Here is a 44,129-nt window from a genome sequence, read left to right as displayed (position 1 = left end):
ACCTGGGCGAGTTGCACGCGACCGCGCGAAACAAACTCAAGAGCGCTCAGAAACGCCCTTCGATCATCGCTGCGTGCTGGATGCAGGCTACGCTGTGGTGATGTCATGAATTACGGAAGTCTCAATAATCAGAGGTCGCTACTGACCTGTTCGCGCAGAAGCTTGCGCGCGTGTCGATGGCGTGCCATCAGGCGCGAGTCGGTTACGATCATGCCGATGGTCTCGCCGACCACCATCACCACGCCCAACACCGGCAGCACCAGCATCAGGCCGGACACGCCGGCCACCGCGCCGCCGACGAAGATCATCAGCACGGTCACCAGCGGATGCAGTTCCAGGCTCTTGCCGATGGTCAGCGGCATGTAGAGGAAATCGTCGAGCAGGCGCACCAGGCCGAAGAGGCCGATCGCCCAGTAGGCCATCGCCGGATCGTTGGGGAAATCGGTGGCGGCCACCAGCACCACCAGGAGGCCGCCGAGGATGGAACCGACGTAGGGCACCCAGGCCAGCACGGCGCAGATCACGCCCAGCGTCAGCGGCCCGGGGATACCCAGCAGCCATAGCCCTGCCGCCAGCGTCACGGTATCGAGGATGGTGAGGTTGATCAGACCCTGGAAGTAGGCGCGCGCGGTGCGGTCGATCTCGTGCAGCAGGTAGAGCGTGCGTTCGAAAAAGGCGTTGGGCACGGCGGCGCTCAGGAAGCGCTTGAAGCGGCGTCCGTCGCGCAGGAAGAAGAAGGCGAGGAAAGGCGCCAGCAACAAGGACGGCGTCCAGGCCATGATGCCCAGCGCCACCGGTTCGATGTGGTCGCTGATGTTGCCGGCGCCCTGGTTCAGGCGCGCGGCGACGGTATCGGCCAGCTTCGCCCGCTCCAGGGTCGACCAGTGGCGTTCAAGCGAACGCAAGGAAGCGTCGAGCAACTGCGTGCCGCCCTGCACGTAACGATCGACGGTATTTTGCCAATGGCTGACCTGGCTGGTCAGGCGCGGCATCAGCGAAACGACGGCCAGCGCGAGCAGCACCAGGAAGGCCAGCGTCACGACGCTGGCCGCGGCATCGCGGCTCATGCCGCGAAAGATCAGGCTGCGGACCGCCGGATAGAGGAAGTAATAGAGGATCAGTGCCAGCAGGAAGGGCACCACCAGCCACAACACCTTCTGGAACACCAGCAGCAGCAGGCAAGTGACGCCGATGATCGCCACCCAGACCACCGGTCCGGAGGCACTGTGCGCGTGTTCGGGCGGATGCGAGGCGTTCACCTGTCAAACAACGTGCTGGTTGGCGCCCATCGCCTGCGCCATGGTGCGCATCCGGGCGCCGAGGTGGCGGGCCAGTTCGCGCGAGATCTTCGAGGCGATGCGGGCATGGGTGTCGAGCAGGCTGACGAAATCGTCGCGGAAGAAAACGATCAGCTTGCATGGCTTCGCCGCCCGCGCCTGCGCCGAACGCGGTGAATTGTCGAGCAGGGCCAGTTCGCCGAAAAAGGTGCCGGGGCCGAGTTGGGCGACGCGCCCGCTGTCGCCCTGGCGCCGGCGCGGGTGGGGCATCGCCGCTTCGGCCATCTTGGAACTCCCCGCCTCCGCATGCTCCTGGCGGCAGATCAGGACTTCTCCGGAAGCGACGATGTAGATCGCCTGGCCTTCCTCGCCTTCGTCGAAGATCACCTCGCCTTCCAGGTAGTCGCGTTCGTGCAGCAGGCCATCGACGATGCGCAATTCGGCCGGCGTCAGGTTCACGAACAGGCTGAGCGTATGCAGGCGCTCCAGGCGCGGCGTCGATTTTCTGAGGCGAAACAAATTGACCACGGCAACGGCTCCAGGATCGGCTCGGCGGGGTTTGCACCCGCCGCTTGCACTGGCCGGCCTGGCGCAACAACAATGACGCGATTCTAATTCAATCGGCGCGCGCTTCGGCGAGGGAAAAGCGCGCCAGGGTCCGGTAGGTTGCGGCCGACGGATGCAGTTGGCTTTCGACCAGTGCGAACTCGCTCACCCGCCAGCCGATCGGCGGATCGAGCGGCGGCAGCTCTGGCGACCGCACGCGGCGCGCCAGCGTGACATGCGGCACCTGCCCCGCCCGCGGATCGACGACGAAGCCGGCGGCCTGCAGCGCCGCGTGCAATTCCCCGGAAAGTCGGCGCTGGCGCGACGGCGTCCGCCGGCAACCGGCCCAGGCGATGCCGCCACGGGGAAAGAAGCCGAGGTGGTCGAGGCTGAGGTCGAAGGCTTCACCATGTATCCCGGCGGCCAGGCCTTCGAGTGCCTCAAGTTGCACCGTAGTGACGGAGCCGACAAAGGCGAGAGTCATGTGCAGCGTCGCCGGGTGCATGGCACGTCCGCCGGCAGTGGCCATTTCCTGCGCCAGCGCCGACAGGCGGCTCACCGCCGCGGCGTCCGGCCACAGCGCGAAGAAGACCCGGTGCGGGCGCGCCTCGCCCAAGTGCGGCTATTCCTGGCGCAGCAACAGGGCCACGGCTTCGGCGGCGATGCCTTCGCCGCGACCGGTGAAGCCGAGGCGTTCGGTGGTCTTGCCCTTGATGTTGACGGCATCGACCTCGATGCCGAGGTCGGCGGCGATGTTGGCGCGCATCGCGGCGACATGCGGCGCGATGCGCGGCGCCTGGGCGATGATGGTGGCGTCGATATTGCCCACCTGCCAGCCGGCGGCATTCACCGCCGCAACGGCACCACGCAGCAAGCGCCGACTGTCGGCGCCTTCCCATTGCGCGTCGCTGTCGGGAAACATGCGCCCGATGTCGCCCATGCCGGCGGCGCCGAGGACGGCGTCGGTGATGGCGTGCAGCAGCACGTCGGCATCCGAATGCCCCAAAAGGCCTTGCGGATGCGGGATGTGCACCCCGCCCAGGATCAGCTCGCGGCCGGGCGTCAGGGCGTGGACGTCGTAGCCTTGGCCGATGCGAAATGGAGAGTTCATCACGGAGAATCCCGGTGGCAGTTGCAGGCGATCAGCATAGCCGAATTCCAACCATCAATTCGGTAACGGGCGCGGATCGGTCGCCGCGTCGATCCGCGCCAGCGCACCTTCGATCGTGGCCACATCGTCCGGACGCACCAGGCGCGCCACTTCGACGCCCTGGCGCAGGAATACCAGGGTCGGCCACAGCTTGACGCGGAAGCTGCGCCCCAGGCGACGGCCAGGCCCATCCTCGACCTTCAGGTGCCGCAGTCCGGGATGCGCTGCCAATGCTTCAGCGATCAGCGACTGGGCGCGCGCGCAATGGCCGCACCACGAGGTGCCGAATTCGACGACCAGGGGTTCCGCAATCGCGTCGATTTCCTCGCGGGTCGGTTCCGTCGCGTCGTTCATTCCGGCCCCCGGTTCTGCAAAATCCTTTCCGCCAGTTGCAGGTCGCGCGGCCATGTCACCTTGAGGTTGCTGGCGTCGGCCGCCACCAGGCGCGGCGACAGGCCCAGCGTCTCGATGGCGCTGGCGTCGTCGGTGACGCTGGGCGCGAAATCGAGCGCATCGAGCAGCAGCCGGTGGCGGAACATCTGCGGCGTCTGTGCCTGCCACAATCCTTCGCGCGGCACGGTCTGCAGCACGTAGCCGCGTTCGTCGCCGCGTTTGAGGGTATCGGCGACCGGCACCGCCAGCAGGCCGCCGGCATCGTCGTTGCCGACTTCGGCGATCAGCTTCTCGACCAGCGCGACGGTCAGGCAGGGCCGTGCCGCGTCGTGCACCAGCACCCAGTCGTCGCCGCTGGCGCCCGGTTCGGAGGCCATCGCGCGCAAGCCTCCGGTAACGCTCGCGGCACGGGTTTCGCCGCCGCAGCGCAGGACGCGCAGTTTGGGTCCCAGCGATTCCATCATCGGTGCAGGCCAATGAATGTCCTCGGGCGCCAGCACGACGAAAACGCTGGCAATCGCCGGCGTCGCGCACAAGGTCGCCAGCGCGTGCCAGATCATCGGCCGCCCGGCCAGCGGCAGGTATTGCTTGGGCAGCGCAGCGCCGTCCTGCCCGCCCATGCGTGAGCCGGAACCGGCAGCGGGAACCAGTGCGTGATATCTCATGGCCGGATTCTATAATCAGCCTATAGGACATTGCGCGGGAAATCCCATGTTCGCCGGCGGAACCGAGTACGAAAGCCTGCAGGCCTTTGCCACCAGCATCGGCATCGGCCTGCTGATCGGCCTGGAGCGCGAGCGCCAGTCCGACCTCAAGGCCGGTTTGCGCACCTTCGCCCTGGTCGGCCTGCTCGGCTGCGTCAGCGCCCTTCTGGCGCAGATCACCGACAGCGGCTGGATCATCGCCGCCGGCCTGTTGGCGGTGGCCGCCATGATGATCGCCGCCCATGTCTCCGATCCGCTCGACACCGGCGATCCCGGCACCACCTCGGTGGTCGCGCTGATGGTCTGCTATGCGCTGGGCGCCATGGTCTGGTTCGGCCATGCTTCCGTCGCGGTGATGCTGGCGATCGCGACGACCGTGCTGCTCTACTTCAAGGCGCAACTGCACGGCATCTCGAAAAGCCTGACGCACGTCGACCTGTTGTCGATCCTGCAATTCGGCGTGCTGGCGCTGGTGATCCTGCCCATCCTGCCCGACCGCGACTTCGGCCCCTACGACGCGCTCAACCCGCGCAACATCTGGTGGATGGTGGTGCTGATCTCCGGCGTTTCGCTGGCCGGCTACGCCGCCCTGCGCGTGGTCGGCGCGCGCCACGGCGCGGCGTTGATCGGAATCTTCGGTGGCATGGTTTCATCGACCGCGACCACCATGATCTTCGCCCGCCACGCGCGCGCGCATGTCGAACTGGCGCGCACCGCGATGGTGGTCATCCTGCTCGCCAACATCGTGGTCCTGGTGCGCCTGTCGGTGGTTTCCTTCATCGTCGCACCGGAGATCCTGCCTTCGCTGGTCGCGGTGCTGGGCGCTGGCCTGGTGCTGGGCGTCGGCGCCACGCTGTGGGGCTGGCGCCAGTTGCAGGGCGGCGACTCGCTGCCCCTGCCGCAGGTCGCCAATCCGACCGAAATCAAGACCGCTTTGACCTTCGGCGCCCTCTACGCCCTGGTGCTGGTGCTCTCGGCCTGGCTGCAGGACATCGCCGGCAATCGCGGCCTCTATTTGCTGGCGCTGGCCTCGGGCCTGACCGACGTCGATGCGATCACGCTGTCCTCCTTGCGCATGTTCAGCTTGAACAAGCTGAGCGAGGCCCAAACTATTACTGCGATAACACTGGCAACGCTTTCCAACCTCGCCTTCAAGACCGGGCTGGTGGCCATCATCGGCGGTGTGGCGCTCGCTCGCTTCACCTTGCCGGGTTTTGCCGCCATTGCCGCCGGACTGGTAGGCGGCCTCCTGCTGATGGAGTGACCATGACTACCGCCACCACGCAACGCCCGCCGGCCGTGGCCGGCAGTTTCTATCCCGGCGATCCCGATGCGCTGCGGGACGAATTGGCAGTTTGTCTCGCCGTGTCGCCGGCGCCGTCCCACAAGGGGATACCGCTTCGCATAACTTCTGGCGACGGCCTGCTCAAGGCCCTCATCGTGCCGCATGCCGGCTACATCTATTCCGGCGGCACCGCCGGCAAGGCTTACGCCCTGCTTGCCGCGCTGGCCGGCCGCATCCGTCGCGTGGTGCTGCTCGGTCCCTGCCACCGCGTTTCGGTGCGCGGGCTTGCCGCGCCGACGGCGCAGGCCTTCGCCACGCCGCTTGGGCGGATCGCCGTCGACCGCGCGGCGCTCGACGGCCTGGCCGACCTGCCGCAGATCGTGTCCAGCGACGCCGCCCATGCCCAGGAGCATTCGCTGGAAGTGCAACTGCCATTCCTGCAGACCGTGCTCGGCGATTTCAAACTGGTGCCGCTCGCGGTTGGCCAGACCGGTGCCGCCGAAGTCGCCCAGGTCATCGACCGGCTCTGGGGCGGGCCGGAAACCCTGATCGTGATCAGCTCCGACCTGTCGCATTTCCACGCCTACGCCGAGGCACGCAAGATCGACCAGGCCACGGCCGGGCGCATCCTCGCGCTGGAGCAACTGACCAGCTTCGAGCAGGCCTGCGGCGCGCTGCCGATCAACGGCCTGCTGGCGGTCGCACGCAAACGCGGACTGCGCATCGAGCGCATCGCCCAGTGCAACTCCGGCGACACGGCCGGCGACAAGGGCCGCGTGGTCGGCTATGCCTCCTTCGCCCTCTACGAAGCGCCGCCGACCGCCGCCGCCGATCCCGGCCCGGCACTGCTGGTGCGCGCCCGCAACGCCATCGCCGCCAAACTCGGACAGGCCACCCGGGCGGAACCGGCGCATCCGGCGCTGGACCAACCGGGTGCGACCTTCGTCACGCTGACCCAGAATGGGCTTTTGCGCGGCTGCATCGGCTCGCTCGAAGCCCATCGTCCGCTCGACCAGGACGTGCGCGCCAATGCCCTCGCCGCCGCGTTCCGCGACCCGCGCTTTCCGCCGCTGACCCTGGCCGAATTTACGCGCACCCGGGTCGAGGTTTCGCTGCTGACCGCGCCGCAGCCGATGGCGTTCAGCGACGAAGCCGACGCCCTGCGCCAGTTGCGGCCGAATGTCGATGGCGTGATCTTCAGCGCCGGCGAGGGTGGCAAACTCGGCCGCAGCACCTTCCTGCCCCAGGTCTGGGAACAGTTGCCCGATCCGCGCCAGTTCATGGCCCACCTGAAACAGAAGGCCGGACTGCCCGCCGACTACTGGTCGCCCGACGTCAGGCTGCAACGCTACGAGGTGCAGAAATGGAAAGAAGCGCCGATCCCATAAGCGGGGTGCCGGCCCGCTGGTGGCACAAACTGGACGACGGCCGCATCCAGTGCGACCTCTGCCCGCGCGACTGCAAGTTGCACGAAGGCCAGCGCGCCGCCTGCTTCGTGCGCGCCATGCAGGGCGGCGAAATGCTGCTGACCACCTACGGCCGCAGTTCGGGTTTCTGCATCGACCCGATCGAGAAGAAGCCGCTCAACAATTTTTATCCCGGATCCAGCGTGCTGTCCTTCGGCACCGCCGGCTGCAACCTGGCCTGCAAGTTCTGCCAGAACTGGGACATCTCCAAGTCGCGGGACATGGATCGCCTGATGGACGATGCCACGCCGCAGGCCATCGCCCGCGCCGCACTGAAACATGGCTCGCACAGCGTGGCCTTCACCTACAACGACCCGGTGATCTTCGCCGAGTATGCGATGGACACGGCGGACGCCTGCCATGCGCTTGGCGTCAAGACCGTCGCGGTCACCGCCGGCTACATGCACATCGATCCAGCGCGCGAGTTCTACTCGAAGATGGACGCCGCCAACGTCGACCTCAAGGCCTTCACCGACGACTTCTACGTCAAGCTCTGCGGCGCGAAGCTGCAGCCCGTGCTCGACATCCTGGCCATGATCCACCACGAGACCGACTGCTGGCTCGAAATCACCACCCTGCTGATCCCCGGCAAGAACGACGGCGACGATGAGCTCAAGGCACTCGCCGCCTGGGTGGCGAAGGAACTCGGCCCCGACGTGCCGCTGCATTTCAGCGCCTTCCACCCCGACTGGAAGATGGGCGACATCCCGCCCACGCCGCCGGCGACGTTGGCCCGCGCGCGTCGCATCGCCATGGATGCCGGGCTGCGTTACGTCTACACCGGCAACGTGCATGACAAGGCCGGCGACGCGACGCTCTGTCCCGGCTGCGGCAAGACGGTGATCCAGCGCGATTGGTACCGCATCCTCGATTACGCGCTGGACGACAGCGGCCATTGCCGCCATTGCGGCACCGCCATCGCCGGGCGCTTCGGCGCCTTCGGCGAACCCTTCGGGCCGCGACGGATACCGGTACGCATGCATGCCGGCGCCTGACCGGGGCCAGGCCGAGCCATGAGCGACCGCTTTCTGCGTTACGTTCCGGCGTTTCGCATCGCGTTCGCGGTGACGCTGGTCGTCGTCAGCTACCTCGCGGTGACACCTGCGGAGCACAAGCTGTCGCATCTGGTCAGCGACAAGCTCAACCACATGGCAGCCTTCCTGGTCCTGGCCGCGCTGCTCGATTTTTCCTTCCCGCGCGAGGAATTCACCCTCGCCAAGGCCGGCGCACTGCTCGGCTACGGACTGCTGATCGAAATCGTGCAGTACTTCCTGCCCTTCCGCCATTTCTCGATGCTCGACCTTGCCGTGGACGCCCTCGGCCTCGCCGCCTATGCGTTGTTGCGTCCGCTCTGCCATCGCCTGCCGATCCTGCGCGAGCGCTGGCAAGGCAGCGCCACTCGAAGCGCATGATGGGGATCAGGGAAATGCTGGCGACGGATGTGGATGCGGCGCTGGCGATCATCAACGCAGCCGCCCAGGCATATCGCGGCGTGATCCCAGTCGACAGGTGGCACGAACCCTACATGCCACGCGATGAACTCGAAGGTGAAATTGCGAATGGCGTCATGTTCCGGGTCGCGGAGGACGACGGCCGACTGGCCGGGGTGATGGGAATGCAGGACAAGGGAGCCGTCGCCCTGATACGCCATGCCTACATCGCGCTGGCCATACAGAGGAAAGGGGTGGGGACAATGCTCCTGCGCCAGGTGGCAAGCCTCGCGGAAAAGCCCCTGTTGGTCGGCACCTGGGCGGACGCGTCCTGGGCCATCGATTTCTATCGCCGGAACGGCTTTGCTCTGGTACCGAAAGAGGACAAGGATTCCCTGCTCCGCAAATACTGGTCGATTCCCGAGCGGCAAGTCGAAACCTCGGTCGTGCTGGGCGATGGGCGCTGGATGGAGGCCCGGCAGAGCAATGCCGCGAAAGGTGGGACGTGACGCCCCGCTATGTGCCGATCGATCGTTCGACCGGCAGGGATCGGCCATTATGCCATTCGAGATAGCCGTCTAGTTCCTGTGGCTAGCGTGACCTTTGCCTCGGCTGAAGGTCCGGTTCATGGCGAGCAACTGTCATCCGCACTGTGCCACCCCGGCCATTACTTGCCGATCGAGGTTGCGATCCAATGTCAATAGTGGAGGCGCATTCTGCCCCAGTTGAATGTCCGGTTCGCGACGATCAGATTGACATCTGAACTGCCTTGACTCTGTGATGGATCCGATCAGCGTAGATAACTCAATTTTCTCCTGAGTCCCGTGCGATGCGAGCACTGTAGACAAGCATGATTGGGAACACCCTCGCTAACAATACAGCTGCCGTGAATTTTTGTTTCGCGCATGCCGTTGGATTTCCATGCACCACCTCCCATATCGAAGAGTTCGGTGAAATTACGATGGCCCTACAGTTGATCCGGGCATCAAGCATGCAGTGGCGACCGGCGGCTTCAGGGAAGCAAAATTCCAGAGCCAAATACGGCCTGTACAATTTGATGATTGCCGACCGGCCATATCCACAGGAGGCGCTCCGTGAATTCAGAACGACTGACTAGCTTGGCCAGGCATTTCGGTACATGGCTCGAGCGCCTTCTGGCATCCGGGATCGTTGCCGGGATTATTGCCTATGGGATTGCGAGTACGACCGAACTGGTTCATATGGACTGGCATGACACAGCGACGTTCTATGAATTGATCTACCGAGTGTTGCTGATGGTGATCGGGATCGAACTTGTCCGAACACTGCTCACGCACAGTCTCGAGGCAATTCTCGAACTATTGGCGTTTGTGGTCGCGCGCAAGACGTTCAAGGCCGATGTCGATGCCCTCGATATTTTCTTATGCGCACTGGCTTTCGTCGCCCTGCTGGCGGCCCGGCACTATTTTTTGCGCCAGGGCCAGGGCGTTCTTTTTCGGACTGAACCACCCAAGTGAGCCACTGGCATCCTTTCTCCCACGGCGCATTGCTCACCGCTTTGATTGTCTTGGGGCAGATCCCATTCACTTCGAGGAGAAATTGAACTGACCGCACTGATCTTCGCCCTCGGTCTCGTCACGCTGGTCTTCGGCGCTCAGCTCCTGATTCGCGGCGCCTCGAAGCTCGCCTTGTCGTTTGGCATTTCACCGCTGGTACTGGGACTGACGATCGTCGCCTTCGGTACCAGCGCGCCGGAGCTCGCCGTCTCGGTGCGTTCGGCATGGGGTGGGCAGGTCGATATCGCGCTGGGTAACGTCGTCGGCAGCAACATCTTCAATGTGCTGTTCATTCTTGGCGTCTCGGCAGTCATCGCACCGCTGTTGGTGGCGCCCCAACTGATCCGCCAGGAAGTGCCGATCATGGTCGGCGCCTCGGTGCTGCTGTTTGCGCTGGCCCTGGATGGCGGCATCGGCCGGCTGGATGGGGCACTGTTGTTCGGTTTGCTTGTCACGTACACCGTTTTCCTGATCCGTCAGAGCCGCAAGGAGACGCAGAGCACGAAGGACGAATACGCGACTGAGTTTGCCGCGCCGCGAGGGGCGGCGTGGGATAGCCACTGGGGCATGCAGCTCTTGCTCGTCGCCGGCGGGCTTGGCATGCTCGTGCTCGGCGCACACTGGCTGGTCGATGCGGCGGTCAGTTTTGCCAGGGCCCTCGGCTTGAGCGAACTGGTGATCGGCCTGACCATCGTCGCCGCCGGCACATCGCTGCCCGAGGTGGCGACATCAGTGATTGCCACGTTGCGCGGCGAGCGCGACATCGCGGTCGGCAACGTCATCGGCAGCAACACCTTCAACATCCTCGGCGTGCTCGGGGTTTCGAGCCTGGTCGCCCCGGCGGCTTTGCCCGTGGCCCCGGCCATGCTCAGTTTCGACCTGCTGGCCATGATCGCCGTTGCCGTCGCCTGCTTGCCGATCTTTTTTTCCGGTTACGCGATCGAGCGCTGGGAAGGCGCGCTGTTCCTGTTCTACTACTTTGTGTATACAGCCTTCCTGCTCCTGGCGGCGCAACAGCACGATGCACTCACGACCTACGGAGCGGCCATGACGACGGTCGTGTTACCGCTGACCGCCATCACGCTGGCCGTGATCACCCTGCGCCAATGGCGAGTTCGCCACCGCTGACGGGATGGGGCGGTGATTCGGTCGACTTTCTTGCGCGGGCTGGCCTTCGGCCTCCTGTGGTGGATCCTCGCCGAAGGCCGCCTCGACGGCTGGCTGCTGGGCGGTGTTGCCGTCGCGGCGGCGACCTGGACGAGCCTCAAGCTTCAGCCGCCGGGCAAGCTGCCCATGCGCCTTGCCGGGCTGGTCCGTTTTCTGCGCTTCTTCCTCTGGAATTCGCTGCGCGGTGGCTTTCAGGTGGCCGCCATGGCACTGCGCGGGCGCGCGGCCTTGCGCCCCGGGATCATCGAACTGCGGGTTATGCTGCCGCCGGGTGAAGCGCGGATCCTGCTGGTCAACGCCCTGGGTCTGATGCCGGGCACGCTCGGCGTCGACCTGAATGACACAAGCCTGCGCCTGCATGTGCTGGACGATTCCCTGCCAGTCGTTGCCGAAACGCGGGCGCTCGAAACCTCGATCGCCGGATTGTTCGGGGAGGCGCCATGACCACGCTGGTGCTCGCCGTCGCGCTGTTCCTGCTCGCCAATCTGGCGGTCGCCCTGATTGCCGCGGCGCGCGGCCCGACAGCGGCCGACGGCATGCTGGTGGCGCTGCTGATCGGCACCACCGGCACGGGCATCCTCGTCCTTCTGGCGCCTGTGATGCATCTGCCTGCGCTGGTCGATGTCGCGCTGGTACTGGCGCTGCTCGCCGCCATCGGCGGTATCGCCTTCGCCAAGCGCGCCTGGCAGCGCACGGAGGGTGAGCATGATTGAGTGGCTGAGCATGGCCCTGCTACTGGTCGGCGCCTTCTTCTTTTTCGCCGGGACCGTGGGGCTGCTGCGCTTTCCGGATGTGTATAGCCGCCTGCACGCGCTGGCCAAGGCGGACAATCTGGGCCTGGGTTGCGTCTTGCTCGGACTCGCGCTCCAGGCCGAGAGCATCGCGGTGGCGCTCAAGCTGCTGCTGATCTGGCCCCTGGTAATGGCAGCGAGCGCCGGCATCAGCTTCGCCATCGCCCGCCGCGCAGACAGGCTCGGCATCACTCCCTGGCGCCAGGAACGGCCATGACGCTCGCGTTCGACCTTTTGCTCGCGCTGTCGCTGCTGTGGACTGCCTGGCGCACGCTGGCGACACCCCGGCTCGACCGCGCCCTCGTGCTGTTCATTGTTTTCGGGCTGCTGATGAGCCTGGCCTGGGCGCGGCTGGCGGCGCCCGACATCGGGCTGGCCGAGGCCGCGATCGGTGCGGGCCTCACCGGCGCCTTGCTGCTTGACGCCTACGGAGTATTGCGGCGGAGGGTAAGGCCATGAAGCGCAGAGTGCTTGTCGCCTTCGTGCTCACGCTTGCCCTGGCATTTGTCTTCCTGCTGGCCGGCGCGATGCTGGACCTCGGACCGACCACCATCGACCTGCGGGCACCGGTGGCAGCGCATCTGGCCCAGAGCGGCGTGACCCATCCGGTCACCGCCGTGCTGCTCAACTATCGCGGCTACGATACCCTGCTCGAAATCGCGGTGCTGCTGGTAGCGCTGCTGGCCCTCCTGGCGGTCGTCGGCGACGCACCTGTGCCGCCCTCCCGTGCGGCGCATCCGGTGCTCCAGACTCTGGCGCGGCTGGCTACCCCCTTGATGATCGTCGTTGCCGTCTATCTGCTCTGGGCCGGCGCATTCAGACCGGGGGGCGCCTTTCAGGCCGGCGCGGTGCTGGCTGCGGCCGCCGTGCTGTTGCATCTGGTCGGCCTGCAACCGGGATGGAGCAGGCCCCGGCTGGGGCTGCGCATCGGGCTCGCGGCCGGCTTCGTGCTGTTTCTGGCGGTGGCCACCGGGCTGCTGACGCAGGGCTCCTTGCTTCAGTATCCGCCCGCAGCGGCAGGCGTGCTGATCCTGCTGATCGAGAGCGGTCTCACCGTCTCGCTGGCGCTGATCCTCGCCAGCTTGTTCCTTTTCCTCTCGCGCGAGGAAGGGGCATGAGCACGGGTTTCGTATTCGCCTTGGCGGGCGCTGTCCTGTTCTCGCTGGGGGTGGCGGGCGTGGTATTGATCGGCCACCTGTTGCGGCGCATCCTCGCCTTCAATCTGATGGGCAGCGGCGCCTTCCTCGTCCTGGTGGGACTGGCCCAGCGCCAGGACGTGGCCGATCCGGTGCCACAGGCCATGGTGCTCACCGGCATCGTCGTTGCCGTTGCCGCGACGGCGCTGGCCCTGGCCCTGGTGCGCAAACTGCACGCGCTGACCGGGCAACTCGGATTGCCGGGCGATGTCGATGAGTGAGCCCCTGTTCGATCCCCTGGCCTGGCTGATCCTGCTGCCGCTGGCCTGGGCGACGCTGGCCTTCGTGCTCGGGCCGGGGCGCGGCGCGTGGCCGGCCATCGCCGGTCTGGCAACGCAATGTTGGCTGGCCCTCGACCTTGCTCAGAAAGTCGGCGCTGGCGGGACGGCGGCTCATGTTGTTGGCGGCTGGGGGGCGCCCCTGGGAATCGACCTCGCCGTCGATGGCCTCTCGGCCGCCATGCTGTTATTGACACAGGCCGTGGCCCTGCCACTGGCCATCTACGCGCGCAGTTACTTCAAGCCGGGGGATCCTGCCGGCACCTGGTTCTGGCCGCTGACGGGCTTCCTGATCGCCGGCTTGAACGCCTTGTTCGTTTCCGCCGATTTGTTCAACCTCTATGTCACCCTCGAACTGGTCGGACTCGCTGCCGTGGGCCTGGTCGCGGCGGGCGGCGGCGCGCAGCAGGTGGCCGCCGCCTTGCGCTATCTCTTCGCCACGCTCGTGGGATCGGGCGCCTACCTGCTCGGCGTCGCGCTGATCTACGGCGCCTACGGCACGGTGTCGATCGCTACCCTGTTGCCGCTGGTGACCGACGACGCGCCGCGTCTGGCGTGGATTGCCGGCGGACTGATGGTGGCCGGCCTGATGCTCAAGACGGCGCTGTTCCCCTTCCACTTCTGGTTGCCGCCGGCGCACGGTGGCGCGCCGGCACCTGTCTCGGCGCTGCTCTCGGCACTGGTGGTGAAGGCCTCGTTCTACCTGATCCTGCGGCTCTGGCTGGGGCCGCTGCAAGCCGTCTTGCCCGCCTTCGCCTGGCTGATGGCACTGCTCGGCGCCGCGGCAATCTTCTGGGGGTCCTGGCAGGCAATTCGCGCCGTGAAACTGAAACGCCTGATCGCCTATTCGACCGTGGCGCAACTCGGCTACCTGTTCCTGATCTTTCCCTTGCTGGCGGCCCCTGGCGCGATTCATGCCGGCGTGATGCAGGTATTTGCCCACGGCCTGGCCAAGGCCGGCATGTTCGCCGCTGCCGGCGTGCTGATCAAGGCCACCGGGCAGGATACGGTGGCCGGTCTGGCCGGCGCGGTGGAGCGCCTGCCGGTGACCATGTTCGCCTTCGGCCTTGCCGGCATGACGCTGATGGGGCTGCCGCCGTCCTCGGGCTTTCTCGCCAAATGGCAGATCATCGAGGCGGCGCTGGCACAGGGCCACTGGATCATCGCCGCAGTGGTGCTGGCCGGCGGCCTGCTGGCGGCCGTCTATGTCTTGCGCGTGCTGCGCCAGGCCTTCCTCATGGCGCCGGCGAGCGCGACGCTCGCGCCCGTACCGCGCACCTTGGAGTGGAGCGCGTTCGCGCTCGCGGCGGCCAGCGTGTTGCTCGGCCTGCGCGGCGTCGAATTGATGCAGTTGCCGGGAGCGGTGACATGACCAGCCACGAACTCTTGCCGCTGGCGGTACTGGCCTCCTCGTTGCTGCCCGGACTGATCATCTTCGCGCTGCCGGAAGCCTGGATCGGCGTCCGCACTTTCCTCAACCTCTTCGCTGCCATCGCCAAACTGGGCCTGGTCGCCCTGCTGCTGGCCGGCGTCGCGGCCGGCGAGGAGTACGGCGTGCGCTACGCGGTGCTGCCGGGTCTGGAACTGGCGCTCAAGGCCGACGCACTCGGCATGCTGTTCATCACGCTGTCGGCCATCCTGTGGCTGTTCACCACGCTCTATGCCATCGGCTACCTCGAAGGCGCGCCGCACCGCAGCCGTTTTTTCGGCTTCTTCAGCCTGTGCGTGACGGCGACGATGGGCATCGCCATGGCGGCCAACCTTTTTACCTTCTTCATCTTCTACGAATTGCTGACGCTGTCGACCTTCCCGCTGGTGGTGCATCGCGGCACCGACAAGGCCATGAAGGGCGGCACGATCTACCTCGCCTACACGCTGATCGGCGGCACGGCATTGCTGGCCGGCATCGTCTGGCTGCACCACCTGCTTGGTCATACCGAATTCGCCCATGCCGGCATCGCCGCCGCGCTCGGCCCGGAATACGCCGGCCAGCTGAAAATCATCTTCCTGCTGCTGATCGCCGGCGTCGGCGTCAAGGCCGCCATCGTGCCGCTGCACGGCTGGTTGCCGCAGGCGATGGTGGCCCCGGCGCCGGTGTCGGCGCTGCTGCACGCCGTCGCCGTGGTCAAGGCCGGCGCCTTTGGCATCGTGCGCATTGTCTACGAGGTGTATGGCGTCGAATTCGCGCAGTCGCTCGACCTGCTGTACCCGCTTGCCATATTTGCCGCGGTGACCATCCTCTGGGGCAGTTTCCGCGCGCTGTTCCAGGACGATCTGAAGAAGCGGCTGGCCTATTCCACGGTGAGCCAGGTGTCGTATATCGTGCTCGGCGTCGCGCTGTTCGGCCCCATCGGCACCATCGGCGGCCTTGTCCATCTGGTGCATCAGGGCATCATGAAAATCACCCTGTTCTTCTGCGCCGGGAATTTCGCCGAAACCCTCGGCATCCACAAGGTCAGTGAAATGGATGGTGCCGGGCGGCGCATGCCGCTCACCACGCTGGCATTCTCCATCGGCGCGCTGGGGATGATGGGGGCGCCGCTCACGGCCGGCGCGGTCAGCAAGGCGTGGCTCATGGATGGCGCCACGGCAGCCCGGATGGACTGGGCGATCTGGGTGTTGTGGACCTCCAGCCTGCTCAACGCCGCCTACTTCCTGCCCATACTCTGGCGCGCATGGTTGCGTCCCGTGCCGGCCGCGTGGCCGGAAGAACACATCGCCCGCCGCGGCTGGCGGGAAACGGCCTTGCTGCTGCTACTGCCCCCGTTATTCACCGCCGCCGCGACGCTGACCGCGGGCATGCTCGCCGACAGCGAAGCGACACCTCTGGCCTGGGCCCGGCTGATTGCGGAACGGGAGTACATCGGACAAGGAAGGCCATGAAGCTCCGGAAGGCCTTCCGGTCTTTCTCACCGTGTCGGGCATGAGGGCCGCCGCGGCCCAGGCGACCCCGTGATGTACGACGTCAAGCACGGCGGCCGCAACCGCATCCTCCTGCGCGAGCATTGAATGGAGCAAACCGGGCAAGAAGAATCCGGGGAAGGCCGGCCCGGGCGCAAAAAGTCGGCGCTGGCGGTCCCTTGTCTCGACCCCGGGGCGGCCCTCCTGTTCGTGATCAACGCTTCTGCCGGAGCGCAGGTCATCGACGCCAAGCGTGGGGTGATCGAAGCGGCCCTGGCAGCGCGCGGGCGCAAGGGCGAACTGCTGGTTTGCGGGCCCGGTGATCTGCCGCAGGTGGCCGCCGAGGCCGCAGCAGCCGCGGTGGCGCGCGCTACGGCGGTGATCGCCGTCGGCGGCGACGGCAGCCTGAACACGGTGGCCCAGGCCGCGCATGGCGCCGGTTGCGCCATGGGCGTCATCCCCTACGGCACGTTCAACTACTTTGCCAGGACGCACGGCATCCCCACCGATCCGGCGGCTGCGGCACGGCTGCTGCTGGATGCGCACCCGCTGCCGGTGCAGGTGGCGGCCATCAACGACCGGGTTTTCCTGGTCAACGCCAGCCTGGGCATCTATCCGGAACTCCTGCAGGACCGCGAGGCCTACAAAGCCCGCTTCGGCCGCAGCCGCTGGGTAGCGTTCGTGGCGGCCTGTGCGACCCTGCTGCGCGCGCAGCGCCGGCTGCGTCTGCACATCGAGATGGGTGACACGGTTCGCGACGTGCAGACTTTGACGCTCTTCGTCGGCAACAACCGGCTGCAACTGCAGCAGTTCGGCGCCGAGCCGGAAGATACCCTGGCCGGCACTCCCGGCGACGGCAGCATGGCGGCGCTGATGCTGCGTCCCATCGGCACGCTGTCGATGATCTGGCTGATGCTGCATGGCGCGATGGGAAGGCTGGGAGAAGCCGCCGGCGTCGAGAGCTTCGAGTTCCACCGCATGCTGGTGAAGCCCACGCTGGCACCGGGCCGCAAGAAGGTCGTGGTGGCGTTCGACGGCGAGGTGACACGCATGCGCTCGCCCATCGACATTCGCGTGCTCGACCAACCCTTGTACCTGCTCCAGCCCAGTGGCGCAGCGGGTACAGCGGACACGGCAGACGCGCCGCGGACTGCCGCATGAGCGTGCTGCTGCAGATCTCCGACACCCACTTCGGCACCGAACAGGCGCAGGTGGTCGAGGCCCTGCTCACCCTGGCAGCCGAGCAGCGGCCAAAGCTGGTGGTGCTGTCGGGTGATATCACCCAGCGCGCGCAGCCGGCGCAGTTTCGCGCGGCAAAGGCCTTCGTCGAGCGGCTGGGTGCGCCGGTTCTGGCCATCCCCGGCAACCATGACATTCCATTGTTCGACCTTTGGGCGCGGCTGACCCGACCCTACGCGCGCTACACCAGGGTGTTCGGGGCCGATCTGGAGCCCGTGCACTCCTCGCCGGATCTGCTGCTCATCGGCGTCAACACGACGCGCGCGTGGCGTCACAAGAACGGAGAGGTGTCTGCGGCACAGATCGATCGTGTCGCCCAGCGGCTGAGCGCAGCCAGCCCGCGGCAGCTGCGCGTGGTGGCGGTGCACCAACCCGTGGCCGTGACCGCGGCTGGCGACCGGCCCGATCTCTTGCGCGGTCACCCTGCCGCCCTGCGGGCCTGGTCGGCCGCCGGGGCCGACCTCGTGTTGGGTGGGCACATCCATCTGCCTTACACGCTGGCGCAACAAGGTCTGGCGCGGCGACTGTGGGTGGTCCAGGCCGGCACCGCCGTTTCGTCGCGCACACGCCCCGGGGTGCCCAACTCGGTGCACATCCTGCGCTGGGGCGATGCGTCCGGCGCACGCGGTGACGAGGCGCTGACCGGGGCCGAAGCACCGGCGATCTGCCTTATCGAACAGTGGGACTTTGCGCGCCAGGATCGAAGTTTCGTCCGCACCGCAGTGACATCGGTGCAGCCGGAGCGCGGTTGATCGCTATGGAATTCCGATGGAGTTCAGGGCGATGTGCGGGCCGTCGCCGCTCGGTTTCGCCGTCTCAGATCAGCAAGGACGCCAGGAAAATACCCACCATGATGAAAGACAACACCACTTTGGCGATGAGCCCCACCATGATCCCGACCCAGGTCGCCACGCCGACTTTGACGGCGCGTGCCTGGTCCTTCTGCGCCAGGTACTCGCCGGCGGCGGCACCGACCAGCGGCATGAAGAGCACCCCGACCAGTCCCATGAACAGCCCGACCACCGTGCCTGCCGCTGCGCCCAGCAGGGCCAGTTTGCTGGCCCCGGCCTTTTTTGCTCCCATGAGCCCGGCGACATAGTCCAAACCCCAGGCCAGCACCGCCAGCACGGTGGCCACCGCCAGGGTGGTCACCCCGACGCGCGTGAAGTCGTCGATCCATGCCCCCAGCACGATGCCGCCCCAGACCAGCAGGGTGCCCGGCAGCACGGGCAGCACGGAGCCCGCCAGGCCTGCCAGGATCAGGGCGGCGCACAAGATCCACAAAAAGATAATCGCCAAAAAAGAGTCCTCCGGATCAAGAATGAACGCACGGCAGCGCTCGCATGGATATGCCCGCAGGGGAGAGAGCGCTCCTTGGGACGGACAAGTACCTTTTTCCTGAAAATTCAGTGAGCGATTTCAGTCGGCTTTTGCCTGAAGTATTTGACGCAGCACATAGGGAAGTATCCCGCCGTGGCGGAAATAGTCGACCTCCACCGGCGTGTCGATGCGCAAGCGAAGCACCTGGTGCTCGATCCGGCCATCGGCCCGTCGGATGACCAGGCTCGCGTCCTGGCCAGCCGCGAGGTTCGCCAGATCGACGTCGAGGTCGAAGGTCTCGCTGCCGTCGATGCCCAGCGTCGTCGCAGTCACGCCGGCCGGAAACTGCAGTGGCAAGACGCCCATGCCGACCAGATTGGCGCGGTGGATGCGTTCGAAACTGCTCGCGACGACGGCGCGCACGCCCAGCAATGCGGTGCCTTTTGCCGCCCAGTCACGCGACGACCCGGTGCCGTACTCCTCGCCGCCGAAGACAATCAGCGACACGCCGGTCGCCCGGTAAAGCTCGGCGGCATCGAAGATCGCCATGCGTTCTCCGGAAGGCTGGAACAGGGTCCAGCCACCTTCCTCACGTCCGCCGTCGGGTTTCGGCGGCAACATCAGGTTCCTCAACCGGACGTTGGCGAAGGTGCCCCGCAGCATGACTTCGTGATGGCCGCGCCGGGCGCCGTAGGAATTGAAGTCGGCCTTGGCGACGCCGTGTGCCTTCAGCCATCGACCGGCGGGGGTCGCTTCGGCGATGTTGCCGGCCGGCGAAATGTGGTCGGTCGTCACGGAGTCGCCGAGGACCGCCAGCGCCCGTGCATTGCGAATCGCGCCCGGCAAGCGCTGGGCCGGTGCGAAGGCATCGAGGAATGGCGGTCGCGCAATGTAGGTCGATTCCGGCCAGCCATACACGGCACCCTGCGCCCGTGGCGCGATCTGCGCCCAGAGTGGATTGGCCTGCGCGAAGCTGCCATAGAGCCGGCGGTACGCCTGCGGATCGGCCGCCATCTTCAGCGCGGCGTCGATCTCGTCGACACTCGGCCACAGATCGCCGAGCCAGACCGCCTGCCCCTGCGAATCGACCCCAAGCGGCTCGGTCATCAGATCCCTGCAGACCGTCCCGGCCAGCGCATAGGCGACGACCAGCGGCGGCGAAGCCAGGAAATTGGCGCGCAGGTTGGGGTGGATGCGGGCCTCGAAGTTGCGGTTGCCGGACAGGACGGAGGCACAAACCAATTGTTCCCTGTCGATCACCGCATTGATTTCCGGCGCGAGGTCGCCGGCGTTGCCGATGCAGGTGGTGCAGCCGTAGCCCGCGACATGGAAGCCGAGCGCCTGCAGCGCCGGCAGAAGGCCGGTGCGCTCGAGGTAGTCGGTGACCACCCGCGAGCCGGGCGCCAGCGAGGTCTTGACATGCGCTTTGACGCGCAGCCCGCGCGCGACTGCCTTCTTGGCCAACAGGCCGGCGGCGAGCATGACGCTCGGATTGCTGGTGTTGGTGCATGAGGTGATGGCGGCGATCAGCACGTCGCCGGAACCGATGTCGGCGCCCGAGGGCAGGGGCACGCGCCTGGCCAGTGCCGCCGCCGGCCGGCCAAAGCCGCCGGCATCGACGGGTGCCGAAAAAAGCCGCATGAATTCATCGCGTACTTGGCCGATCTCGATCCTGTCCTGCGGTCGCTTCGGCCCGGCCAGCGAGGGTGCGACCGACGCCAGGTCGAGGGCCAGCACCTGCGAATAGTCGATCTCGCCGGCCGCCGGCGCGCCGAACAGCTCCTGCGCCCGGTAATAGGCTTCGAAAAGTCGTACCTCCTCTGCGCTGCGGCCGGTAACTTCGAGGTAGGCGACGGTCTTCTCATCGACCGGAAAGTAGCCCATGGTCGCCCCGTACTCGGGCGCCATGTTGGCGATCGTCGCCCGGTCGGGCACCGACAGGCTCGCCGTACCCTCGCCAAAGAACTCGACGAACTTGCCGACGACGCGCGCCTTGCGCAGCAGTTCGGTCAGGGTCAGGACGAGGTCGGTCGACGTAACGCCGGGGCGCAGCCGTCCGCGCAATTCGACCCCGACCACGTCGGGTGTCAGGAAATACACGGGCTGGCCGAGCATCGCCGCCTCCGCTTCGATGCCGCCGACGCCCCAGCCGACGACGCCGATGCCATTGATCATCGTCGTATGGCTGTCGGTGCCGACCAGCGTATCGGGAAACACCACACCGTCGCGGACGACCACGCCACGCGCCAGATATTCGAGATTGACCTGATGCACGATGCCGGTGCCGGGTGGCACGACGCGGAAGGTCTCGAAGGCCGACATGCCCCACTTCATGAACTCGTAGCGTTCGCGATTTCGCCGAAATTCGAGCTTCATGTTGAGGTCCAGCGAGTTGGCGCTGCCGTAGTGATCGACGGTGATCGAGTGATCAACGACCAGATCGACCGGCACCCGCGGTTCGATGCGCGCCGGATCGTGGCCCTGGGCCGCCGCCGCATCGCGCATCGCCGCGAGATCGGCAAGCAGCGGAACGCCGGTAAAGTCCTGCAGCACGACGCGGGCGACGACAAAGGGAATTTCGTTCAGGCGTTCGGTGTCGGGGCGCCATTCGGCAAGTTGCCGGACGTGATCGTCAGTCACCAGATGGCCGTGGCGGTGGCGCAGCACCGATTCGAGCACGATGCGCAGGGCGCGGGGCAGGCGGCGCACGTTGGGAAAACGGCGGCTCAGGACTGGCAACGATTCGATGAGGCACCGGCAGGGCACGCCGGCGAGCGTAACCCGGCAGTCTGGCAGGTCGTTCATGGAATTCTCCTGGAGTACAAAGATTGGTGCTCGGCGGGCTACCGGTTGGATTGGCCACAGCGCGATGCGTTCCCTAGCAAGGATACCAGTCACTCAGAAGTGCCGATCTGGTATTCAGTGAGCATCTCTCTTGTCGTCGGCAGCGTGATCTAACCAACGACTGCTTCGTGGAATTCCATTGCGTAAAGGCTGGGTTTGGCTGGACGACCGCTTTGGAGAAAGCTGAAGGGCCGTCATGGGCACGATGCAGACTTCCAGCACGGCGCGACCTTGCAGTAGTGCGGCTTTCACCCGGAATCGCGACCCATCGCCAACCCCGAAAGTCGGCGCTGGCGGCACGGCACTGCGTATAATTCGCGGCCTCCCGCGCCCCCTGCGGCACCCTGCATTCGATGAAGTCCCTGCTGTCGCTCCCTGCCTCGCCCAAACCCGGCCAGCGTCTCGACCTGCCATCCCTCGCGCCTTCCGCCGACGCCCTCGCGCTGGCGCAGCTGGCGCGGCCGGGACGCCTGCTGGCGGTGGTCAGCGCCAGCCCGCTGGAGGCGCAAAGGCTTGCCGAGGAGATCGCCTGGTTCGATCCCGCGCTGCGCGTGCATCTGTTGCCGGACTGGGAAACCCTGCCCTACGACAGCTTTTCGCCGCACCAGGACCTGATCTCGGAACGGTTGGCGACGCTCCATGCCGTGTCCGGCAATGAATGCGAGGTGCTGATCGCCGCCGCGTCGACCGCCGTCACGCGCCTGGCGCCGGCGGCTTTCCTTGCCGGCCACACCTTCTTCATGAAGAAGGGCGAGCGGCTGAACCTCGACAAGCTGCGCACGCAACTGACGTTGGGCGGCTACCAGCATGTGACGCAGGTGATCGCCGCCGGCGAATACAGCGTGCGCGGCGGCCTGGTCGACCTGTTCCCGATGGGCACCCAACTGCCTTACCGCATCGAGCTGTTCGACGACGAGGTGGAAACCATCCGCAGCTTCGACGTGGATAGCCAGCGCACCCTCTACCCGGTGCCGGAAATCCGCCTGCTGCCGGCGCGCGAGTTCCCCGCCGGCGAGGCCGGCCGCAACCTGTTCCGCCAGCGCTTCCGCGAAGCCTTCGAGGGCGACGCCTCGCGTGTCGGGCTTTACAAGGACGTGTCCAACGGCATCCTGCCGGCGGGCATCGAATACTACCTGCCGCTGTTCTTCGAAACCACGGCGACCCTGTTCGACTACCTGCCCGCGGACAGCACGCTGTTGCTGCACGGCGACGTCGCCGGCGCCATCGCCGAGTTCTGGACCGACCTGCAAGGCCGCTACAAGATGCTCGGCGGCGACCGCTCGCGCCCGGTGCTGCCGCCGGGCGAACTGTTCCTGCGCGACGAGGAATTCTTCGTCGCCGCCAAGGCGTTGCCGCAGTTGCACCTATTGACGCAGCGTGGTGAAGCATCGATTCCCGTTCGCCCTGAGCCTAGCGAAGGGCTTCGACCGTTCGACGGGCTCACGGCTCAGCCCGAACGGGACGAACACAACCGAGGCAACTCGGCCCTGCCTTCCCTCGCCGTGAACCGCAAGGCCGACGACCCGCTCGCCGCCCTGCGCGCCTTCCTCGCCGGCCATGCCGGCCGCGTGCTGCTGATGGCCGAATCGGCGGGACGGCGCCAGACGCTGGCCGACTACCTTGCCGAATATGGGCTGGCGCCCGAACCCTGCATCGATTTCGCCGGCTTCCTTGGCAGCGAGTCGCGCTTCATGCTCGGCGTGGGCCCGCTTTCCGGCGGCTTTTTGCTCGACGCCCCGAAGGAAGCCCCCTTGGGGGACGGCATCGCCGTCGTCACGGAAAACGAGCTCTATGCCGCCACCGCCCGCCCCAGGAGTGGAATGGGGCGCCGCACCGACGCGCGCCGCGCCAATCTCGAAGGCTGGCTGCGCGACCTGTCCGAGCTGAAGGTGGGCGATCCGGTGGTGCACGAAGCCCACGGCATCGGCCGCTACCTGGGCCTGGTGCACATGGATTTCGGCGAGGGCGACACCGAGTTCCTCCACCTCGAATACGCCAATGGCGCCAAGCTCTACGTGCCGGTCTCGCAACTGCAGGTCATCTCGCGCTACAGCGGCGCCGACCCGGAATCCATCCAGTTGCACACGCTGGGCTCGGGCCAGTGGGAAAAGGCCCGGAAGAAGGCCGCCCTGCAGGTGCATGACACCGCCGCCGAGCTCTTGCACCTGTATGCCCAGCGCGCCGCGCGCGAGGGCCACAAGTTCGAATTCAAGCAGCACGACCTGGAGGCCTTCGCCGACGGCTTCGGCTTCGAGGAAACGCCCGACCAGCAGACCGCGATCAATGCCGTGATCGAGGACATGAGGTCCGGCAAGCCCATGGATCGCCTGGTCTGCGGCGATGTCGGTTTCGGCAAGACCGAGGTCGCCATGCGCGCCGCCTTCGTCGCCGTGGCCGACGGCAAGCAGGTCGCGATCCTCTGCCCGACCACGCTGCTGGCCGAACAGCATTACCAGAACTTCAGTGACCGCTTCGCGCAGGTGGGCCATTCGTGGCCGGTCAGGATCGCCGAAATCTCGCGCTTCAAATCGGCGAAGGAACAGGACGAAGCGGTGGCGTTGCTGGCCGAGGGCAAGATCGACATCCTGATCGGCACCCATCGCCTGCTGCAGAAGGACGTCAAGTTCGAACGCCTCGGCCTCATCATCATCGACGAGGAACACCGCTTCGGCGTGCGCCAGAAGGAGGCACTGAAGGCGCTGCGCGCCTCGGTCGACGTACTGACCCTGACCGCGACGCCGATCCCGCGCACGCTGGGCCTGTCGCTCGAAGGCCTGCGCGATTTCTCGGTGATCGCCACGCCGCCGCAGAAGCGACTCGCGATAAGGACTTTCGTCAGCAAATGGTCCAACGGCCAGGTGCGCGAAGCCTGCCTGCGCGAATTCAAGCGCGGCGGCCAGGTCTATTTCCTGCACAACGAAGTCGACACCATAGCCAACATGAAGGAGCGCCTCGAAGCCCTGCTGCCCGAGGCGCGTATCGTTGTCGGCCACGGCCAGCTGCCCGAGCGCGAGCTGGAACGCGTGATGCGCGAATTCACCCAGCAGAAACACAACCTGCTGCTGTGCTCGACTATCATCGAGACCGGCATCGACAACCCGCATGCCAACACCATCGTCATCAACCGCGCCGACAAGTTCGGCCTGGCCCAGCTGCACCAGCTGCGCGGCCGCGTCGGCCGCAGCCACCACCAGGCCTACGCCTACCTGCTGACCCACGAGGACGCCAAGCCGACGGCGCAGGCCAAGCGGCGGCTGGAAGCCATCCAGGCCATGGAGGAGCTCGGCTCCGGTTTCTTCCTCGCCATGCACGACCTGGAAATCCGCGGCGCCGGCGAGGTGCTCGGCGAATCGCAAAGCGGCGAGATCCACGAAGTCGGCTTCGCCATGTACACCAACATGCTCAACGCCGCGGTGCGCGCACTGAAGGCCGGCGAGAAGGTGCCCGACCTGACGCAACCGCTGGCCATCACCTCGGAAATCAACCTGCGCGTACCGGCGTTGCTGACCAGCGACTACTGCCCCGACGTGCATGAGCGCCTGACGCTCTACAAGCGCCTCGCCAACTGCGACGGCGAGGACGACCTGCGCGCCATGCAGGAGGAACTGATCGACCGCTACGGCGAGATGCCGCCGCAGACCCTGGCCCTGATGGAAACACATCGCCTGCGCCTGTACGGACGCGCGCTGGGCCTGGCCAAACTGGATGCGGGCCCGCAGGCGATACAAGTGCAGTTCGTAAAGAACCCTCCGCTCGACCCGGCCAACATCATTCTGCTGATCCAGTCGGACCGCAGCTTCAAACTCGCCGGCCCGGACAAGCTCACCTGGCAGAAGCCGACCGCCGCGCTCAACGAGCGGGTCGCGGCGGTGAAGGAACTCTTCCGCCGCCTCAAGCGCTGATCCGCCGAACTATGTCTACGGCGAAGCCGGAGGCAGTGTCCTTTGCGGATGGCGCTGGTGTGACGACGATTGATGAACTCAGGAGAAGCGGCTCCGGGATGGTGACGTGGACGACGGGCAGGCTCTCGGCCGAAGCCGACATTGTTGCTAACGGATGAGAATTTCCGCTTCGTGCCCTTTGCCGTCATTCCCGCGAACGCGGGAATCCAGCGGCGTTCGAGCAAGGATGCTGGACTCCGGGTTCCGCTTCGCGGCCCCGGAATGACGGTTCCTGGCCGAGTGCCGCCGCCGACGGGGATGCAATGGACGGACCGCTTCGGCCGAACAGCCGCCGTCCCGCCAGCGACGACTTTCGGTATCGGACTGCATGACCGCGCCAACAAAAAGATCAGGCAACCTCATTCACGTCGAACCGCGCTCCAGCCCTCCGCAATTTCTCAAGCCCAAACCTTGACCTCTAGCTGTTGGTCATTTAAAATGACCAACATACAAGGAGTTTGCCATGCAGCAGTTCAACATTGCCGAAGCCAAGGCCCATCTCTCGGAGCTGGTGCAAAAAGCCATGATGGGCGAGGAAATCGTCATCGCCCGCGACAACAAGCCGCTGGCGATGCTGGTGCCGATCAAGCGCGCACAACAGAAGCGTAAGCCCGGCTCTGGCAAGGGGCAGATCCTGTTCATGGCGGAAAACTTCGATGCGATCCCGGAGGGGTTCGAGGACTACACCGGGTGATTGCTCTGCTCGACACGAATGCCTTCCTGCGCTGGGTGGAAGGCGACGACAAGTTGTCGACGCGGGCCAAATCCTGCATCGCCAATCCGGACAATGAAATTCTGGTCAGCGTCGTCGTCGCCTGGGAACTGGCGATCAAGTCCGGCCAGGGCGGCATCAAGCTGGCGTTGCCGGTCGGCCGCTATGTGGCGAGCCATATCGAGGCCAACGGCTTTCGCCTGCTCGGTATCGAAATCGACGACGTGGCCGCCATCGAAACCCTCCCTCTTCATCATCGCGACCCCTTCGACCGGCTGCTGGTCGCGCAGGCGAAGAACCGCAAGCTGCCCGTAGTCAGTTCCGACCGGGCATTTTCCGATTACGGCATCAAACGTATCTGGTAGCCGACATGCAACAAACCGAAAACCTCAACATCGAAGCCTTCGACCTCCTGCCCACGCCGGAGGAAGTCCATGCCCGCCTGCCTCTGTCCGATGCCGCCGCCGAGTCGGTGCTGGCGGGACGGCGCGCCCTGCAAGGCATCCTCGACGGCAGCGACCCTCGCGTCTTCGTCGTGGTCGGCCCCTGTTCGATCCACGACCCGGTCGCCGGCATCGATTACGCGCGGCGTCTGAAGAAACTCGCCGACGAAGTGGCCGGCACCCTGCAGCTGGTGATGCGGGTGTATTTCGAAAAGCCGCGTACCGCCACCGGCTGGAAGGGTTACATCAACGATCCGCGCATGGACGATTCCTTCCACATCGAGGAAGGACTGCACAAGGCGCGCGAATTCCTGCTGGCGGTGAATGAGCTCGGGCTGCCGGCCGGCACCGAGGCGCTCGACCCGATCGCGCCGCAGTACCTGGGTGACCTGATCGCGTGGACCGCGATCGGCGCGCGCACCTCCGAGTCGCAAACCCATCGCGAAATGTCCTCGGGACTTTCAACGCCGGTCGGCTTCAAGAACGGCACCGACGGCTCGCTCGACGCCGCGGTGAATGCGATCATTTCGGCCGGCAGCCCGCACAGCTTCCTCGGCATCAACATGCAGGGCCGTTCCTGCGTGGTACGCACCGCCGGCAACCGCTACGGCCACCTGGTGCTGCGCGGCGGCGGCGGCCGGCCCAACTACGACACGGTCAGCGTCGCGCTGGCCGAAGATGCACTGGCCAAGGCGAACTTGCCGCACAACATCGTGGTCGATTGCTCGCATGCCAACAGCTACAAGAAGCCGGACCTGCAACCGCTGGTGATGCATGACTGCATCAACCAGATCCGCGACCAGCGCAGGAGCGGACATCGCTCCATCGTCGGCCTGATGATCGAGAGCTTCATCGAAGCCGGCAACCAGCCGATTCCCGACGACCCGGCCTTGCATGGGCAACTGAAATACGGCTGTTCGGTCACCGACGCCTGCGTCGACTGGGCGACCACCGAGACCATGATTCGCGAGGCCGACGCGGCCCTACGCAGCGTCATTCCCCAACCCGCCAATTCCTGAGCCACCGCCATGAGCCTGATCCAACCCTTCCGCGGACTGCGCCCGGCTGCCGGCCAGGCCAGCGCCATCGCCGCCCCTCCCTACGATGTGCTGTCGAGCGACGAGGCGAGAACCCGCGCTGCCGGCAAGCCCTGGTCCTTCCTGCATATCTCCAAACCGGAAATCGACCTGCCGCGCGACACCGACCCCTATGCGCCGGAGGTCTATGCCAAGGCCGCCGCAAACCTGCGGAAAATGCTCGACGCCGACATCCTGGTGCGCGATTCGGCGCCCTGCTACTACGCCTACCGCCTGACCATGCCCGGCGCGATTGGTGAAAGCGGCGAAGACCATGTCCAGACAGGCATCGTGGCGGCGGCGAACGTCGCCGACTACGACAGCAACCGCATCCGCAAGCACGAATTCACCCGGCCCGACAAGGAAGACGACCGCGTGCGGCAGATCGAGGCGCTCAATGCCCAGACCGGGCCCGTCCTGCTTGCCTATCCGACCTCGGCCACCGCCGATGCACTGATCGACGCCATCGCCCGCGGCACGCCGGACTCCGATGTCACCGCCGACGACGGCATCCGCCACCAGATCTGGGTGCTGGCCGATCCCGCGGCGATCGCCGCCATCACCGAAACGTTTTCCGCGATGAAGGCGCTCTACATTGCCGACGGCCACCACCGTTCGGCGGCCGCCTCGCGTGTCGCCGCGGCGCGCCACCAGCAGGGTCGGACGAACTCGGCCGACTCCTTCCTGGCCGTGATCTTCCCGCATCACCAGATGAAGATCCTCGACTACAACCGCGTGGTCAAGGATTTGCGTGGACTCGACGCAGCATCGCTGCTGCAGAAGCTGAGCGGCGCCTTCAGCGTGGAAGCCAGCGCGCAGCGGGTGCATCCGTCGCGCCCCGGCGAGTTCGGCATGTACCTCGCCGGAAAATGGCACAGGCTTTCAATCAAGCCTGCGCTGGTACCGCAGGATCCGGTCGCCAGCCTCGACGTGTCGCTGCTGTCCGATCACGTGCTGGGCCCGTTGCTGGGTATCGCCGACCTGCGCCGCGACAAGCGCATCGATTTCGTCGGCGGCATCCGCGGCCTTGCCGAACTGGAAAAGCGCGTCGACTCGGGCGAAATGGCCGTGGCATTCGCCCTGCATCCCACACGCATGGATCAGTTGATGGCGGTCGCCGACAGCAACGAGGTGATGCCGCCGAAATCGACCTGGTTCGAACCCAAGCTGGCGGACGGCCTGGTGTCCCACGTGCTCGACTGAAGGGCACGCCCCATCCGCCGGATACCGGCCGCTCAGGCGTCGCGAAAAAAAAGGCAACCCGGGGGTTGCCTTTTTTACATGCCGGAAGGATTACTTCTTCTTGGCGGCGGGCTTCTTCGCGGCGGCGGGCTTGGCGGCGGCTTTCTTGGCCGGAGCGGCAGCCTTCTTCGCGGCGGGCTTCTTGCCAGCCACGGCGGCCTTGAGGCCGGCGCCAGCGGAGAACTTCGGTACGGCCTTGGCGGCGATCTTCAGCGGCGCGCCGGTCTTCGGGTTCTTGCCGGTGCGTGCGGAACGCATCACGGACTTGAATGTGCCGAAACCGATCAGGGCAACCGGATTGCCTTTGGCGATTACGGAGGTGATCACTTCGGTCATCGCGTCGATTGCCTTGTTGACTGCGGCCTTCGACAGTTCGGCACGCTCGGCTACTGCATCGATCAGTTCGCTCTTGTTCATCGAGTACCCCTTTGGTTTGGAAAGCCGCATTGTTCCACTATTTCCGCGCAACTTGCAAGCCCTGCGCGGCTCCACGCAAAAAAAACTGTTGCACTTACGCAAGCGCTTGCGGCGAACACCTCCTTCGCGCAACGGTGACCTGCCCTTACAGGCCCTTCACCGCATACACGGCGGGCAGATTGCGCCAGGCGCCCTTGACGTCCATGCCGTAGCCGAACACGTAACGATTGGGCACGTGGACACCGATGAAGTCGGCGACGATTGGCTTGGCCCGACCTAGGTCCTTGTCAGCGAACACGGCGCACAGGACCTCCTGCGCACCCAGTGCTCTCAGGTGCGTGGCGACTTCAGCCATCGTCACGCCTTCGTCGAGGATGTCATCGACCACCAGCACGACGCGCCCGGCGACGGCCGAGCGCGGCTTGACTATCCATTCCAGTTCGCCGCCGGTGGTGACGTTGCCATAACGCGTGACATGCAGGTAATCGAAGTCGAGCGGGAAATCCAGTTGTGGCAGCAGCTGGCCGGTAAACACCACCGCCCCGCCCATCACCGACAGCACCAGCGGATTGGCTTTTCCGAGGCGCTGGCCGATTTCGGCCGCCACCCGCCGTACCGCCAGCGCCGACTCTTCAGCCGAACAGATCGGGTCCGCTTCGTCAAGGATGCGGCGCGCTTCCTGCGGATTCATTTCCGGTTCTTCAGCATCGTCGCGAACTGCGGACCCACTTCCGGATGGCGCAGGCCGAAGGCCACGGTCGCCTCAAGGTAGCCCAGCTTGGAGCCGCAGTCGTAGCGCGTGCCTCGGTAGCGATAGGCCATCACCTGTTCTTCGGTAAGCAACGCCGCGATGCCGTCGGTGAGCTGGATCTCGCCGCCGGAACCCTTGCCGATGCGCGCCAGGTGGTGAAAGATGCGCGGCGTCAACACATAGCGGCCAACCACCGCCAGGGTCGAGGGTGCATCCTCGGGCTTGGGCTTTTCGACGATGCGCACGATCTGTTCCAGGGTATCGGTCATCGGTTTCGATTCGACGATGCCGTAGCTGGGCGTGTCTTCGCGGGCGACCTGCTGCACGCCGATCACCGAGCCGCGGTAGTAGTCATAGACATCGACCATCTGCTTCATCACCGGCGGATCGCCATCGAGCAGGTCGTCGGCCAGCAACACGGCGAAGGGTTCGTCGCCCACCGCCGGATAGGCGCACAGCACCGCATGGCCCAGACCCAGCGCTTCGGGCTGGCGGATGTAGATGCAGTTGATGTTCTTCGGAATCATGTTGCGCACGAACTCCAGCAACTCGGTCTTGCCGCGCTGTTCGAGTTCGCTCTCCAGCTCGTAGGCCTTGTCGAAATGGTCCTCGATGGCGCGCTTGGAGCGGCCCGTGACGAAGATCATGTCGGTGATCCCGGCCGCGACGGCTTCTTCCACCGCGTACTGGATCAGCGGCTTGTCGACGATCGGCATCATCTCCTTCGGACTGGCCTTGGTCGCCGGCAGAAAGCGGGTGCCCAGGCCCGCCACGGGAAAGACCGCCTTGGTGACTTTTTTCATTTCCATTCCCTTTCAAGGCGGTCTTCGGTGAAAGCTAACGCCCGCGCAGCGGAGATTAAGCCAATCGTCTTTCGATTGGCGCCCGTAGCCAAAACGGTTTTGATGACTTTCTTCATGCTTGCAACAGCTCCCTGAATTGACTTTCGTCCAGAATCGCAACGCCCAGCGCCTGCGCCTTGTCGAGCTTGGAGCCCGCCTCGGCGCCGGCCACCACGTAATCGGTCTTCTTCGATACCGAGCCGGCGACCTTGCCGCCCAGCGCCTCGATCATGTCTTTCGCCTCGTCGCGCGTCAAGGTCGGCAGGGTGCCGGTGAGAACGAAAGTCTTGCCGGCGATGGGCGAATTGACCACCGCGGACGGCTCGCCCTCTGTCCATGACACCCCGGCGGCGCGCAACTGCTCTATCACTTCCAGGTTATGTGGCTCGGCGAAGAAACGCGCGATGGACGCGGCCACCACCGGACCGACGTCGGGCACCTGCTGCAGGGCGTCAACATCGGCGGCCACCAGCGCATCCAGCGCGCCGAAGTGGCGCGCAAGATCCTTCGCCGTCGCCTCGCCGACATTGCGGATGCCCAATGCAAAAATGAAACGCGCCAAGGTGGTCTGCTTGCTCTTTTCGATCGCCTCGAGGATGTTCGCCGCGGACTTCTCGGCCATGCGTTCGAGATTGACCATCGCCAGCAGGCCAAGCTTGTAGAGGTCGGCCGGCGTCTTGACGATGGCGTTGTCCACCAGTTGCTCCACCAGTTTGTCGCCGAGCCCTTCGATGTCCATCGCGCGGCGCCCGGCAAAATGCAGCAGCGCCTGCTTGCGCTGCGCCGGGCAGATCAGGCCGCCGGTGCAGCGTGCTATCGCCTCGTCTTCCGGCCTTTCGATCGCCGAGCCGCACACCGGACAGGATTTCGGCAGTTCGAAGGCCGGATGCAAGGGCTCGTCGCCCGGGAGGTCCCGCATCGGCCGCCGCTCCAGCACCACCGACACCACCTCGGGAATCACGTCGCCGGCCCGGCGCACGACCACCGTGTCGCCGACGCGCACGTCCTTGCGGCGCGCCTCGATCTCGTTGTGCAAGGTGGCATTGGTGACTGTCACGCCGCCGACGAAGACCGGCGCCAGGCGTGCCACCGGCGTGATGGCGCCGGTACGTCCGACCTGGACCTCGATCGCCTCCACCGCGGTCAGCATTTCCTCCGCCGGATACTTGTGCGCCACTGCCCAGCGTGGCTCGCGCGTGACGAAGCCGAGGCGCTGCTGCAACGCCAGCGAATTGACTTTGTACACCACGCCGTCGATGTCGAAGGGCAGCGCATCGCGCAGTTCGCGCATGCGCGCATGGAAGGCAATCAGGCCCTGCGCTCCGCACACTACAGCGCGATGCTCGCAAACCGGCAAACCCAGCGCACCCAGCGCATCGAGCACGGCGCCATGCGTGGCCGGCTGTTCCCAGCCCCGCGTTTCGCCCAGCCCGTAGACATAAAAGGACAGGGGCCGCTCGGCAGCCATGGCCGGATCCAGTTGGCGGATGCTGCCGGCGGCGCCGTTGCGCGGGTTCACCAGCGGCGCCCGCCCCAGGGCCCGCTGCCTGGCGTTGTAGCGCTCGAAGTCCGGGCGGCTCATGAAGGCCTCGCCGCGCACCTCCAGCACCGGCGGCACGCCACGCTGCGCCCCAAGGGCACTTCCATCGGGGCGGAGGCGCAAGGGAATGGAACGAACGGTGCGGATGTTCTGCGTCACGTCCTCGCCGGTCTCGCCATCGCCGCGCGTCGCCGCCTGCACCAGCAGCCCGGACTCGTAGCGCAGGTTGATGGCCAGGCCGTCGAACTTGAGCTCGGCCGCATACTCGACGGGCGGATCGGATTCGATCAGGCCAAGTTCGCGCCGCACGCGGGCGTCGAAGGCCTGCGCACCGGAAGGCTCGGTATCGGTCTCGGTGCGGATCGACAGCATGGGGACGACATGCCGCACCGGGGCGAACCCAACCAGAGGCCTGCCGCCGACTCGCCGCGTTGGCGAATCGGCGGTAGCCAGGTCCGGATGCGCCGCCTCGAACGCCTGCAGTTCGCGAAACAGCCTGTCGTACTCGGCGTCGGGAATCGTCGGCGCGTCGAGCACATAGTAGGCATGCTCGTGCCGCTCGATTTCACGCCGCAGGGCCGCGACGCGCTGTGCAGCATCCATCGTGCCGGTCGAGTCTATGAAAACAGGCGCAGCGCCCGCACGCTGCCGGGAACGATCCCGCCGTCATTCATGCGCTGCTGCAGTTCCGCCGTCTTGGCGCGGATCGCGGCGATCATGGCGTCCGCCAGCGCCGCGCGCTGCGCATCCACCAGAACGCCGCCCAGCGCCGCCGCCAGAAGTCGCGCCGTGTCCAGCATGCGATCGAATGCGGCGACGCCATCGGGGACGCGCGGCACGTCCAGGCTCAGGGTGAGCCCGTTGGTCGCCAGGGTCTTGAGCGTTTCGGCATCGAAGCGTTCGGCGCCAAGGTTGGCCACCGAAAACAGCTCGCCCCCGGCCGCCTCGCGGGCGCGGAACACACCGTCGCTTTCCAGCACCAGCCCCGCCGCCTCGGCGACGCCGCGCAGCTTGGTGCCGGGGAACACGCCACCGCCGGCCTCGACCACATGCAGCACGAACTGGATATCCACCGCCGCGCAGAATTCATCGAGGCTGGCGGCGCGCAACACGGTTTCACCGCGCGAGGGAAGCTCCAGCGTGGCACCGGTCTGCAGCGCTACCTGTTGCACGCCGTCGAAGAAGCGCGCCAGGTCACCGTCCGACAGCGCACCGCGACGATCCGCGAGCTGCAGGGCAATCGCCCATTCGCCATAGCGACCGCTGTCGTTCGCATCGATCAGGCGCCAGGCGCTGGCACCAGCGTTGCACACCAGCCAGTGCATCGCCTTGCCGCAGTCGGCGGCCCAAACATTCTGCATGGCCCACACGACCGGCGCCGGAATCGGCTCGGCGGCGGTCATGCGCAACACGCAATCAACCACCTCGTCGGCCCACTCCGCAGGCAGTGATTGCAGGGACGGCGCGGAGACAGGCGGCAGGTCCACGGCGGCGGAATCGGGCGCACCCCGTTCCGTCGCCGTGCTGAATTCCCCGCCCGGCTCGGAAAAGCTCGGCTCGCGACGCCCCGCGTCGCCATCCTCGGGCCCATCGGTCTTGCCGGCTTCGCCGTCGAGCAGCACATCGGGCTGCCGGCCATTGAAGATGCGCTCCGCATCCCTGCGATGGCGGCGGTCCTGCCAGACGTTGTAGCCCCAGACCATTGCCACGCCCACCGCGCCGGCGCCGATCAGGGCAACTTGCAGATCGCTGATTTGCATGCTCAAGCCACTTTCTGTTCGTCGGCGAGGCGCAGCGCCTCTTCGATATCGACTTCCACCACGCGCGACACGCCCTGCTCCTGCATGGTCACGCCGATCAGTTGCTGCGCCATTTCCATGGCGATCTTGTTATGCGAAATGAAGACGAACTGCGTATTCACGGACATGCGCTTGACCATCTCGCAGAAACGCACGGTGTTGGAATCGTCGAGCGGTGCATCGACTTCGTCGAGCATGCAGAACGGGGCCGGGTTCAGGTTGAAGATGGCGAACACCAGGGCGATCGCGGTAAGCGCCTTCTCCCCGCCGGACAACAGGTGGATCGTGGTGTTCTTCTTTCCCGGCGGTTGCGCCATGATCTGGATGCCGGCATCGAGGATTTCGTCGCCGGTCAGTATCAGCCGCGCTTCGCCGCCGCCGAAGAGCTGCGGGAACAGGTTGCCGAAATGCAGGTTGACCGTGTTGTAGGTCTCCTGCAACTGCTCGCGGGTTTCGCGGTCGATGCGGCGGATGGCGTCCTCCAGCGTGCCGATGGCCTCGGCCAGATCGGCGGACTGCGCATCGAGGAAGCTCTTGCGCTCGGACGCCGTGGCGAGTTCCTCCAGCGCCGCAAGATTGACCGGGCCCAACGTTTCGATTTCGGCGGTGAGCCGCGCGATGTCGCCCTGCAGGACGCTGTCCTTGAGCCTATCGGCGCCACCCGCGGAAAGTTCGCCGAGGAAGGGGGCTTCGTCCGCCTCGCTGACGACGCGTACTTCGGCGAGGCGCTCGCGGTACTGCTCCTCGTTGAGCTGCGCCGCCTGGGCCTTGAGCCGCAAGTCGCTGATCTTGTCGCGCAGCGGCGTCAGGCCCTGCTCCAGCCGCAGGCGCTGTTCGTCGAGGTTGCGCAGTTCGCCGGCCGCCGCTTCGAGCACGTTGCGCCGTTCCGCCAGCGCCGACTCTTTGATGCCGCGCGCATCCAGCGCCGCATGCAGTTGTTCCTGCAGCACGGTGTCGCTGATGCCGGCGACCTCGGTGCGCGCCGCCGCGGTTTCGGCGTCGATGCGCTGCAACTGGCTGCTGGCCGTCGCCGCCGCGCGGCCGTTGTCATCGAGTTTGGAGAGGCATTCACGCTCGGAAAACCCGGCTTCCTGCAACTCGCGCCCGAGCTGGGTCTCGACCGCCCGCGCGTCGCGCAGCGCCATGTCCCTCTGCCGGTGCAGGTCGATGGCGCGCTCGACGCGCTCGCGCACGGCGCTGAGGCGCTCGCGCTGCAGTTCTCCCTCGTCGTCGGCGCGCCCGATGCGCGCCTTCTCGATTTCCTCCTGCCGCTGCAACTCTGCCAGGTCGCGGTCGATCTGCGCGCTGCGTTCCTCGTAGCGCGCCTGGGCCTGGGCCAGCTTCAGCGCCTCGACCTGGGCAGCGTGCAGGGCCTGCTGGGCTTCCTGCAGGGCACGCCGGGCGCTCGTCAGTTGGACCTGCAACTCGGCCAGTTCCTGTTCCGCGCCCTGCTGGCGCGCGCGCGCGATATCTTCCGCTTCGGCACGCGCGTCGAGTTGCGCGGCGAGATCGTCGATCTCGCGCTGGCGTTCGATGACACCGTGGGTCTTGGCATCGGGGACATACAGCGTGAGGCCGGCCGGCGTCAGCAAATGGCCCGCGCGCGAAACGCGGCAACCAGTTGCCAGCGGCAAGCCGGCCGCGAGATCCTCGCTGACCGACACTTCGGCCAGCCATTCGTCGAGCACGCCGTTCCAGCGCGCATCCTCGCAGCGCACCTTGGCGCGCAGGCTTTCCATCGGCGCACTTGCTGCCGCCAATGCGGAAGTCACGGCCAGGGTCAGAATCGCCGGTGGAGGCGATTGCAGCGCCGCACGCAGCGTTTCGGGATCGGCGGCCAGCGCCGAAAAGCGCTCGCGCAACACCGCCTCGACCGCGGTTTCCCAGCCCGCCTCGACCTGGATCGACTGCCACAGGGGTTTCGCTTCGGCGAGCCCGCGCGCCTTGAGCCAGTCACCGATCTCCCCGCCCTTGGCCACCTTGGCCTGCAGCTGGGCCAAGGCATCGTGGCGGGCACGGGATTCGGTCAGGCCGCGATGCGCCGCCTGCAGGGATTCGCGTGCCGCGCGCAGCGCGGCTTCCGCTCCAGGCACGGTGGATTGCAGTTCGGTCAGGCGTTCCTGCGCCACGTCGAGCGCTTCGGCGCCGCGTGCCTCGGCCTCGCGCGACGCGGCCAGTTGCGCAGGGTCGGGCGCGCCGAGCGCTTGCTTGTCCTGTTCCAGCCGGCCGCGCCGCTGGGCAAGATTTTCAAGTGCGCGCTGGGCATGACCGCGATCGGCCTCGGCCAGGCGCAAGGCCTGCTCGGCCTCGCTCAGGGCGCGACGGGCCTCGGTGACATCGCCGCCGGCACTTTGCACCGCGTCCTCGCACTCCGGCAGGCGCGCGGCAGCCTCCTCGTGGCGCGCGGCAGCGGCGGCGACACGATTGCGGGAGTTATCCAGAAGCGCGTTCCAGCGCGCCGAATCTTCCGCCAGGGTCGCCTGCTGGCCGCTCCAGTGGCTTTGTTCAGCACCCAGTTGGGCCAGCCGCGTTTCCAACCGGCTGCGTGAATCGCGCAGATGGCCCAATTCGCTTTCCAGCCGGCCGACCTCGTTGGTCGCGGCATGCATTTCCGCCTGCGCGGCATGCAGCGCATCGGACGCCGAATAGTGGCTCTCGCGCGAGTGCTCGACGCGTGCTTCGATTTCGCGCAACTGCGCGGTTTCGGCCTCGACCCGGGTGACGGCTTCCTCGACCTGGCGCGACAGGCGCTGGCCGTCGCTGCGTGCGTCATTGCGTTTCTTCAGCCAGAGCAGGGTCTGCTTGCGCGACATCTCCTCGTGCAGGCCGCGATACTGCTGTGCCACGGCGGCCTGCGCCTGAAGGTGCTCGACCTGCTTCTTGAGTTCGTTGCGGATGTCATCGACGCGGGCGATGTTCTCGCGGGCGTCTTCCAGGCGATGTTCGGTTTCCCGGCGGCGTTCCTTGTACTTGGTGACGCCGGCCGCCTCTTCGAGGAAGAAGCGCAGTTCCTCGGGCTTGGCCTCGACGATGCGCGAAATCATGCCCTGGCCGATGATGGCGTAGGCTCGCGGCCCCAGGCCGGTGCCGAGGAAGAGGTCGATCACGTCGCGGCGACGGACGTGCAGGTTGTTGATGTAGTAGCTGGAATTGCCCTCGCGGTCGAGCACGCGCTTGACGGTGATCTCGGCGTACTGGCTCCACTGGCCGGCGGCGCGACCCGCGGCATTGTCGAAGTGAAGTTCGACCGCGGCGCGGGAGACTTCCTTGCGATTGCCCGATCCCTTGAAGATCACGTCCTGGATCGACTCGCCGCGCAGTTCCGAGGCCTTGGATTCGCCCAGCACCCAGCGCACGGCATCGATGATGTTGGATTTGCCGCAACCGTTGGGACCGACGACCCCGGCCAGCTGGCCCGGAAAAAGCACCGTGGTGGGCTCGACAAAGGACTTGAAGCCCGAGAGTTTCAGCTTGTATAGACGCACGTGGGATGAACCGGAAAGATGATCGCGAAGAAGCCGTGGATCTGGCGCGCCATTATAATCCGTCCCGCCCCTCTTACCTGCGGCCCCAGAGCATGCCAAAACCCTCCGCCCGGACCCGTTCCACCTTCCTGGAAACCTTTGCCAATCCGGCGCCGCACAGGGATTACCAGATCCACATGGAAATCCCGGAATTCACCTGTCTTTGCCCCAAGACCGGGCAGCCGGACTTCGCCGTGCTGACCCTCGATTACGTCGCCGACAAACTCTGCGTCGAGCTCAAAAGCCTCAAGCTCTTCATCTGGGGTTTTCGCGACGAGGGCCATTTCCACGAGGATGTGACCAACCGCATCCTTGACGACCTGGTGCGCGCCACGCAGCCGCGCTTCATGCGACTCGCTGCCCGCTTTTACGTGCGTGGGGGAATATTCACCAACATCGTTGCGGAACACCGCAAGAAGGGCTGGAAACCGGCGGCGAAGATCGAACTGGCGGAGTTTTCGCTGCAGTCGAACACGCGAGGTTGACGCGGCAGCCGAAACCGGCGGCCGGCTTTCAGCGGCCGGAAGTCGCCAGGTGCAGGGCCAGCAGGAAAAAGATGGCGCCCGCGCAACGATCGAGCCAGACCGCCAGAACCGGCTTCTTCTGGAGGCGCGCACCGACGCTTCCGGCAAACCAGCCCAGGGTGCCGAAGATCGCCACGGTCAGCGCGGCAAAGAGCGCTCCCAGCAGCAGCAGTTGCGGCCACACGGCGCCGCGCGTCGGGTCGGCGAACTGCGGCAGGAAGGCGATGAAGAACAGGGCGACCTTCGGGTTCACCACATTGGCGATGAAGCCGCGACGCAGGTGCACCGACAACGGCTCCGCCGCCGCCGGATCGAGCTGGATCATGGCCATCTTTCCTGCATGGCGCCAGGCCTGGATGCCGATGTACACAAGGTAGGCCGCACCGGCCATTTTCAGCGTGGTGAAGGTCTCTTCCGAGGCCAGCACCACGGCGCCTATGCCCAGCGTGGCCCACAGCGTATGGACAAAACACCCCAGCGCGCAGCCCAGCCCGAAACCGATCCCGGCGGTGCGTCCGCGACTGATGCCGACCGACAGCACCATCAGGTTGTCCGGCCCGGGCGCGATGGTGATCAGCGCCGAGGCGGCGAGGAAAGCGAGCAGGACTTCAAACGGAATCATGGTGCCGGGCCGGTCAGGTGGAAAACCATGGTAGCACCCGCGTCGTGACGGGATGCTTACAAGCCGGCCATCGCCAGGTATTTCATCTCCAGGTATTCCTCGATGCCATGGCGCGAGCCTTCGCGGCCCAACCCGGATTGCTTGATGCCACCAAAGGGCGCCACCTCGTTGGAAATCACCCCGGAATTGACGCCGACCATGCCATAGTCTAGCGCTTCCCCCACGCGCCAGGCGCGCGCTATGTCGCGACTGTAGAAATAGGCAGCAAGGCCGAACTCGGTGTCGTTGGCCATGCACACCGCCTCCGCCTCGTCCTTGAAGCTGAAGATCGGTGCCACCGGGCCGAAGATCTCCTCGCGCGCCAGGCGCATCGCGGCGGTCGCACCGGCGATCACGGTCGGTTCGAAGAAGGTGCCGCCGCGGGCGTGGCGCCGGCCACCGCATAGCACCAGGGCACCCTTGGCCAGCGCATCGGCCAGCAGTTCCTCGACCTTGGCCAGCGCCGAGCCGTCGATCAGGGGACCCTGCGTCACGCCTTCCTCGGTGCCGTCGCCTACCTTGAGCGCACCGACGGCGACGGCCAGTTTCCGTGCGAAGGCCTCCTGGACGCCTTCCTGCACCAGGAATCGGTTGGTGCAGACGCAGGTTTGCCCGGTGTTGCGATACTTCGACAGCATGGCCCCGGCAACCGCCGCATCCAGGTCGGCATCGTCGAACACGATGAAAGGTGCATTGCCGCCGAGTTCCAGCGACAGCTTCTTGATCGTCGGCGCGCATTGCGCCATCAAGAGCCGGCCGACCTCGGTGGAGCCGGTGAAGGACAGTTTCAGCACCTTCGGGTTCGAGGTCAGTTCGCCCCCGATCGCCACCGGGTCGCCCGTGATGATGTTGAGCACCCCGGGCGGGATTCCTGCCTGCTGCCCGAGCCAGGCCAGCGCCAGCGCGGAAAGCGGCGTCTGCTCGGCCGGCTTGACCACCATGGTACAGCCGGCCGCCAGTGCAGGAGCCACCTTGCGCGTAATCATCGCCGCGGGAAAATTCCACGGTGTGATCGCGGCACAGACACCGACCGGCTGCTTCAGCACGATCAGGCGACGGTCGGGCAGCGGCGACGGAATCACCTCGCCATATACGCGCCGCGCCTCCTCGGCGAACCACTCGATGAAGGAGGCCGCATAGGCGATCTCGCCGCGCGCTTCGGCCAGCGGTTTGCCTTGCTCCGCCGTCATCAGCCGCGCCAGCTCGTCCTGGTGCTCCATCATCAGTTCGAACCAGCGCTTGAGGATCTTCGCCCGTTCCGCCGCCGTCTTCGCCCGCCATGGATGAAAAGCGGCCTGCGCCGCATCGATGGCCCGTTGCGTCTCGGCCGCGCCGAAATTCGGCACCGAGCCGACCCGTTGGCCATTGGCCGGATTGCGCACCTCGATAATGGCGCCGTTGGCCGCCAGCCATTCGCCGCCGATCAGGCAGGCATTGCGCAGGAGTTCGGGATTCTTCATGGCAGGCTTTCGTCGTGTCGACAGAGGCCGGATTTTGCCGTATTGCCCGCCAGCGAGGTAGTAGTGCCAGAAGTCAGCGCGCGACTCCGGCCCCGTCGTCGCGAAACGCGGCGGCAAGTTTGACGGCCGCATTGCGCAACAACGTGGTATCGCCGCCGACGGCGATGAAGCCGGCGCCGCAACTGCAATAGTGCCGGGCCAACTGCGGGTCGGTGACGAATACCCCGGCGGCCTTGCCCGAGGCGGCGATTCGTTGCAGCGCAGCCTCGATGGCCGCCCGAACTTCCGGGTGCCCGGAGTCGCCGAGGTGGCCGAGCGACGCCGCGAGGTCGGCGGGACCGATGAAGGCGGCATCGACTCCCTCGACGGCGAGGATCGTGTCGAGGTTCTCCAGTCCCTGTCGGGTTTCGATCTGCACGACCAGGCAGACTTCGTCATTGGCCTGCCGCACGTAGCCCTCGACGCCATTCCAGCATGCGGCCCGCGCCATGGAAGATGCGACGCCGCGGATACCCTGTGGCGGATAGCGCATGGCACGCACCAGCGCCCCGGCCTGTTCCGCATCGTCGACCAGTGGGAGCATCAGGGTCTGCGCTCCGATGTCGAGGTACTGCTTGATCAACGCCGGATCATGGTTCATCGGGCGCACCAGCAGTTGCGGCGAATAGGAGGCAGCGGCCTGCAATTGCGGCAGAACGCTGGCGGGAATGTTGGGCGTATGCTCTGCATCGATCACCAGCCAGTCGAAACCCGCGCCGGCGAGTATCTCCATGCTGTAGTGGCTGGCGAGGCCGACGAACAGCCCGACTTGCAGGCGCTTCTCGCGCAGGCGCTGCTTGAAGAGGTTTTTCGGCATGTCCATGGCTCAGCCCAGTTCGAGTCCAAGATCCCAGTAGGGTTCGGGACCGAGGCGGGAGGCAAGGAAATCGACGAAGCTGCGCACGCGCCACGGTACGAAGCGATTGCCGGGAAACACGGCGAACATGCCCAGCAGGGGCAGCGGATAGTCCTTGAGGATGGGCGCCATCGTGCCCGCGCGTATCGCCTCGGCGACGATGAAGGTCGGACCGTAGAGGATGCCCATGCCGCGCAGCGCGGCTTCGAGCAACGCGTTGCCGTTGTTGGCGGTGATCGGCCCGCGTATCTCGACGGCATGCGGCTGGCCATCGACCAGGAAGGTCCAGCTGCTGCGCGAGGTCAGCGAATAGGCCAGGCAGTCGTGCCGCGCCAGTTCGTCCGGATGTCGCGGTTCGCCATGCCGGCGCAGGTAGTCGGGCGCGGCGGCCACCACCGAGCGGCAGGTCGTCAGGTGCCGCGCCACGGTGGTGTCGGGCAGCCGGTCGGTGATGCGCAAGCCGAGGTCCATGCCCTCCTCGATCAGGTTGACGCGCCGGTCGTTGAAGTCAAGGTCGATGCGGATGTCCGGATGCGCCTGCGAAAACTCCAGGATCAGCGACGTCAGGTGCAACAGGCCGAAGGACAGCGGCACCGTGGTGCGAATGGTGCCGCGCAGGGTCTGACGCTCGCCGGCCAGGCCGCCTTCGGCCTCGGCGATGCGGTCGAGGATGGCGCGGCACTCTTCCAGGTAGGTCGCGCCCGCTTCGGTCAATGACAGGCGCCGCGTGCTGCGCGCCATCAGCTTGACGCCCAGGTGCGCTTCCAGCGCGGCGATCTGGCGCGTCACCGCGGAGCGCGCGACATTCATCTGGTCCGCCACCGCCGTGAAACTGCCGGCTTCGGCCACCCTGACAAAAGCCTGCATTGCCGCCAAACGGTCCATCCCAATCGCTCCTTCAATTCCGGCAAGCCCGCAATGCAATCGGGCCACGCCGCTTTGCCGCGGCCGACGCCAAAAAAATCACTCTTTCATCATTGTATGGGGAACGCTGTCTTAGAATTCCGCTCCAAGCACTTTTACACGGAGATTTTCATGAAGAAACTGATTGCCCTGCTGTTCGCCGTCCTTCTTCCCGCGCTACTCGCACCCGGCCTCGGCCATGCCGCCGAACCGCAGGCCGGCAAGGAGTACAAGGCTATTGCTCCCCCGTTGGCCAGCCCCAAGGACAAGATCGAGGTCGTCGAGTTTTTCTCTTACGGCTGCAATCATTGCAGCGATTTCCATCCCACCATCAGCCAGTGGGCCGCCAGCCTGCCCAAGGATGTCAGCTTCCGCCGGATTCCGGTGAGCTTCAACCGCCCCGAGTGGGCGCGCCTTTCGAAGATCTTCTACGCGCTCGAAGCCACCGGCGACCTGGCCAAGCTCGACGCCGCAGTCTTCGTCGCGATCCATGAACAGCGCGTCCAGTTCAAGACGGACGAGGCCGTGTTCTCCTGGGTAGCGAGCAAGGGCGCCGACGCCAAGAAGTTCGCCGAAGCCTTCAGCGGCTTTTCCATGCAGGCCAAGGTTCAGCGCGCCGACCAGGACGCCGGCGCCGCCCGGATCGGCGGCGTGCCGTCCATTGCCGTCGACGGGCGCTTTCTGGTCAACAACGAGGCCGCCAGCAGCTATCAGGACCTGCTGAGGATCACCGAAGCGATCGTCGACAAGGTGCGCAAGGAGCGCAAGGGCAAGTAGGCGATGCCTCTGGCGTCCGCCCTCCTGCTCGCCCCGCGCGGCCTGTTCGCCGTCACGGGCGCAACGGCGCTGGGGCTGGTCGCCGGAGGCGTGGTGCTGGCCCAGACGCTGAACCTGGCCGCCTGTCCGCTGTGCATCCTGCAGCGCATGCTCTACCTGCTGCTGGTGCTGGAATCGGGTGCCGCCTGGATGCTCGCCGGATCAAAGCAGCCGCGACGTCTGATGGCGCTCGTCATGGCCGCCACGGCGGCGACCGGAGTCTGGATCGCGGCCTACCAGACCTGGTTGCAACGTTTCGCCAAGGGCGTGAATTGCACCGCCGACCAGCCGTGGTGGGAGCATTTCGTGAATTGGGCCGGCACGCGATGGCCGATGATGTTCGAGGCATCCGGCCTGTGCTCGGAGGCCGGCTGGAAGTTCCTCGGCCTGTCCATTGCGGAATGGTCGCTGACGGCGTTCAGCGCCATGACCTTGGCCATGCTGGTGGCCCTGCTGCGCAAGCCCTGATGCGGCAACGGTGCCGTGTTGCCGGCGCCAGTGCCCTGCGTCCCTTTGGGAACTTTCAGCGGCTCTTCTGACCGATCATGCGCTGGTATAGCGCCAGCGATTCGCCGACGATGCCGCGGCGGAAAGCCAGCACGCAGATGACGAAGATCGCTCCCATGATCACCGTGACCAGCGACCCGACCTTGTCGGCCAGTTCGTTCTGCAGCGTGACGATGACCGTCGCCCCCACCACCGGCCCGAACACGGTGCCCATGCCGCCCAGCAGCGTCATCAGCACCACCTCGCCCGAGGTGTGCCAGTGGGCGTCGGTCAGCGTGGCGAACTTGAACACCAGGGTCTTGGTCGCCCCGGCGAGGCCGGCCAGCCCCGCGGACAGCACGAAGGCCAGCAGCTTGTACTTCGCCACGTCGTAGCCGAGAGAAATTGCACGCGGTTCGTTTTCGCGGATGGCCTTGAGGATCTGCCCGAAAGGCGAATGGATGGTGCGCTGGATCAGCCAGAAGGCGCCGGCAAAAATCGCCAGCACCAGGTAGTAGAGGTTGATGTCGTCGGCCAGGTCGAGGCCGAACAGGGTTCCGCGCGGCACGCCCTGC

The 44,129-nt window shown here is 66.1% G+C and carries 43 protein-coding genes and 1 pseudogene (1 of these 44 only partly in view); 25 read left to right on the top strand and 19 right to left on the bottom strand.

Annotated features, from left to right (window positions below):
* Window positions 1-128 precede the first annotated feature (128 nt).
* The 6 genes from J0M27_RS03730 to ispD all read right to left on the bottom strand — a co-directional run bounded on the left by J0M27_RS03730 (window position 129) and on the right by ispD (window position 4,031).
* Window positions 129-1,259 (bottom strand): AI-2E family transporter, encoded by a 1,131-nt coding sequence (locus J0M27_RS03730; RefSeq protein ID WP_294987590.1) that lies wholly within the window; start codon window positions 1,257-1,259, stop codon window positions 129-131.
* Between the two features lie 3 nt (window positions 1,260-1,262).
* On the bottom strand, window positions 1,263-1,805 hold the full coding sequence (locus J0M27_RS03725; RefSeq protein ID WP_294987589.1) for a cyclic nucleotide-binding domain-containing protein: 543 nt from the start codon (window positions 1,803-1,805) through the stop codon (window positions 1,263-1,265).
* 88 nt (window positions 1,806-1,893) lie between these two features.
* Window positions 1,894-2,439 (bottom strand): RNA 2',3'-cyclic phosphodiesterase, encoded by a 546-nt coding sequence (gene thpR, locus J0M27_RS03720; RefSeq protein WP_294987587.1) that lies wholly within the window; start codon window positions 2,437-2,439, stop codon window positions 1,894-1,896.
* Between the two features lie 6 nt (window positions 2,440-2,445).
* Window positions 2,446-2,934 (bottom strand): 2-C-methyl-D-erythritol 2,4-cyclodiphosphate synthase, encoded by a 489-nt coding sequence (gene ispF / locus J0M27_RS03715; protein WP_294987585.1) that lies wholly within the window; start codon window positions 2,932-2,934, stop codon window positions 2,446-2,448.
* 54 nt (window positions 2,935-2,988) lie between these two features.
* Complete coding sequence (locus J0M27_RS03710; RefSeq protein ID WP_294987583.1) at window positions 2,989-3,327, bottom strand: thioredoxin family protein; 339 nt, start codon at window positions 3,325-3,327, stop codon at window positions 2,989-2,991.
* The gene (gene ispD / locus J0M27_RS03705) at window positions 3,324-4,031 is read right to left on the bottom strand and encodes a 2-C-methyl-D-erythritol 4-phosphate cytidylyltransferase (protein ID WP_294987581.1); all 708 of its coding nucleotides are present in this window, start codon (window positions 4,029-4,031) and stop codon (window positions 3,324-3,326) included. Before ispD ends, J0M27_RS03710 begins: the two co-directional genes overlap by 4 nt.
* A 46-nt stretch (window positions 4,032-4,077) precedes the next feature.
* Here ispD and J0M27_RS03700 point away from each other — a divergent pair, with 46 nt between their 5' ends.
* From J0M27_RS03700 to J0M27_RS03620, 17 genes are all read left to right on the top strand, one after another.
* Window positions 4,078-5,334, top strand: a complete 1,257-nt coding sequence (locus J0M27_RS03700) for an MgtC/SapB family protein (protein ID WP_294987579.1) — start codon at window positions 4,078-4,080, stop codon at window positions 5,332-5,334.
* Window positions 5,335-5,336: 2 nt separating this feature from the next.
* The gene (amrB, locus tag J0M27_RS03695) at window positions 5,337-6,743 is read left to right on the top strand and encodes an AmmeMemoRadiSam system protein B (RefSeq protein WP_294987577.1); all 1,407 of its coding nucleotides are present in this window, start codon (window positions 5,337-5,339) and stop codon (window positions 6,741-6,743) included.
* Window positions 6,719-7,816: an AmmeMemoRadiSam system radical SAM enzyme gene (amrS, locus tag J0M27_RS03690; protein ID WP_294987575.1), complete on the top strand. Its 1,098-nt coding sequence runs from the start codon at window positions 6,719-6,721 to the stop codon at window positions 7,814-7,816. The genes amrB and amrS overlap by 25 nt, the downstream gene beginning before the upstream one ends.
* An 18-nt stretch (window positions 7,817-7,834) precedes the next feature.
* Complete coding sequence (locus tag J0M27_RS03685; RefSeq protein WP_294987573.1) at window positions 7,835-8,233, top strand: VanZ family protein; 399 nt, start codon at window positions 7,835-7,837, stop codon at window positions 8,231-8,233.
* A gap of 14 nt (window positions 8,234-8,247) precedes the next feature.
* Entirely contained in the window at window positions 8,248-8,760 is a 513-nt protein-coding gene (locus J0M27_RS03680; RefSeq protein ID WP_294987571.1) for a GNAT family N-acetyltransferase, read from the top strand.
* Between the two features lie 585 nt (window positions 8,761-9,345).
* Window positions 9,346-9,747 (top strand): hypothetical protein, encoded by a 402-nt coding sequence (locus J0M27_RS03675; protein WP_294987569.1) that lies wholly within the window; start codon window positions 9,346-9,348, stop codon window positions 9,745-9,747.
* Window positions 9,748-9,792: 45 nt separating this feature from the next.
* A complete protein-coding gene (locus J0M27_RS03670) occupies window positions 9,793-10,914 on the top strand; it encodes a calcium/sodium antiporter (protein ID WP_294987567.1) in 1,122 nt (373 codons plus the stop codon).
* Between the two features lie 30 nt (window positions 10,915-10,944).
* Window positions 10,945-11,397 carry a Na+/H+ antiporter subunit E gene (locus J0M27_RS03665; protein ID WP_294987565.1) on the top strand — a complete coding sequence of 151 codons (453 nt, stop codon included), beginning with the start codon at window positions 10,945-10,947 and terminating at the stop codon, window positions 11,395-11,397.
* Window positions 11,394-11,666 carry a monovalent cation/H+ antiporter complex subunit F gene (locus tag J0M27_RS03660; protein WP_294987563.1) on the top strand — a complete coding sequence of 91 codons (273 nt, stop codon included), beginning with the start codon at window positions 11,394-11,396 and terminating at the stop codon, window positions 11,664-11,666. The genes J0M27_RS03665 and J0M27_RS03660 overlap by 4 nt, the downstream gene beginning before the upstream one ends.
* The gene (mnhG, locus tag J0M27_RS03655) at window positions 11,659-11,961 is read left to right on the top strand and encodes a monovalent cation/H(+) antiporter subunit G (protein ID WP_294987561.1); all 303 of its coding nucleotides are present in this window, start codon (window positions 11,659-11,661) and stop codon (window positions 11,959-11,961) included. The genes J0M27_RS03660 and mnhG overlap by 8 nt, the downstream gene beginning before the upstream one ends.
* Window positions 11,958-12,203: a DUF4040 domain-containing protein gene (locus J0M27_RS03650; RefSeq protein WP_294987559.1), complete on the top strand. Its 246-nt coding sequence runs from the start codon at window positions 11,958-11,960 to the stop codon at window positions 12,201-12,203. Before mnhG ends, J0M27_RS03650 begins: the two co-directional genes overlap by 4 nt.
* Complete coding sequence (locus J0M27_RS03645; RefSeq protein WP_294987557.1) at window positions 12,200-12,862, top strand: Na(+)/H(+) antiporter subunit B; 663 nt, start codon at window positions 12,200-12,202, stop codon at window positions 12,860-12,862. The genes J0M27_RS03650 and J0M27_RS03645 overlap by 4 nt, the downstream gene beginning before the upstream one ends.
* Window positions 12,859-13,161 carry an NADH-quinone oxidoreductase subunit K gene (locus tag J0M27_RS03640; RefSeq protein WP_294987555.1) on the top strand — a complete coding sequence of 101 codons (303 nt, stop codon included), beginning with the start codon at window positions 12,859-12,861 and terminating at the stop codon, window positions 13,159-13,161. Before J0M27_RS03645 ends, J0M27_RS03640 begins: the two co-directional genes overlap by 4 nt.
* Window positions 13,154-14,590, top strand: coding sequence for a proton-conducting transporter membrane subunit (locus tag J0M27_RS03635; protein WP_294987553.1), 1,437 nt, complete (start codon window positions 13,154-13,156; stop codon window positions 14,588-14,590). Before J0M27_RS03640 ends, J0M27_RS03635 begins: the two co-directional genes overlap by 8 nt.
* Complete coding sequence (locus tag J0M27_RS03630; protein WP_294987551.1) at window positions 14,587-16,101, top strand: proton-conducting transporter membrane subunit; 1,515 nt, start codon at window positions 14,587-14,589, stop codon at window positions 16,099-16,101. Before J0M27_RS03635 ends, J0M27_RS03630 begins: the two co-directional genes overlap by 4 nt.
* A 228-nt stretch (window positions 16,102-16,329) precedes the next feature.
* Window positions 16,330-17,280: a diacylglycerol kinase family protein gene (locus tag J0M27_RS03625; protein WP_294987549.1), complete on the top strand. Its 951-nt coding sequence runs from the start codon at window positions 16,330-16,332 to the stop codon at window positions 17,278-17,280.
* The gene (locus J0M27_RS03620) at window positions 17,277-18,110 is read left to right on the top strand and encodes a metallophosphoesterase (RefSeq protein ID WP_294987547.1); all 834 of its coding nucleotides are present in this window, start codon (window positions 17,277-17,279) and stop codon (window positions 18,108-18,110) included. Before J0M27_RS03625 ends, J0M27_RS03620 begins: the two co-directional genes overlap by 4 nt.
* Window positions 18,111-18,174: 64 nt before the next feature.
* On the opposite strand, the gene J0M27_RS03615 is transcribed toward J0M27_RS03620, so the two are convergent.
* Together J0M27_RS03615 and acnA are read right to left on the bottom strand one after the other, a co-directional pair.
* On the bottom strand, window positions 18,175-18,657 hold the full coding sequence (locus J0M27_RS03615) for a DUF456 domain-containing protein (RefSeq protein ID WP_294987545.1): 483 nt from the start codon (window positions 18,655-18,657) through the stop codon (window positions 18,175-18,177).
* A 120-nt stretch (window positions 18,658-18,777) separates the two neighbouring features.
* Complete coding sequence (gene acnA, locus J0M27_RS03610) at window positions 18,778-21,483, bottom strand: aconitate hydratase AcnA (RefSeq protein WP_294987543.1); 2,706 nt, start codon at window positions 21,481-21,483, stop codon at window positions 18,778-18,780.
* Window positions 21,484-21,875: 392 nt separating this feature from the next.
* Here acnA and mfd point away from each other — a divergent pair, with 392 nt between their 5' ends.
* From mfd to J0M27_RS03585, 5 genes are all read left to right on the top strand, one after another.
* Entirely contained in the window at window positions 21,876-25,424 is a 3,549-nt protein-coding gene (mfd, locus tag J0M27_RS03605) for a transcription-repair coupling factor (RefSeq protein ID WP_294987541.1), read from the top strand.
* A 502-nt stretch (window positions 25,425-25,926) separates the two neighbouring features.
* Window positions 25,927-26,157, top strand: coding sequence for a type II toxin-antitoxin system prevent-host-death family antitoxin (locus tag J0M27_RS03600; protein WP_294987539.1), 231 nt, complete (start codon window positions 25,927-25,929; stop codon window positions 26,155-26,157).
* Complete coding sequence (locus J0M27_RS03595) at window positions 26,154-26,540, top strand: type II toxin-antitoxin system VapC family toxin (RefSeq protein ID WP_294987537.1); 387 nt, start codon at window positions 26,154-26,156, stop codon at window positions 26,538-26,540. Before J0M27_RS03600 ends, J0M27_RS03595 begins: the two co-directional genes overlap by 4 nt.
* 5 nt (window positions 26,541-26,545) lie before the next feature.
* Window positions 26,546-27,637, top strand: a complete 1,092-nt coding sequence (locus tag J0M27_RS03590) for a 3-deoxy-7-phosphoheptulonate synthase (protein WP_294987536.1) — start codon at window positions 26,546-26,548, stop codon at window positions 27,635-27,637.
* Between the two features lie 9 nt (window positions 27,638-27,646).
* The gene (locus tag J0M27_RS03585) at window positions 27,647-28,897 is read left to right on the top strand and encodes a DUF1015 family protein (protein WP_294987534.1); all 1,251 of its coding nucleotides are present in this window, start codon (window positions 27,647-27,649) and stop codon (window positions 28,895-28,897) included.
* Between the two features lie 189 nt (window positions 28,898-29,086).
* Here the strand turns inward: J0M27_RS03585 and J0M27_RS03580 are convergent.
* The 6 genes and pseudogenes from J0M27_RS03580 to smc all read right to left on the bottom strand — a co-directional run.
* Window positions 29,087-29,353, bottom strand: a pseudogene (locus J0M27_RS03580) (HU family DNA-binding protein); the annotation flags it as partial.
* 145 nt (window positions 29,354-29,498) lie between these two features.
* Window positions 29,499-30,044 (bottom strand): hypoxanthine-guanine phosphoribosyltransferase, encoded by a 546-nt coding sequence (locus tag J0M27_RS03575; RefSeq protein WP_294987532.1) that lies wholly within the window; start codon window positions 30,042-30,044, stop codon window positions 29,499-29,501.
* Window positions 30,041-30,907: a UTP--glucose-1-phosphate uridylyltransferase GalU gene (gene galU, locus J0M27_RS03570; RefSeq protein ID WP_294987531.1), complete on the bottom strand. Its 867-nt coding sequence runs from the start codon at window positions 30,905-30,907 to the stop codon at window positions 30,041-30,043. The genes J0M27_RS03575 and galU overlap by 4 nt, the downstream gene beginning before the upstream one ends.
* A gap of 112 nt (window positions 30,908-31,019) precedes the next feature.
* A complete protein-coding gene (ligA, locus tag J0M27_RS03565; protein ID WP_294987529.1) occupies window positions 31,020-33,089 on the bottom strand; it encodes an NAD-dependent DNA ligase LigA in 2,070 nt (689 codons plus the stop codon).
* 14 nt (window positions 33,090-33,103) lie between these two features.
* Entirely contained in the window at window positions 33,104-34,246 is a 1,143-nt protein-coding gene (locus tag J0M27_RS03560; RefSeq protein WP_294987527.1) for a cell division protein ZipA C-terminal FtsZ-binding domain-containing protein, read from the bottom strand.
* Window positions 34,247-34,248: 2 nt separating this feature from the next.
* Window positions 34,249-37,770 carry a chromosome segregation protein SMC gene (gene smc, locus J0M27_RS03555; RefSeq protein ID WP_294987526.1) on the bottom strand — a complete coding sequence of 1,174 codons (3,522 nt, stop codon included), beginning with the start codon at window positions 37,768-37,770 and terminating at the stop codon, window positions 34,249-34,251.
* 92 nt (window positions 37,771-37,862) lie between these two features.
* On the opposite strand from smc, the gene queF reads away from it, so the two are divergent.
* Window positions 37,863-38,294, top strand: a complete 432-nt coding sequence (gene queF / locus J0M27_RS03550) for a preQ(1) synthase (protein ID WP_294987524.1) — start codon at window positions 37,863-37,865, stop codon at window positions 38,292-38,294.
* A 28-nt stretch (window positions 38,295-38,322) separates the two neighbouring features.
* Here queF and J0M27_RS03545 read toward each other — a convergent pair whose 3' ends face one another.
* The 4 genes from J0M27_RS03545 to J0M27_RS03530 form a co-directional block, all read right to left on the bottom strand.
* Window positions 38,323-38,955: a LysE family translocator gene (locus J0M27_RS03545; protein WP_294987522.1), complete on the bottom strand. Its 633-nt coding sequence runs from the start codon at window positions 38,953-38,955 to the stop codon at window positions 38,323-38,325.
* A gap of 56 nt (window positions 38,956-39,011) precedes the next feature.
* Entirely contained in the window at window positions 39,012-40,454 is a 1,443-nt protein-coding gene (locus tag J0M27_RS03540) for an NAD-dependent succinate-semialdehyde dehydrogenase (RefSeq protein ID WP_294987520.1), read from the bottom strand.
* Between the two features lie 73 nt (window positions 40,455-40,527).
* Complete coding sequence (locus J0M27_RS03535) at window positions 40,528-41,310, bottom strand: HpcH/HpaI aldolase/citrate lyase family protein (protein ID WP_294987519.1); 783 nt, start codon at window positions 41,308-41,310, stop codon at window positions 40,528-40,530.
* Window positions 41,311-41,319: 9 nt separating this feature from the next.
* Window positions 41,320-42,234 carry a LysR family transcriptional regulator gene (locus tag J0M27_RS03530; protein ID WP_294987517.1) on the bottom strand — a complete coding sequence of 305 codons (915 nt, stop codon included), beginning with the start codon at window positions 42,232-42,234 and terminating at the stop codon, window positions 41,320-41,322.
* A 150-nt stretch (window positions 42,235-42,384) separates the two neighbouring features.
* Between J0M27_RS03530 and J0M27_RS03525 the strand changes: the two genes are divergently transcribed.
* Entirely contained in the window at window positions 42,385-43,029 is a 645-nt protein-coding gene (locus J0M27_RS03525) for a thiol:disulfide interchange protein DsbA/DsbL (protein WP_294987516.1), read from the top strand.
* Between the two features lie 3 nt (window positions 43,030-43,032).
* Window positions 43,033-43,536, top strand: a complete 504-nt coding sequence (locus tag J0M27_RS03520; protein WP_294987514.1) for a disulfide bond formation protein B — start codon at window positions 43,033-43,035, stop codon at window positions 43,534-43,536.
* Window positions 43,537-43,591: 55 nt separating this feature from the next.
* On the opposite strand, the gene J0M27_RS03515 is transcribed toward J0M27_RS03520, so the two are convergent.
* Window positions 43,592-44,129, bottom strand: the 3' portion of a protein-coding gene (locus J0M27_RS03515) for a branched-chain amino acid ABC transporter permease (protein WP_294987512.1). 401 nt of this gene lie beyond the right edge of the window; 538 of the gene's 939 nt are visible here — the last part of the coding sequence; its start codon lies beyond the right edge, outside the window; the stop codon is at window positions 43,592-43,594.

Origin of the sequence: Sulfuritalea sp. (genome assembly GCF_017302275.1) — a bacterium.
Lineage (GTDB): Bacteria > Pseudomonadota > Gammaproteobacteria > Burkholderiales > Rhodocyclaceae > Sulfuritalea.
This window is presented reverse-complemented; position numbering and strand designations above follow the sequence as displayed.

What these genes read in the sequence shown, in the direction of transcription:
- ispF (WP_294987585.1), bottom strand. Translation starts at nt 2,934, where the DNA reads ATGAACTCTCCATTTCGCATCGGCCAAGGCTACGACGTCCACGCCCTG.
- J0M27_RS03710 (WP_294987583.1), bottom strand. Translation starts at nt 3,327, where the DNA reads ATGAACGACGCGACGGAACCGACCCGCGAGGAAATCGACGCGATTGCG.
- ispD (WP_294987581.1), bottom strand. Translation starts at nt 4,031, where the DNA reads ATGAGATATCACGCACTGGTTCCCGCTGCCGGTTCCGGCTCACGCATG.
- J0M27_RS03700 (WP_294987579.1), top strand. Translation starts at nt 4,078, where the DNA reads ATGTTCGCCGGCGGAACCGAGTACGAAAGCCTGCAGGCCTTTGCCACC.
- amrB (WP_294987577.1), top strand. Translation starts at nt 5,337, where the DNA reads ATGACTACCGCCACCACGCAACGCCCGCCGGCCGTGGCCGGCAGTTTC.
- amrS (WP_294987575.1), top strand. Translation starts at nt 6,719, where the DNA reads ATGGAAAGAAGCGCCGATCCCATAAGCGGGGTGCCGGCCCGCTGGTGG.
- J0M27_RS03685 (WP_294987573.1), top strand. Translation starts at nt 7,835, where the DNA reads ATGAGCGACCGCTTTCTGCGTTACGTTCCGGCGTTTCGCATCGCGTTC.
- J0M27_RS03680 (WP_294987571.1), top strand. Translation starts at nt 8,248, where the DNA reads ATGCTGGCGACGGATGTGGATGCGGCGCTGGCGATCATCAACGCAGCC.
- J0M27_RS03660 (WP_294987563.1), top strand. Translation starts at nt 11,394, where the DNA reads ATGACCACGCTGGTGCTCGCCGTCGCGCTGTTCCTGCTCGCCAATCTG.
- mnhG (WP_294987561.1), top strand. Translation starts at nt 11,659, where the DNA reads ATGATTGAGTGGCTGAGCATGGCCCTGCTACTGGTCGGCGCCTTCTTC.
- J0M27_RS03650 (WP_294987559.1), top strand. Translation starts at nt 11,958, where the DNA reads ATGACGCTCGCGTTCGACCTTTTGCTCGCGCTGTCGCTGCTGTGGACT.
- J0M27_RS03645 (WP_294987557.1), top strand. Translation starts at nt 12,200, where the DNA reads ATGAAGCGCAGAGTGCTTGTCGCCTTCGTGCTCACGCTTGCCCTGGCA.
- J0M27_RS03640 (WP_294987555.1), top strand. Translation starts at nt 12,859, where the DNA reads ATGAGCACGGGTTTCGTATTCGCCTTGGCGGGCGCTGTCCTGTTCTCG.
- J0M27_RS03635 (WP_294987553.1), top strand. Translation starts at nt 13,154, where the DNA reads ATGAGTGAGCCCCTGTTCGATCCCCTGGCCTGGCTGATCCTGCTGCCG.
- J0M27_RS03630 (WP_294987551.1), top strand. Translation starts at nt 14,587, where the DNA reads ATGACCAGCCACGAACTCTTGCCGCTGGCGGTACTGGCCTCCTCGTTG.
- J0M27_RS03620 (WP_294987547.1), top strand. Translation starts at nt 17,277, where the DNA reads ATGAGCGTGCTGCTGCAGATCTCCGACACCCACTTCGGCACCGAACAG.
- acnA (WP_294987543.1), bottom strand. Translation starts at nt 21,483, where the DNA reads ATGAACGACCTGCCAGACTGCCGGGTTACGCTCGCCGGCGTGCCCTGC.
- mfd (WP_294987541.1), top strand. Translation starts at nt 21,876, where the DNA reads ATGAAGTCCCTGCTGTCGCTCCCTGCCTCGCCCAAACCCGGCCAGCGT.
- J0M27_RS03600 (WP_294987539.1), top strand. Translation starts at nt 25,927, where the DNA reads ATGCAGCAGTTCAACATTGCCGAAGCCAAGGCCCATCTCTCGGAGCTG.
- J0M27_RS03590 (WP_294987536.1), top strand. Translation starts at nt 26,546, where the DNA reads ATGCAACAAACCGAAAACCTCAACATCGAAGCCTTCGACCTCCTGCCC.
- J0M27_RS03585 (WP_294987534.1), top strand. Translation starts at nt 27,647, where the DNA reads ATGAGCCTGATCCAACCCTTCCGCGGACTGCGCCCGGCTGCCGGCCAG.
- J0M27_RS03575 (WP_294987532.1), bottom strand. Translation starts at nt 30,044, where the DNA reads ATGAATCCGCAGGAAGCGCGCCGCATCCTTGACGAAGCGGACCCGATC.
- galU (WP_294987531.1), bottom strand. Translation starts at nt 30,907, where the DNA reads ATGAAAAAAGTCACCAAGGCGGTCTTTCCCGTGGCGGGCCTGGGCACC.
- ligA (WP_294987529.1), bottom strand. Translation starts at nt 33,089, where the DNA reads ATGGATGCTGCACAGCGCGTCGCGGCCCTGCGGCGTGAAATCGAGCGG.
- J0M27_RS03560 (WP_294987527.1), bottom strand. Translation starts at nt 34,246, where the DNA reads ATGCAAATCAGCGATCTGCAAGTTGCCCTGATCGGCGCCGGCGCGGTG.
- queF (WP_294987524.1), top strand. Translation starts at nt 37,863, where the DNA reads ATGCCAAAACCCTCCGCCCGGACCCGTTCCACCTTCCTGGAAACCTTT.
- J0M27_RS03545 (WP_294987522.1), bottom strand. Translation starts at nt 38,955, where the DNA reads ATGATTCCGTTTGAAGTCCTGCTCGCTTTCCTCGCCGCCTCGGCGCTG.
- J0M27_RS03540 (WP_294987520.1), bottom strand. Translation starts at nt 40,454, where the DNA reads ATGAAGAATCCCGAACTCCTGCGCAATGCCTGCCTGATCGGCGGCGAA.
- J0M27_RS03535 (WP_294987519.1), bottom strand. Translation starts at nt 41,310, where the DNA reads ATGCCGAAAAACCTCTTCAAGCAGCGCCTGCGCGAGAAGCGCCTGCAA.
- J0M27_RS03530 (WP_294987517.1), bottom strand. Translation starts at nt 42,234, where the DNA reads ATGGACCGTTTGGCGGCAATGCAGGCTTTTGTCAGGGTGGCCGAAGCC.
- J0M27_RS03525 (WP_294987516.1), top strand. Translation starts at nt 42,385, where the DNA reads ATGAAGAAACTGATTGCCCTGCTGTTCGCCGTCCTTCTTCCCGCGCTA.
- J0M27_RS03520 (WP_294987514.1), top strand. Translation starts at nt 43,033, where the DNA reads ATGCCTCTGGCGTCCGCCCTCCTGCTCGCCCCGCGCGGCCTGTTCGCC.